Source organism: Micromonospora sp. NPDC050686 (genome assembly GCF_040654475.1).
GTDB lineage: Bacteria > Actinomycetota > Actinomycetes > Mycobacteriales > Micromonosporaceae > Micromonospora.
In genome coordinates, this window is the sequence record NZ_JBFAID010000004.1 from 1 (window position 1) to 54993 (window position 54993).

The following is a 54993-nucleotide window of genomic DNA, read 5'->3' on the forward strand; positions in this document are numbered from 1 at the left end:
GCCCCTCCTCACCGCCGCGGCGCGCTGGCGCCCGCCCCCGCGCGCGGGCCGGGCCCCCCCCGCCCGCCCCCGCCCCCCCCCGCCCCCGCGCCCACGGGCACGGCGGGGCCGCGCGGCGTGCCCACCGGAGCCCCGCGCGGGAGCGGGCGCCGGGCTCAGCGGCGGCGGAAGAGGGCGGCCAGGCGCCGCCGCAGCCCGCTCAGCGGGCCCGACCGGCGCACCGAGGCGGCCGGCCGGGCGATCAGCCGCCGGGCCAGTGCCGCCGTCGCCGGGTCGAGCGTTGGTGCGGCCAACGCCAGGTGGGCCAGCGAGACCGAGATCGGCACCGGCCGCTCCCGGGACACCGCGGCCACGTCGGCCAGCCGCTCCGCCACCACGGCGGCCACGTCGGGGCGTACCGCGGGGTCGACCCAGGCGGCGGTGACCAGGGCGAAGAGCGCCGCCTCGGTGGTCCAGTCCTCGACGCCCCAGACCAGTTCCAGCAGCACCCGGCGCCGGGTCGAGTCGGCCCACGGCTCGTCGGTGCGGTGGTGCAGCAGGCCCAGGCAGGCCCAGACCTGCACGCAGCGGACCCAGAGCGACGGGTCCTGGCCGGCGAGCACCCGGCCCAGCGAGGTGCCCGGCGCGTCGGGCGGGTGCACCAGCAGGCCGAGCAGGTCGTTCAGCTCAAGGGTGGCGAGCACGACCGCCGAGTCGTACGCCGCCGGGGGATGCGGCCACGCCGGGTGCGCGAGCTGGCGGATCCGGTCCGCGGCGGCGGCCGACGGCGCGGGCAGCGCGGGGGCGGCCATCCCGCCGTCGTACCGCCAGAGCTGGCAGGTGCTGGCCCGCCGGGGCTCGCGCGGGTCCGGGCCCGCCACGTCGGGCACCTCGACGCGCAGGCCGGGCACGGCCGCGGTGACCGTACGCATCGCGCTCGGCGGCTCCCACCCGTCGAGGCGTACGGCGGCGAAGGCGGTGCCACCGGCGGCCAGCAGCCGGCGCAGCACGTCGACCATCGCCCCGCCGGCCGGGGTGACCTGACCCAGCCAGGGCCGGCCCCGGCAGCACTCGGCCAGGTCACCGTGCTCGTGGCTGTCGTCCGGGTGGTCCCGGCTGAAGTCCGCCAGGGCGACCAGGTGCGCCACGTCGCCGTCCCGCTGCCAGCGCAGCCGGTACGCGGTGTGCACGGCACAGTCGAACGTCGGGTCCCGGTCCAGCGCCCGGTCGATCCACTCCAACGCCTCGTCCAGCCGGCCGTGGTCGGCCAGCGTGCCGGCGATGTCGGCGTACACGGCTAGGTCGTCGGGGTCGTGCTCGACCGCCCGGCCCAGCGCCGCGAGCGCCTCCCGGAGCCGGCCGGCGCTGCGGTACGCGTACCCGAGCCACACCTCGCCGAGTTTCGACGGCTCCGCCCGTACCCCCCGGGCCGCCCAGGTGACGGCCAGCGGGACCTCGCCGAGCCGCCGGGCCAGCGCGGACGCCGCGCCCAGCAGCAGGCCGTGGGCCGGATGCGCGGCGGTCACCTGCCGGGCCAGCGTGAGGTACGGCCGCAGCGGCGCCCGCCCGGCCCGCGGCACCGGGTCGGCGACGGCGGCGCAGATCTGCATCAGGAGCCGGGCCACCCGGTCCGGCTCCAGCCGTGCGGCCAGCTCGGGCGCGGTCACCCAGGGCACCCCGGCCCAGTCCGCCTGCGGCGCGTGCACGGTGGCCGCGGCCAGCAGGTCGAGCCCGTCGGCCGGGCGCCCGGCGGCGGCGAGCAGGTGCGCCCGGGCGACCACGGCGCCGACGAAGGCGTGCGGACCGAGCGGGAAGAGGTCGAGCGCGCCCGGGCCGGCGGCGGCGGCCAGCCGGGCCAGCGTCTCGTGCGCCTCGGGCAGCGTGGGTGAGCGCAGCAGCGCCCCGGCGACGTGGTCCGCCGCGTGGGCCAGGTCACCGGAGTCCAGGGCCAGCCGGGCCAGGGCCAGTTCCTCCGCCGCGGACAGCTCGGGTTCGTCCCTTGCCTCGGACACGTCGACCTTTCGCTCGCCGGTGCTTTCCTGGGCCGCGCCAGCCTAGGGGATGGCGGAATCCGCCGTGAGCCACGCCCCCGGCCGGCGCGGCGGTCCGCGACGACGGCGCCCGTCCCGCCGTGGCAGGCTGTGGGCGTGTCCACGCTGCGCGACCTCGCCGAGGAGCACACCCGGCTCCGGCCCTCCGACATCGACCACCTGCACCGGATCGCGGGGGACTGGCAGCTGCTGTCCGACCTCTCCTTCGCGGACCTGCTGCTCTGGGTGCCGGTGGACGGTGACGGCACCTTCCTCTGCGTGGCCCAGGTGCGCCCGACCACCGCCCCCACGGCGTACCTGGACGACCAGGTGGGGCGGATCGTCGGCGGGCCGGAGGTGGCCCACCTGGAGGTGGCCCACCGGCAGGGCCGGATCTGGCGGGAGGGGGACCCGGTCTGGTACGGCGACGTGCCGGCCCGGCACGAGGCGATCCCGGTCCGGCTGCGCACCGCCGACGGGGAGGCCGGCGAGGTGATCGCGGTCGTCGGCCGGGACACCAACCTCTCCACCGCCCGGACGCCCAGCCAGCTCGAACTCAACTACCTGACCACCGCCGACGACCTGGCCCAGATGATCGCCGACGGGACCTTCCCGCCACCCCGGCACCCGGGCGAGACCACTTCGGCGCCCCGGGTCGGCGACGGGCTGGTCCGGCTGGACGCCAACGGCAAGGTGACCTACGCCAGCCCGAACGCGCAGTCCGCGTACCGGCGCCTGGGACACGCCTCCCACCTGGTGGGCGAGGATCTGGCCGGGCTGCACCGCCGGCTGGCCAGCGACCCGCTGGAGGGCACCGACGCGGCGAACAGCGTGCTGGCGGCGCTGCGCGGAGACGCCCCGCCGCGCCGGGAGATCGACGCCCGGGGCGCCACCATGCTGACCCGTTCGCTGCCGCTGATGCCGGCGGGCGTGCCGATCGGTGCGCTGGTGCTGGTCCGCGACGTCACCGAGGTGCGCCGCCGGGACCGCGCCCTGATCACCAAGGACGCCACCATCCGGGAGATCCACCACCGGGTGAAGAACAACCTGCAGACGGTCGCCGCGCTGCTGCGCCTCCAGGCCCGCCGGGTCGCCATGCCCGAGGCCCGGGTCGCCCTGGAGGAGTCGGTACGCCGGGTCGCCTCGATCGCCCTGGTGCACGAGACGCTCTCCATGTCCAGCGACGAGGCGGTCGAGTTCGACGGCATCGTCGACCGGGTGGCCAGCGCCGCGACCGAGGTGGCGGCCACCGAGGTGTCGGTCGGCATGCGCCGCCGGGGCAGCTTCGGGGTGCTTCCCGCCGAGATCGCCACCTCGCTGGTGATGGTGCTCAACGAGTTGCTGCTCAACGCCGTCGAGCACGGCTTCCCACCGCCCGCCGAGGACGGCGCCGCCGCCCCGCGGGACGAGGGCGCCCGGCCCGAGGTGGTGGTCACCGCGCAGCGGCTCCGCAAGCAGCTGCACGTGTCGGTGGCCGACAACGGACGCGGTCTGCCGGCCGCGTTCGACGCGGAACGCGGCGGCAACCTCGGCCTCCAGATCGTCCGGGCCCTGGTCACCGGCGAGCTGCGGGGCAGCATCGAGCTGCGCAACGGCGCTGCGGGCGGCACCGAGGCGGTCCTGGTGGTCCCGCTGGCCAAGGGCTGAGCCGGCACGGTTCACCGTGGCCACGATGATCAGGGACGTGGCACGACCGCGCGGTCGCGGCGGCCGGCGCGGTGGGCGTGGCGAGCGCGGTCGGCGCGACTGGGGGTGCGGCCCGCGGCTAGGGGTTCGGCACGCTTTGCTCTGCTTCAGCGGAGGCAACAGGCACACGGCGTGATCGGGCGGTCGACCGCGCTCGCGACGATCCCGGACGTAGCGCCTGTTCAGGGCCGTGTTGCGCGGGTTGAAGCAGAGCAAAGCGCCGGCAAGGGTGCGTCGGGGTCGGTCGCGGCGGCCACGAAGAGTGGTCGGGCAGCCTCATCCGCCGTCCGTGATGTGGGATCGCACACTGGAAGATTGGCTGGCCATCGAGGGCTGTGCGAGCATTGGCACATGACCGCCGCTGTCGTCCGCCGCTTCGTGGCTCGCCGCCACGTCGACTACGGCCGCGTGCGCAGCGCGATCTGTCCGGCCCACTGACGACGCCCGACCCATCCGTCTCGGGCGCCTGCGCGCTGGCCGTCTCCGACACCGCCGTCCACGGCCCTCACGGGCCAGCCGTCGCGTCAGCGCAACCGGGCACGTAGCCAACGGAGGACGCCGCGATGGCGGTCAGCAGCACCCCGACCCGCGCCCAGGACCCGTCCGCCCCCGCCGCCCGGGCGTCCCGCCCCCGGCGCGGGGAGGGCCAGTGGGCGTTGGGCCACCGCGAGCCGCTCAACCCCAACGAGCGGATCAAGAAGGACGACGACCCGCTGAACGTGCGGGCCCGGATCGAGAACATCTACGCCCACGGCGGCTTCGCCTCGATCGACCCGCAGGACCTGCGCGGCCGGTTCCGCTGGTGGGGGCTCTACACCCAGCGCAAGGCCGGCATCGACGGCGGGCGCACCGCCGTGCTGGAGCCGCACGAGCTGGAGGACGAGTTCTTCATGCTCCGGGTCCGGGTGGACGGCGGCCAGCTCAGCCTCGCCCAGCTCCGGGTCGTCGCGGAGATCTCCCGGGAGTTCGGGCGGGACACCGCCGACATCACCGACCGGCAGAACATCCAGTACCACTGGATCCGGGTCGAGGACATGCCGGAGATCTGGCGCCGGCTGGAGGCGGTCGGCCTGCAGACCACCGAGGCGTGCGGCGACTGCCCGCGCATCGTGCTGGGCAGCCCGGTCGCCGGGGTGGCCCGGGACGAGCTGGTCGATCCCACCCCGGCGATCGACGAGATCGTCCGCCGGTACGTCGGCGACAAGGCGTACTCCAACCTGCCCCGCAAGTTCAAGTCTTCGATCTCCTGGCTGGTCGACACCCCGTACGAGGCGAACGACATCGCCTTCCTCGGGGTCGAGCACCCGGAGCACGGTCCCGGCTTCGACGTCTGGGTCGGCGGTGGCCTCGCCACCAACCCGATGCTGGCCAAGCGGCTCGGCGTCTGGGTGCCGCTGCACGAGGTGCCGGACGTGTGGGCCGGCGTGGTCGGCATCTTCCGCGACTACGGCTACCGCCGGCTGCGCAACCGGGCCCGGCTGAAGTTCCTGGTCGCCGACTGGGGCGTGGAGCGCTTCCGCGAGGTGCTGGAGAAGGAGTACCTGGGCCGGGCGCTGCTCGACGGCCCGGCTGCGGAGCTGCCGGCGAAGCCGGTCGACCACATCGGCGTGCACCCGCAGCGCGACGGGCGCAACTACGTCGGGGCCGCCCCGGTGGTGGGGCGCGTCTCCGGCAGCCAGCTCGCCCGGCTGGCCGACGTGGTCGAGGCGCACGGCAGCGACCGGGTGCGGCTCACCCCGTACCAGAAGCTGCTGGTGCTGGACGTGGCGCCGGAGCGGACCGACTCGCTGGTGGCCGCGTTGCGCGGGATCGGCCTGGAGGCCCGGCCGTCGGCCTGGCGGCGCGGCACCATGGCCTGCACCGGCATCGAGTTCTGCAAGCTGGCCATCGTGGAGACCAAGCGGCGCGGCGAGGAGCTGGTGGCCCGGCTGGAGGAGCGGCTGCGCGACGTCGACGCGGACATCTCCATCCACCTCAACGGCTGCCCGAACGCCTGCGCCCGCACCCAGGTCGCCGACATCGGGCTGAAGGGCCAGCTGGTGGTCGGCCCGGACGGCCGCCAGGTGGAGGGCTTCCAGGTGCACCTGGGTGGCGGTCTCGGCATGGCCCAGGGGCGGACCGCCGGCTTCGGGCGCAAGCTGCGCGGCCTGAAGACCACCGCCGAGGAGCTGCCGGAGTACGTGGAACGACTGGCCCGCCGCTACCTGGCCGGGCGGGCTGAGGGCGAGACGTTCGCCAACTGGGTGATCCGGGTCGACGAGGAGGAACTCCGATGAGCGAAACGCGATCTGTGCCGCTGTACTGCCCGTACTGCGGGGAGGAGGACCTGCGGCCGAGCGAGACCGGGCACGGCGCCTGGGAGTGCCACGCCTGCGCCCGGGTCTTCACCGTACGGTTCACCGGCCTGCTCTCCCGGGCGGTGGACCGGTGAGCCCCGTCTCCGCCGCGGGCCTCGGGCTGGTCGGGGCCGGTGCTCCGGCGCCGGCCGACCCGGACCGCCGCGACCCCGAGGAGTTGCGCGAGCTGGCCGGGCGGGCCGGCCGGGAACTGGAGGGCGCCCCGGCGCTGGAGATCGCCCGGTGGGCCGCGGAGACCTTCGGCGAGCGGTTCTGCGTGACCAGCTCGATGGCCGACGGGGTGCTCGCCCACCTGGTCTCCCGGGTGGCGCCCGGGGTGGACGTGGTCTTCCTCGACACCGGCCTGCACTTCCCGGAGACGCTGCGGGTACGCGACGAGGTGGCCCGCCGGCTGCCGGTGAACGTCCGCTCCATCCGGCCCCGGCGCACCGTCGGCCAGCAGGACGGCGAGTACGGTCCCCGGCTGTTCGAACGCTCCCCGGACGAGTGCTGCCAGCTGCGCAAGGTGGAGCCCTTGGAACGGGCACTGACCGGGTACGACGCCTGGGCCGCCGGGTTGCGCCGGGACGAGTCGCCGACCCGGGCGAACACGCCGGTGGTGGCCTTCGACGCCCGGCGCGGCCGGGTCAAGGTGAACCCGATCGCCGCCTGGACGCAGGCCGACGTCGATTCCTACATCGCCCGGTACGACATTCCGGTCAACGAGCTGTTCGCCCGCGGCTACGGCTCGATCGGCTGCTGGCCGTGCACCCGGCGGACCAGGGCGGGGGAGGACCCGCGGGCCGGCCGCTGGGCGATGTTCGAGAAGACCGAGTGCGGGCTGCACGTCTGAGCGCGCTGGGCGATGCGGGCGGGCCGGCGACGGCCACGCCGGTGGTGCTGGTGGCGCACGGCAGTCGGGACCCGCGGGCGGCCGAGGCGACCCGGGCGCTGGCCCGGGCGGTCGGCGCGGCGTGGCCCGGGCTTCCGGTCGTGCCGAGCTGGCTGGATCACACCGAGCCCGGCCCGGCCGCCGTGCTGCGGGAGCTGGCCGTGGCGGGGCACCGCACGGCGGTGGTGGTGCCGCTGCTGCTGACCGCCGCGTACCACCGGCGGGTCGACCTGCCGGCGGCGGTGGCGGCGGCCCGGGCGGACGCGCCGGGGCTCACGGTACGGGTCGCCGACGTGCTCGGCCCGCTGGGCGGCCCGGTCGACGGCGCGCTGCTGGCCGGGTTGCGCCGCCGGCTGGCCGAGGCCGGCCCGGGGGAGTACGACGCGCTGGTGCTGGCCGCGGCGGGCACCCGGGACGCGGGGGCGCGCGGGTCGGTGGGGCGGGTGGCGGCGGCCCTCGGCGCGGCGCTGCGGGTGCCCGCCCGCGTGTCGTACGCCTCGGCGGCGCCGCCGGACACCGGGGCGGCGGTGGCCCGGCTCCGCGGCCGGGGCGCCCGCCGGGTGGCCGTGGCCGCCTACTTCCTCGCCCCCGGCCTCTTCCATGACGCGGTGGCGGTGGCCGCCCGGAACGCCGGCGCGGTGGCGGTGGCCGACCCGCTGACCGACGTGCCGGAACTCGCCGAACTGGTGCGGCGCCGGGTGGCGGCGGTCAGCCGACCGGGCGGCATCACATGATCGAAACCGGGTATCGAGGCTTCGTGGACAGCGAGACGCCCCGGAGGGCGAACCCTGCCGGGGCGTACGGCTGTGATGCGTTCGGTTCAGGCGGAGTGAGCGCGCAGCACCCGGAGCCCACCGCGGCGCTTGACCGCGCGGCGCTCCTCCTCGCTCATCCCACCCCAGACGCCGGCGTCCTGACCGGACTCCAGCGCCCACTGAAGGCAACTGTCCGTCACCGGGCAACGCCGGCAGACGGCCTTGGCCTGCTCCACCTGCAGCAGAGCCGGCCCGGACGTCCCGATCGGGAAGAACAGCTCCGGGTCCTCGTCGCGGCAGACGGCATCGTGGCGCCAGTCCATGGCGGCAACACTCCTCATTCTGGATGGGTGGCAGATGTCGCTCGTTGCTTTTTCTATATGCATCCGCATTGCCGGCGGTGACGGTTCGCGTACACCTATTCGGCAGTGCGTGAGCAGGCTGTGGGCCCCGTGGACCTGCTGGAAGTGCTCAACCGGACGAGCATATCCAGGCAATGTCCCGGTAACACAAGTGCGCTTGTGAATACTTTCACGAACACACGCAATGTCAAGGGTGACGCTCGGAAAAACTCCGCACGGTGAGCAAGCTCACGACCCTTTTGTCCGGGTTTCCAGCTGCTCTGGTTACCCGCCGTACCACAGTCGAGGATCAATATAGTACAGTCCGCGTGACTTAGCTGACATTTCCGGCACGAACCCTCCCGGTGTCGCCGACCCGCTCGACGCGCGTGTGGCGCGCCGCCCGCTCGACCAAGGGCTGTACCCGAGACCTAGCAGATTACTCTCAGTGCGCCGGGAATGGATGTGAATCTGACTTTCTGCCGGTCGCCGAGGTAGTCGCCGTCGAGCTGGAACGCCTGCGGACGCGCCGAGACCAGCGTGAACTCCGCTACGTCATGCAGCCGTAGCACCTGGGAGCCGTGCGGATCGGGGCGGCGGGACAGCGACTGGGTGACCGTACGTGCGGTGCTGGCGACGCGCAGTCGACGGATCGCCATCAGGTCCAGGCCGAGGTCGAACGACGCCTCCGGGTTCGGATTGATCTCCCGCTCGCCCAGGTACGTCCACGGTGCGGTGTTCTGGATGATGACCGTGGACAGCTCGTCCTCGGTCTGCTCGCCGGGCCGCTCCACGCTGATCGCCGGATGCCGCCGGTCGGAGCCGAAGAAGTACTGGTTGAACGTTGCCCGCATGTAGAGCGCGGGGGTGGAGACCCGCCCACGCCGCCGGGCCTGCTCCACCCGGTGGATCACCGCGGCGTCCACCCCGAAGCCGGCGCAGAAGGTGAAGTACCGGTCGTCGGCCCGGCCCAGCCCGATCGTGCGGGACCGGCCCAGCCGCAGCCCCTCCAGGATCATGGAGGTGCCCTCCGGCCACTCCCGGGGCAGCCCGAGGGCGCGGGCGAAGACGTTGGTCGAGCCGCCCGGCACCGTGGCCAGGGCCGGCAGGCGCTGGGCCGACGGCACGCCGGTGACCGTCGGCGGCTGCGCCGCCATCAGGCCGTTGACCACCTCGTTGACGGTGCCGTCACCACCGAGCGTGACCACCACGTCGACGCCCTCCTCGGCCGCCTCCCGGGCCAGGTCGGTCGCGTGACCGCGCCGCCGGGTGTACCGCACGGAGAGGTCGACCTCGCTGCGCAGCGCCCGGACCAACACGTCCCGGCTGCGCTCACTGGTGGTGGTGGCCTTCGGATTGACCACCAGGACGGCCCGCATGGGCGGCACTGTACCGCGATCGGGCCCGGTATCGTGTCGGCCGTGACCCTCGACTCCGACCCGATTCCCGTCACTCTGCGCTGGGCGGTCCGGCTGCTGCGGGCGGAGGCGGTCGCCGTCGGGCTGATCGCCGCCTGGCTGGCCTGGGCCGACCTCACCGCCGACACCCTCGACCTGACCTCGGCGCTGCTGGTCACCGGGTTCGCCGTGGTGGGCGCCATCGCGCTCTGGATGTTCGGCAGCGCCCTCGCCGCGCGCCGCCCCGGCGGCCGGGCGCCGGCCATCGTGCTCCAGCTCATGCTGCTGCCGATCGGCTGGTACATGATCCAGGGCGGCCTGGGCTGGCTGGGAGTGCCGGTGATGGCCCTCGGGCTCGGGGTGAGCGCGCTGCTGGTCAGCCCACCCACGATCCGCGCGCTGGGCCTGGGCTGAAGTGAACCACTTGCGCTGGGCCGGGGCTGAGCCGGGCCGGGCGGCTCACCAGCCGGACGAGCGCCGGGTGAGCAGCGAGATGGTCGCCCGGCCGTCCGTCACGTCCGCCGCCGCCCCGGTGGTCAGCGCCGTCAACACTTTCCAGGCGAACGAGGACTCCGCGGGCAGGGTGGCGCCCGGCACCATCGGCACCGTCACCTCCACGGTCAGCGCGTCCTCGGTGACCGCGAACCGGCAGTCCAGCTCGGCGTCCCGGGTGGCGATGGCGAGCAGCATGGCGCAGGCCTCGTCAACCGCGATGCGCAGATCCTCGATCTCGTCCAGGGCGAACTGGAGCCGGGCCGCCAGCCCGGCCGTGGCGGTCCGCAGCACGCCGAGATAGCCACCGTCGGCGGGCACCGTCAGGTGCACCACGTCGTCGGTGGCCGCCGGTCCGGTCAGTTGAGTCACGCCGCATCCCCCCGGTCGGGGACTCTACCCGTACCGGGCGTCGGGCGGGCGGTGAGCGTCGCCCCGGCGGCGGGCGGCGCGCTCAGCTCGGCCGCCAGCCCGTGCAGCGCCGGGCCGGTGAGCCGGTACGGCAGCCACTCGTCCATCCGCACCGCCCCGATCGAGGCGTAGAACCGGGCTGCCGGATTCCAGTGGATCATCCACCAGTCCAGCCGCTGGTAGCCGCGCTCCACGCAGACCGCGGCCAGCGCGGCCATCAGCAGCCGGCCCGCGCCGCTGCCCCGGAACGCCGGCCGGACGTAGAGGTCCTCCAGGTAGACCCCGTGCACGCCGGCCCAGGTGGAGAAGTTCAGGAACCACAGGGCGAAGCCGACCGGCTCGCCGTCGGCGTCCACCGCGACGTGACCGAACAGCGCCGGCGATGGGCCGAACAGGGCGGCCCGCAACTGCTCCTCGGTGAGGTGGCACTGCTCCGGGGCACGCTCGTACTCGGCCAGCTCGTGCACCATCGCGACCACGGCCGGCACGTCCTCGGGACGTGCCGGCCGGACGGTCGGTGCCGCAGGGGAGCGGCTCACGCCTTCTTGGTCTCCCAGAAGATCTTCGAGATCTCGTCGATCTTCTGCAGCAGCTCGTCGGCCTTGGCCGGGTCGGTCGCACCCTTGGCGCCGGCGGCGCCGGCCAGCTTGGTGGCCTCGTTGAAGAGCTGGTGCAGGTGCGGGTACTTCTCGAAGTGGGCCGGCTTGAAGTAGTCGGTCCAGAGCACCCACAGGTGGTGCTTGACCAGCTCGGCCCGCTGCTCCTTGATCAGGATCGCCCGGGTGCGGAACTCGGGGTCGGTGTTGGCCTGGTACTTCTCGCAGATCATTTTGACCGACTCGGCCTCGATCCGGGCCTGGGCCGGGTCGTAGACGCCGCACGGCAGGTCGCAGTGGGCGCTGGCGGTCACGCGGGGCACAAGGATGCGAGGAAGGCGCATCGGGATCCTCCATGGGATGTTTGCGATGATCCAAGCTGACATTACTCCTGGAGACTGCTGCCCGGCGGCGTGGAGGTGAAACCGGGATGCGTGCCGACGAGGGCCCCGCGCCGCCCCGACTCCGGGGATTCCTGGTGCCCGTGCTGGTGACCGGGCCGTCGATGGCGCCGACCCTGCGGCACGGCGACGCCGTACTGGTCCGGCCCGGCGGGCGCCCCGTCCGGCCCGGGGACGTGGTGGTCGGGGTGTTCCGCGCCCGGCCGGACCTGCTGGTCGTCAAGCGGGCGGTCCGGCCCGAGGACGGCGGCTGGTGGCTGCGCGGCGACAACGCCCTCGTCGCCGACGACTCCCGGGCGTACGGCGTGGCCGACGTGCACGGCCGGGTGGTGGCCCGCTGGTGGCCGCGCCCCGGGCGGCTCGGCGATCCATCGTTATGACCCTACTCACATCCGGCTGGCGGGCTCGGGACTATGCTCGGCACGTGCCCGGGTGACCCCCGCACCGCCCGCCACCGCTCGCCGCAGACCTCGCGGGCGAGCCGGCCGGTCCATCTGCTCGACAGATCCTGGAGTCACCATGCCCACGCCTTCCGTGGATCCCGCCGATCCCGTCTTCCGGCTGCACGCCGGCGGCAAACTGGCCGTCGCCTCCACCGTTCCACTCACCAGCCGGGAGGACCTCTCCCTCGCGTACACCCCCGGGGTGGCCCGAGTGTGTGAGGCGATCGCCGCCGAGCCCGACCTCGTCGACGACTACACCTGGGTGTCGCACACCGTCGCGGTGGTCACCGACGGGTCGGCGGTACTCGGGCTGGGCAACATCGGCCCGCGCGCCGCGCTGCCCGTGATGGAGGGCAAGGCGGTGCTGTTCAAGCAGTTCGCCGGCGTGGACGCCGTGCCGATCTGCCTGGACACCCAGGACGTGGACGAGATCGTGGCCGTGGTGCGGGCGCTCGCCCCCTCCTTCGGCGGGATCAACCTGGAGGACATCAGCGCGCCGCGCTGCTTCGAGGTGGAACGCCGGCTGGACGAGGCGCTGCCGATCCCGGTCTTCCACGACGACCAGCACGGCACCGCGATCGTCGTGCTGGCCGCGCTGCGCAACGCGGCGGCCCTGCTCAACCGCAAGCTCGGTGACCTGCGGGTGGCGGTCAGCGGGGCCGGCGCGGCCGGGGTGGCGGTGACCAGGATGCTGGTCGCCGGGGGCGTGAACCCGGACCAGGTGGTGGTCTGCGACTCGCGGGGGATCCTCGGCCCGCACCGCGAGCTGACCGGCTCCAAGGCGGAGCTGGCCGCGCTCACCAACGCCGACGGCCGCCACGGCGACATCACCGAGGCGCTGCGCGGGGCGGACGTCCTGATCGGGGTCTCCGGGGGCCAGATCCCGGAGGCGGCGGTCGCCGGGATGGCCCCCGACGGCATCGTCTTCGCGCTGGCCAACCCGACCCCCGAGGTGCACCCCGAGGTGGCCGGCCGGCACGTGGCGGTCGTCGCCACCGGGCGCAGCGACTACCCCAACCAGATCAACAACGTGCTCGCCTTCCCCGGGGTGTTCCGCGGCGCGCTGGACGCCCGGGCCACCCGGATCACCGACGGGATGAAGGTGGCGGCGGCCGACGCCATCGCCGGCGTGGTGGACGGCGCGCTGAGCGCGGACGCGATCGTGCCGTCCCCGCTGGACCCGCGGGTCGCCCCCGCCGTGGCGGAGGCGGTCGCCGAGGCCGCCCGCCGCGACGGCGTCGCCCGCGCCTGACGTGCAAGGAGGGGCCCCTTCTTAACGCATCTCGCATAGGAAGGGGCCCTTCTTAACCCGGGCTCAGCTTGTTACGGTGCGGATCATGCGTGCTGCCTATGCCTCGGCCTTCGACGCCGACAACCCGCTCGCCGCGCTCACCGTCGGCGACCGGCCCGAGCCGACCCACCCGCAGGAGGACTGGGTCACCGTCCAGGTCCGGGCCAGCTCGCTCAACCACCACGACCTGTGGTCGCTGCGCGGGGTCGGACTCACCGGCGACCAGCTCCCGATGATCCTCGGCTGCGACGCGGTGGGGGAGGACCCGGACGGCAACCAGGTGGTCATCTACCCCGTGGTGCCCACCCCGGGTGACCCGCGCGGGATGTCGATCCTCTCCGAGCACTTCCCGGGCACCCTGGCCGAGCGGGTGGCCGTACCCCGGATGAACCTGCTGCCCCTGCCGGCGGACCTGTCGGCCACCGACGCGGCCTGCCTGCCCACGGCCTGGCTGACCGCGTGGCGGATGCTCACCACCAGGGGCCGGGCCGAGGAGGCCGAGTCGGTGCTGGTGCAGGGCGCGGGCGGCGGCGTGGCCACCGCGGCCGTCGCGCTGGGCCTGGCGCTGGGCAAGCGGGTGTACGCGACGAGCCGCGACGCCGCCAAGCGGGACCGGATCACCGAGCTGGGCGCGACCGCGCTGGAGCCCGGGGCGCGGCTGCCGGAGCGGGTCGACGTGGTGATCGAGACCGTCGGCGCGGCGACCTTCGACCACTCGCTGAAGTCGGCCGCGCCCGGGGCGCGGATCGTGGTCTCCGGGGCGACCGCCGGGCACGAGCCCAAGGTCAACCTGCGCCGGGTCTTCGCCATGCAGTTGGAGATCCTCGGCACCTCGATGGGCACCCCGGGGGAGCTGATCGAGCTGCTGGCGTTCTGCGCCGAGCACGAGGTGCGCCCGGTGGTGGACAGCGTGCTGCCGTTCAGCCGGGTCGAGGAGGCGTTCGCCCGGCTGCACTCCGGCGAGGTGTTCGGCAAGGTGGTCGTCGACCACACCGCCTGAGGTGTTGAGCGGGGGCCCCGCCTTACAGGCGGTCGTCGAGGGTGGCGAGGTTGTTGCGGCGGGCTTCGGTGGGGAGGCGGGTTTTGGCCGCCGCGTCGCCGTAGAGCGTCCAGCGGAGGAACTCGACGGTGGTGTCCGCGACGACCCGCAACGCCGCGCCGTCGGTGAGCAGCGCCCGGCCGTGGTCACCCTTGGTCAGGCTGAGCATCGCCTTGGGCCAGGGCACCGCGTCGTAGACCGCCTTGCCGGCCGCGTAGTCGACCACCTCGTCGGCCTCGCCGTGCACGAACAGCTGCGGGGCGGCCGCCCCGGCGAAGGCGGTACCGACCCCCAGCCCGGTGCCGGCGAACACCACGCCCGCGTCCAGCCGGTCGTCCCGGCTCGCGGTGAACAGGCCGATGGTGGTCACCCCGCCGGCCGAGTGCCCGGCCGCGGCCACCCGGTCGGTGGCCAGCCGGCCGCGCAGCGGGTCGCCGGCGGCGCCGTCGAGGGCGAGCACCCGGGTCAGCGCGTACGACACGTCGGCCGGCTGGTTCAGCACGTCGAGGACGTTGCCGTCGGCGCCCCGGCGGGTGTGCGGGAAGGCCGGCGCGGCCACCACGAACCCGGCCGTCGCCCAGCGGTTGAGCAGCGAGGCGTAGTCGTCCGGCCGGCCGCCCAGCCCGTGGCTGAACATCACCACCGGGAACCGTCCGGCCGCCGCCGGGGCGGACCGTTCCGGGTCGCCGCCGGCCGCGCCCCGCGCCGGGTACCAGACGGTCACCGGCAGCGGCCGGTCGCCGTCGCGGTTCAGCTTCAACTCGCGTACGCCGACGGCGAAGCTTCCGGTGGGCGCGTGCCCCTCGGGGACGCGCGGGGCCGGCGTGGTGGGTTTCACCGTGGCCGGCGGCGTCGCCCGGGCGTCGCGCCCGGCCGGCGCCGGCTCCCCCGAGCAGCCCACCAGCCCCACGCTGAGCAGGGCGGCGGTGAGCAGGGCGGGGGTACGACGAGGGCGCATGAATCCGATTGTGCCTCGCGCTCGGCGGACGGCCGACCCGGATCAGCCGGCCGCCGGGTGGCCCAGGCTCGCCCGCAGCCGGGCCAGGTCGGCGGCGTCCTTCGCCCGGCGGGGCCGCTCCGGCATCCAGACCGGGTACATCTCCTTGAACTCGATCTGGGCGGCCGGGGCGATGATCGGCGCGGCGAGCGACCCGATCCGGCCGGGCGGCGCGTCCAGCAGCCCCGCCGGCAGCGGCGTGCCCGTCCACGGGCCGGCCCCGACCACCACCCGACCGGCACCGTCGCGCCCGAGGTACGCGAAGCTCAGCTCGACGTCGTCGCGGAGCAGGTCGAGTTGGATGGCCGCCGGCATCGCCGGGTCCGGGCGCCAGCCCTCGTCGGTCAGCAGCGCGGCCAGCCGGTCCGCGTCGTCGCGCCAGCAGTACCAGTCTACGTCCCGGTGCGGTCGGGTGATCTCGCCGAGGTGGAAGTCCAGCGCCCAGCCGCCGCGCAGCCACACCGGTATCCCGCCGCCCGCCGCCACCCGGAGCACCGCACCGATCGCGGCGAGCTGACGACCGGGCAACCCGCTTTCGTCCAGGCCGCTTCCGTCCACGCGGCGACGCTACCGTGGCCCGGTCCCGCGCGGGGGGCGCCTCGACGGGGGCTCCTCCCAGGGGCGCGTCAGCGGCCTCCCCGGGGGCGGCTCAGCTGCGCAGCCGGCTGTCGAAGCTGGTGACGCCGGCCAGCCGGGCGTCGGCGGGCAGCCGGTGGCGGGCCGCCCGGTCGTCGTAGAGCGTCCAGCGGAGGAAGTCGGTGGTGGTGGCGAGGACCTGGGCGAAGCCGGGACGGCCGGGGCTCAGGTATTCGCCGTGCCCCTGGCCGCTGAGGCTCAGGAACGCGGCGGGCCCCGTCGTCCGGTCGTAGGCGGCCCGGCCGACCGACTCGGCCACGATCGGGTCGGCGCTGCCGTGCACGAACAGCAGCGGCGCGGCGGGCCCGGCGAAGCTGCCGGCCAGCCCACCGCCGGCGATCACGATGCCGGACCGCAGCCGGGCCGAGTGGCCGGAGGTGAGCATGCCGGCCGTGGTGAAGCCGCCCGCGGAGTGGCCGGCGGCGGCGAACCGGTTGACGTCGAGGTGACCGGCGAGCGGGTCGCCCCGGGCGGCGTCCAGGCGTACCAGGTAGCGGATCACCCGCCAGCCGTCGGCGGGCTGGTTGCGCACGTCGGCGCGGGTGAAGTGCGCGGCCCGCAGGTTCGTGCGGGGGTAGGTGGGCGCGGCGACGACGAAGCCGGCGGCGGCCCACCGGGTGGTCAGCGCCGCGTGGAGTTCGGGCAGGCTGCGCAGGCCGTGGCTGTAGAGCACCACCGGGAACCGCCCGGCGGCCACCCGTCCCGCCGTCGCCGGGTACCAGACGGTGAGCGGCAGGGGCCGGCGGCTGCCCGGGTCGACGGTCAACTGCCGGACCGCCACGTCGTACGTCCCGTCCGGGGCGTGCCGGGTCGGCCCGGGCGTCCCGCCGCCGGACGCGGCGGTGGCCGTCCCGCAGCCGGCCAGCAGTGCCGTCAACAGCACGGCCACCAGCCGCTGCGCCCCCATGCCCTCACGGTAGGGCGCGCGCCGTCCCGGCCGGCCCCACCGTCCGGACCGGGTACCACCACCACCCGGACGGACCAGCTCCGCCGGCCGGATGGACCTGCCGGCGCTCGGCCCGGCGCGTCCCGTGCAGGTCGACGTTCTTGGTTATCGTCACCGCATGTCTGAGAACTTCACCGACCCGAGCGGCAACACCGCGCAGTTCCGTGCCTTCGCCCACGCCCCGGACGACGCCGCCGCGCCGGCGCCGTCGCGGCTCCCGCTGGTCATCGGTGGCGTCGCCGCCGCCGTGGTTCTGCTCGCGGTGGCTGTCTGGCTCGCCCTGGCCTGAGTCGCCCGGCCGGTCCGGCCGGTGCCCGACGCCCGTTCGGTCAGCCTCGGGCGCCGAGGACCGCCCGGGTCTGCCGGGCGATCTCCCGCTCCTCGTCCGTGCCGATCACGCAGACCGTCACCTCCGCGCCGTCGGGGGAGATCACCCGGTCCCCGTCGCCGCCGTTGCGCGCCGGGTCGACGCTGATCCCGAGCCGCTCCAGCCCGGCCAGGGAGGCGGCGCGGACCGGGGCGGCGTGCTCGCCCACCCCGGCGGTGAAGGCGACCGCGTCGACCCGCCCCAGCAGCGCGTAGTACGCGCCCAGATAGCCCTTGATCCGGCGGCAGTAGACGTCGAAGGCGAGGGCCGCCGCGGCGTCCCCGCCGGCGCGGCGGTCCAGCACCTCGCGCATGTCGTTCACCCCGGCCAGCCCGAGCAGGCCGCTGCGGTGGTTGAGCAGGTCGTCGATCTCGTCCACCCCCATGCCGGCCTCGCGGCGCAGGTGGAAGACGACGGCCGGGTCCAGGTCGCCGCTGCGGGTGCCCATCACGAGGCCCTCCAGCGGTGACATCCCCATCGAGGTGGCCACGCTGCGCCCGCCGGCGACCGCGCAGGCGCTCGCCCCGTTGCCCAGGTGCAGGGTGATGACGTTCAGCTCCCCGTACGGGCGGTCCAGCAGCTCGGCGGTGCGCCGGGAGACGTACGCGTGCGAGGTGCCGTGGAAGCCGTACCGGCGGATGCCGTACCGCTCGGCGGTCTCCCGGTCGATCGCGTAGGTGGCGGCTGCCTCGGGCAGCGTGTGGTGGAACGCGGTGTCGAAGACGGCCACCTGCGGCACCTCCGGCAACGCCTCCCGGGCCGCCACGATGCCGGCCAGGTTCGCCGGGTTGTGCAGCGGGGCCAGCGGCACCAGCTCCTCGATCGCGGCGAAGACCCGCTCGTCGATCAGCACCGGCTCGCTGAACGTCCGGCCGCCGTGCACCACCCGGTGCCCCACCCCGCGCAGTCCCGCGAGGTCGAGCCGGTCCAGCACCTCGCGTACCGCCGCCGCGTGGTCCGCCGGCCCACCGCCCGGCTCGCCGATCCGCTCGACGATGCCCTTGTCGCGGATCTCCTCGTCGTCGTACAGCCGGTACTTCACCGACGACGAACCGGAGTTCAGCACCAGCACCCGGTCGGTCACGAGCCCTCCTCCGGCGTCCCGGCCGCCTGGATGGCCGTGATCGCCACGGTGTTGACGATGTCGGGGACGGTGGCCCCGCGGGACAGGTCGTTCACCGGCCGCCGCAGGCCCTGCATCACCGGCCCGACGGCCACCGCGCCCGCCGAGCGCTGCACCGCCTTGTACGTGTTGTTGCCGGTGTTCAGGTCCGGGAAGATGAAGACCGTCGCCCGCCCCGCCACCGGGCTCTCCGGCAGCTTGGTGGCCGCCACCTGCGGGTCGATCGCCGCGTCGTACTGGATAGGCCCCTCGACCAGCAGGTCCGGCCGGCGTTCCCGGACCAGCTCGGTGGCCGCCGCGACCTTCTCCACGTCGGCGCCGGAGCCCGAGTCCCCGGTCGAGTACGACAGCATCGCCACCCGGGGCTCGATGCCGAACCGGGCGGCGGTGTCCGCCGAGGAGATGGCGATGTCGGCGAGCTGGGCGGCGTCCGGGTCCGGGTTGACCGCGCAGTCGCCGTAGACCAGCACCCGGTCGGCGAGCAGCATGAAGAAGACGCTGGAGGCCACCGACACGCCCGGCACGTTACGGATGATCTCGAAGGCGGGGCGGATGGTGGCCGCCGTGGTGTGGGTGGCCCCGGAGACCATGCCGTCGGCACGCCCGGTGGCCACCATCATGGTGCCGAAGTAGTTGGGTTGGGCCACCACGTCGTGGGCCAGCTCGACGGTCATGCCCCGGTGCTCCCGGAGCTTCGCGTACGCCTCGGCGAACTTGTCGCGCCACTCGCTGGTCACCGGGTCGACGACCTCGGCGCCGGAGATGTCGACGCTCAGCTCCCGGGTGCGCCGGGCGATGTCGTCGGGACGGCCGAGCAGGGTCAGGTCGGCCACGCCCCGCCGGAGCAGCACCTCCGCGGCGCGCAGGATCCGTTCCTCGCCGCCCTCGGGCAGCACCAGCCGGCGCCGGGCGGCCCGGGCCCGGTCGATGAGGTCGTACTCGAACATCAGCGGGGTGACCCGTTCCGAGCGGCTGACCCGCAGCCGCCGGGCCAGGTCGACGGTGTCCACGTTCGCCTCGAAGGCGCCGAGCGCCGCCTCCACCTTGCGCGGGTTGGCCGCGCCGGGCCGCCCCTCGATCCGGCTGGACGCCGCCACCGTGTCGTAGCTGTCGCTGGGCACGGAGAGCACCGCGAGCCCGGTGTTGAGCCCCTCGACCAGGCGCATCGCCCGGGGGTCCGGCTGCTCGCCGAGGGTGAGCACCAGCCCGGCCACCGACACCTGCCCGGCCACGTGCGCGGCGCTCGCCGCGACCAGCAGGTCGGCCCGGTCCCCGGGGGTGATCACCAGGGCGCCGTCGGTCAGGTGGTCGAGCAGCGTCGGCACGTGCGCCGCGCCGACGACGTAGTCGAGCACGTCCCGGCCCAGCGCGGTGTCGTCGCCGGCCAGCAGGGTGGCGCCGAGCGCCGCCGCCACCTCGGCCACCGTCGGCGCCGACACGGCCGGCACCTCCGGGATCGCGTACGCGGGCACCGGCAGCTCGGGCAGCGCCATCGGCTCCGGCACCCGGTTGGCGATCACCGCCAGCACCGTGGCGCCCAGGTCCGCCAGATCGTGGTACGCCCCGCGCAGCGCCGCCGCGATCGCCTCCGGGCGCTGCCCGAAGCCGTCCACCACCGGCACCACCACGCTGCCGAACTCGGTGGCCAGCCGGGCGTTGAAGGCCAGCTCGCGGGGGCCCGCGCCGTCCCCGCCGTCGGCGAAGTCGCTGCCGACCACCACCACGGCCGGGCAGCGCCGCTCGACCTCCCGGTAGCGCTCGACGATCCGGGTGATCAGCTCCTCCCGCCGCCCCTCGGCGACCAGCGCGGTCGCCTCGGCGTAGCTGGTGCCGGCGAGTTGCGCGGCGGGCAGCTCGACCCGGTACCGGTCGGTGAGCAGGGTGAGGATCTGGTCGGGGGCGTGGTCGGAGACCAGCGGGCGGAACACGCCGATCCGCTCGACCTGGCGGGAGAGCAGCTCGGCCAGGCCGAGTGCGATTGTCGACTTTCCGCCGCCGGAACCGACGCTGGTCAGGTACACGCTGCGCGCCACGACCTCACGCTACAAGATCGCCGTGTCCGCCGCCCGGGTCCTTCGCCCGGGGTCGGCGGGCCCTCCCGCGGCCGGCTCACCCGCCGGCCGGCCCCAGCTCCCGCTCGTACACCTGCCCGGTCAGGTCCGCGCCGAAGCTGTGGTGGGGTTCCTCCTGGATCAGCCGGAAGCCGCGGGACAGATAGATCCGGCGGGCCGCGACCAGGGGGTGATTGGTCCAGAGCCGCATCCGGGGGTAACCCGCCCGCCGGGCGAAGGTGAGGCATTCGTCGACGAGCCGGCCGCCGACCTGGCGTCCCCGGGCTGCCGGGTCCACCAGCAGGATCCGGAGCTGGGCCGTCCGCTCGTCGGCCGCCACGCAGAAGACGCAGCCCACCCGCTCGCCGTCGATCTCGGCGATCCAGGCGGCCTCCCGGGCCGGGTCATGGCCGGCGGCGTAGTCGGCCACGATCCGGGCCACGAGCGCCTCGAAGCTGGTGTCCCAGCCGAACTCGGCGGCGTACACCTCGCCGTGGGCCATCACCACCCAGCCCAGGTCGCCAGGGTGGCCCAGCGGACGGACGAGAACGTCGGAACCCATCGAGCACCCCTCCCGACTGAAACGGTCGTTTCAGTGGCAGAGTAGCGCTGTGACCCAGCATGAGCGACCCCCCAGCGCCCGCCGGGACGAACTCACCGAACGGGCCTACCGCTACGCGCTGGAGCACGGGCTGACGGAGCTGTCGCTGCGTCCGCTCGCCGCCGCCATCGGGTCCAGCCCCCGGGTACTGCTCTTCCTCTTCGGCTCCAAGGACGAGCTGATCCGTGCCCTGCTCGCCCGGGCCCGCGCCGACGAGCTGGCAGCGCTGCACCGAGCCCGGGAGGCGGGCGGGCACGACGACCTCGCCGCGACGGTGCGGGCGATCTGGGGCTGGCTCGTGGACCCGGCGCACCGCCCCATGCTGGTCCTCTGGCTTCAGGCGTACGCCCGCTCGCTGAACGAGCCGGACGGGCCCTGGGCGGGCTTCGCCCGGCAGACGGTGGAGGACTGGCTCGGCCTGCTGGCCGGCGTCCACGGCGAGGCCGGCAGCGGTCATGACGCCGGCGACACGGACCCGTCGCTCGGCCTGGCGCTGCTGCGCGGCGCCCTGCTCGACCTGCTGGCCACCGGCGACGCCGAGCGGGCGACGGCGGTCGTCGAACGGTACCTGAGCCTGATCCGGGCGCCGGCCCGGTAACCCTGGCCGGCGTCGCCGGCCTACTCGTCGTCCTCGTCGTCCAGCCGGGCGAGCCAGGTGGCGAAACGCTCGATCGGGGTCTCGAACTCCGGGTTCAGGTCGACGAAGTCACGCAGCCGCTCGCCGAGCCACTCCACGCTGACCTGCTCCTCGCCCCGGCGCTCGACCAGCTCCTCGATCCCGCGGTCGGTGAAGTACATGTCCGTCCTCTCCAAGTCTTGCCGCTACGCGATCCGGCCCGCCCCTCGGAAGGGACGGGCCGGGTGGTGTCCGTCAGGTCACGGGCGGGGGAGGGCCGCCTCGATCAGCGCGGTCTGCTCGACCTCGTGCATCTTGGCCGAGCCGACGGCCGGGGCGGCCGCGGCGGGGCGGGAGATGCGACGCAGCCGGACGTCGCTCAGGTGCTCCAACAGGTTGAGCGCGACGAACGACCAGGCGCCCTGGTTGGCCGGTTCCTCCTGCACCCAGGCGAAGTCCTCGGCGTTCGGGTACTGCGCCAGGGCGGCCCGGATCTCCTCGACCGGCAGCGGGTAGAGCTGCTCCATCCGGAGGATCGCGGTGTCGGTGACGCCCCGCTCCTGCCGGGCCTGGAACAGGTCGTAGTAGACCTTGCCCGAGCAGAGCAGCACCCGCTTCACCTGCTTCGGCGCCGGGGCGCCGGAGTCGGCGAGCACCGGCTGGAACGTGCCGGTGGTGAAGTCCTCGACCGGCGAGACGCAGAGCTTGTGCCGCAGCAGGGACTTCGGCGTGAACACCACCAGCGGCTTGCGCTTGGGCGACAGCGCCTGGCGGCGCAGCAGGTGGAAGTAGTTCGCCGGGGTGGTCGGGATGGCCACCCGCATGTTGTCCTCGGCGCAGAGCTGGAGGAACCGCTCCGGGCGGCCGGAGGTGTGGTCCGGGCCCTGGCCCTCGTGACCGTGCGGCAGCAGCAGGGTGACCGCGGAGCGCTGGCCCCACTTCACCTCGCCGGAGGAGATGAACTCGTCGATCACCGACTGGGCGCCGTTGACGAAGTCGCCGAACTGGGCCTCCCAGGCCACCAGCGCGTTGATGTTCTCCACCGAGTAGCCGTACTCGAAGCCCATCGCCGCGTACTCGCTGAGCAGCGAGTCGTGCACGAAGAAGCGGGACCGCTCGCCGTCGGCGGTGAGCGACTGCAGCGGCAGGTAGTCGTCGCCGGTCTTGGCGTCGACCACCGAGGCGTGCCGCTGGACGAAGGTGCCGCGGCGGGAGTCCTGCCCGGCGAGCCGGACGGTGACCCCGTCGTGCAGCAGCGACCCGAACGCGATGATCTCGCCGAAGCCCCAGTCGATGGTGCCCTCGACGGACATCTTCCGGCGCCGCTCCAGCAACTGCTGGATCCGCTTGTGCGGGGTGAAGCCCTCCGGCAGGTTGACGTGGGCCTCGCCGACCGCCTTGAGCACCGACGCCTCGGTGGCGGTCTCGACCTGGGGCTCCGGCTCGGCCTCGCGCCGCTGCCGGGCCGGCTGCTTCGGCGACGAGGCGGCGTCCCGGGTGGCCTTGAAGACCCGCTCGAGCTGCGCCTGGTAGTCGCGCAGCAGCTCCTCCGCGTCCTCCACGGTGATGTCCCCGCGGCCGATCAGCTCCTCGGTGTAGAGCTTGCGGACCGAGCGCTTCGAGTCAATGATCTTGTACATCTGGGGGTTGGACATCGACGGGTCGTCGCCCTCGTTGTGCCCGCGCCGGCGGTAGCAGACCATGTCGATCACGACGTCCTTGTTGAACGCCTGCCGGTACTCGAAGGCCAGCCGGGCCACCCGGACCACGGCCTCCGGGTCGTCGCCGTTGACGTGGAAGATCGGTGCCTGGATCATCCGGGCCACGTCGGTGCTGTAGAGGCTGGACCGGCTGTATTCCGGGGCGGTGGTGAAGCCGACCTGGTTGTTGACCACCACGTGCACGGTGCCGCCGGTGCGGTAGCCGCGTAGCTGCGACAGGTTGAGCGTCTCGGCGACCACGCCCTGGCCGGCGAAGGCGGCGTCACCGTGCACCGCCAGCGGCAGCACGGTGTAGCCCTCCAGCTTGAGGTCGATCCGGTCCTGCTTGGCCCGGACTATGCCCTCCAGCACCGGGTCGACGGCCTCCAGGTGTGACGGGTTCGCCACCACCGACACCTTGACCGCGTGCTCGCCGTCCGGGGTGGTGAACTTGCCGTTCTGGCCGAGGTGGTACTTCACGTCGCCCGAGCCCTGCGTCGAGCGCGGGTCGAGGTGCCCCTCGAACTCGGAGAAGATCTTCTCGTACGGCTTGCCGACGATGTTGGCCAGCACGTTGAGCCGGCCGCGGTGGGCCATGCCGATGACGACCTCGTCCAGCCCGGCCTCGGCGGAGGACTCCAGCACCTCGCCCAGCAGCGGGATCAGCGACTCGCCGCCCTCCAGCGAGAAGCGCTTCTGCCCGACGTACTTGGTCTGCAGGAAGGTCTCGAACGCCTCGGCCGCGTTGAGCCGGTTGAGCACGTGCTTCTGCTCGTCCGCGGCGGGCTTCTCGTACTTGCGCTCGACCCGCTCCTGGATCCAGCGCCGCTCCTCCGGGTCCTGGATGTGCATGTACTCGATGCCGACCCGGCGGCAGTACGAGTCGCGCAGCACGCCGAGGATCGAGCGCAGCTTCATCCGTTGCCGGCCGGCGAAGCCGTTCACCGGGAAGGTCCGGTCCAGGTCCCACAGGGTCAGCCCGTGCTGGAGGACGTCCAGGTCCGGGTGCTTGCGGATCTTGAACTCGAGCGGGTCGGTGTCGGCCATCAGGTGGCCGCGCACCCGGTACGCGTGGATCAGCTCGTGCACCCGGGCGGTCTTGTTGATCTGGCCCTCGGAGTCGACCGCCACGTCCCGCATCCAGCGCACCGGCTCGTACGGGATGCGCAGCGAGGTGAAGATCTCGTCGTAGAAGCCCCGCTCGCCGAGCAGCAGCTCGTGCATCACCTTGAGGAACTCGCCGGACTGGGCGCCCTGGATGATCCGGTGGTCGTACGTGCTGGTCAGCGTGATGATCTTGCTGACCGCCAGCTCGGCCAGGGTCGCCTCGCTCATGCCCTGGTACGGCGCCGGGTACTCCATCGCGCCGACGCCGATGATGGCGCTCTGCCCCTGCATCAGGCGCGGGATCGAGTGCACCGTGCCGATGCCGCCCGGGTTGGTCAGCGAGATGGTGGTGCCGCCGTAGTCCTCCATGGTCAGCTCGTTGCGACGGGCACGCCGGACCACGTCCTCGTACGCCTGCCAGAATTGCCGGAAGTCCATCTGCTCGCAGGCCTTGATGGAGGGCACCACCAGGTTGCGGGAGCCGTCCGGCTTGACCAGGTCGATGGCGATGCCCAGGTTGACGTGCTCCGGGCGGACCATCGCCGGCCGGCCGTCGACCTCGGCGAAGGAGTTGTTCATCTCCGGGTGCTCGACCACCGCCCGGACCAGCGCGTACCCGATCAGGTGGGTGAAGCTGACCTTGCCGCCGCGGCCGCGGGTGAGGTGGTTGTTGATCACGATGCGGTTGTCGACCAGCAGCTTCGCCGGCACCGAGCGCACGCTGGTGGCGGTCGGGACGGCGAGCGAGGCGTCCATGTTCTGGACGATCTTGGCGGCCACGCCGCGCAGCGGGGTGGTGCCGGCGGCGCTGGCCGTCGGTGCCTTGGCGGCCGGCTTCGCCGGGGCGGCCTTGGCGGCCGGGGCCGGCTTGGCGGCCGGCTTCGCGGGCGCGGCCTTCTTTTCCGGCGCGGCCTTCGGCGCCGGGGCGGCGGCCGGCTTCGCGGCCGGCGCCGGCGCGGCGGCCGGGGCCTGGGCGACCGAGGCGACCGCCTCCTGCTGCTCGGCCGGTTCTGGCTTGGCGGCCGGGGCGGGCTGCCCGTCGGCGGGGCGCGGCGTGGCGGCTCCCGGCGCCGGCCGGTAGTCGGCGAAGAATTCGTGCCAGGCCGAATCGACGCTCGTGGGGTCGTTGAGGTAGCGCTGGTACATCTCCTCGACGATCCACTCGTTCGGACCGAAACCCGCCAGTGGGTTCTCCTGCGAAGTCTGCTGGGTCGACACGGCCGGTAATCGCCTCTTTCACGCGGGTTTGTGTGTCACGCGGTGTCCGCCCTCGCCGTCAACGGGCGATGGGTAACGGCCCCAGGCTACGCCGTGCCATCGGCGCAGGCATTCTCGCCTCCGGCCGGTGTTGCGTTTCACAGAAGACGCCAGAAATTCGCAAACCAGCGCAGCGGCCTCGGCCGGCTGCTAGGCCCCGTCCTGGGCCCGCGTCCGGCCGGTGGCGACGAAACGCCACCGGCCGGACGGATCAGGCGATGTCCCGCCGCCGCATGATCAACGTGCCGATGGCCCCGGTCACCACCGCGTACGCGATCAGGACGACCGCCCCGACCCACTGCGGCGGGTTGCCCGGCAGTTCGGTGCCGCTGATCATCAGCTGCGACGCGGTGGACGGCACGATCACCGCCAGCTTGCTGATCCAGTCCCAGCCGAACTGCTGCTGGAGCAGGAAGAAGACCAGGTTCGCCGCGGTGGTGCCGACCAGGTAGAGCACCACCGCGGTGATGGTCGCCCCGATCTGGCTGCGGATCAGCACGCCGAACCCGACGCCGAAGATGCCCCACAGCACGTACGCGAGCAGGTTGAGCAGGATGGCCCGGGTGATGTCCCAGTCGCCGAAGTGCGCGTCCCAGCCCTTGGCGCTGAAGTAGAGCAGCGTGGCCGGCACGGTCAGCACCGTGGTCACCAGCCAGAACAGCGCGCCGAACAGGGCCGCGGTGACCAGCTTCGCCAGCACCACCACCGACCGCTGCGGAGTGGTGAGGAAGGTGGTGGTCGCGGTCTGGTGGTAGAACTCGTTGGTCACCAGGATGATGCCGAGCAGCAGCACGAAGAGCAGCCCGAAGTACTGCCCCGAGGTGAACAGGTTCGCCGCCTGGTAGAGCTCGCTCGCGGCGGCCTCGATCTGGGCGGCCTGGCCCTCCGGCAGCCCGTCCGTGGGCGGCGCGGTGGTCAGCGAGAAGTTCGCGTTGACCGCATTGACCAGGAAGGCCAGCGCCAGGGTCACCAGCGCGCCCAGGCCGAACAGCCACCACGTGTTGGTCGTACGGATCTTGAGAATTTCGGACCGGACGAGGTTCATCGGATGCCCGCCTTTCCGGCCGTCAGATCCAGGAACACCCGCTCCAGGTCGGGCCGTTCCGAGGTCAGTTCGTGCAGCTCCACCTTGGCGCCGAGGGCGGCCCGGCCGACCGTCGGGGCGTCCACCCCGTCGATCAACAGCCCACCCTGCCCGTCCGGGGTGACCGTGGCAGGCAGCTCGCGCAGCGCCACGGTCAGCTCCTCGACCTGCGGGGTGCGTACCCGGACCCGGCCGCCCTGGGTCATCGAGTTCATCACCTCGGTTACCGGCCCCTGCCGGACCAGCTTGCCGGCCGCGATGATCACCACGTCGTCGGCGAGCAGCTGCATCTCGGAGAGCAGGTGGCTGGAGACCAGCACCGTACGGCCCTGCCCGGCCAGCCCCTTGAGGAAGCCGCGCATCCACCGGATGCCCTCCGGGTCGAGGCCGTTCGCCGGCTCGTCGAGGATCAGCACCCGCGGGTCGCCGAGCATCGCCGCGGCGATCCCGAGCCGCTGCTTCATGCCCAGCGAGTAGCCCTTGAACTTCCGCTTCGCGGCCGGGGTCAGGCCGACCATGTCCAGCACCTCGTCGGCCCGCCGCGCGGGCAGCCCGGCCGCCGCGCAGACCACCCGCAGGTGGTTGAGGCCGGTCCGGCCCTTGTGCGCGCTGGACGCCTCGAGCACCGCGCCGACGTGCCGCAACGGCTCCGTCAGGTCGGCGTACCGCTGGCCGTCGATGGTGGCCGTGCCGCTGGTCGGCGTGACCAGGTTCAGCAGCATGCGCAGCGTGGTGGTCTTGCCGGCGCCGTTCGGCCCGAGGAAACCGGTCACCCGCCCGGGCTGGACGGCGAAGGACAGGTCGTCCACCGCCCGGAGGTTCTTGTACTGCTTGGTCAGGCCGGTGACCACGATCTGGCCGTCGCCGGTGGTGGGGCTTCGCTGCCCGTCAGACATCCTTCTCCCATCGTGGGCGGCGCGGAGGCGCGCCGGTGTACGACGCCGTTGCGGGGGCGCCGCAGCACAGCCTGGCAAGCCGGCGCAACCTGGTCAATCAGGCGCGGTCCCTACCGCCGTATCCGCCGTGGGCAGGAGGGGATCATCCTCAGGGATGACCCGGGACCGGGCGGATCCGTCCCGGCCGGTCGGGGCGAGCCCGCCCGGCGCCGGCCGGCCGGGTCCCCGGCGTCACGACGGCGGCAGGGCGATCCAGGTGGCGCGGGCGTGCCCCAGCAGGGTGCCGTCCGGGCCGTACAGGCCGGAGCGGACCTGCGCCTTGCGGCCCTCCCCGCCGACCGCCGCGCCGACCACGACGCACTCGTCGCCCGGCTCGGGCAGCCGGTCGACGACCACCGCGAGGCGGCCCAGCACGTACGGCCGGCCGGGGGCGATCACCGCCCAGCCGCCGGGGCAGTCCAGGGCGGCCCAGACCGTCGCCGGCGCCACGTCCGCCGGGGCCCGGAACGGGGCCGCCGTCCGGCCGTCCGGCAGCCGCCCGGGAAAGATCCGCAACCCCGCCGGGTGTTCCGGGCCGCAGACGTAGCAGCCGGGAAAGGGGTGGTCCACCAGCCCGGGGTACGCGGTCGCGGCGGCCTCGGCGGTCGCTCGGTCCACCGGCGGCACCTCGGCCGGAAAGCCGGGCACCGGGGCGACCTGCGCGACCACCGTGCCGTCCGGGTCGTGCACCGTACCGTCGGCCAGGGTGAGCGGGGTGTCCAGCGGCGGCGGCCGGCGCAGGGTGACCTCGGCGGGCCCGTGGGCCAGGCCCGCCCCGGCGGCGATGATCCCGGCGCTCCAACCGCCGTTGCCCGAGCCGGGCGGTCCGTTGAAGCGGGCCTCGATCAGCATCAGTTACCTCCCCCGGTGCCCGGCCCGGCTTCCCTGCCGGCCCGTCCCGGCAGCTTCGCACCCGGGGCCGGAGTGTTGAGCGGGGGCCCCTGCTCTACCGGAAGCGTTAACCGAGGGCCCTTCCTTGCGCCAAGGGCTGGCAACCCGCGCCCCTTACACAGAACGCATGGCTGTCCTGCATGCCGCCGGCGCACCCCTGACGACCAGCGGTTACACCCTCCTGATCGCCGACGACCCGACCCTGGTCGCGGCCGCGCAACGGCTGCGCCACGAGGTGTTCGCCACCGAGCTCGGTGCCCGGCTGGGCGACGGCCCCGCCGGGCTGGACCGGGACGAGTTCGACGCCCACTGCGACCACCTGATCGTGCGCGAGGAGCGCACCGGGGCGGTGGTCGGCACGTACCGGCTGCTGCCGCCGGGGCGGACCGACCGCCGGTACGCCGACGGCGAGTTCGACCTCGCCGCGCTCGACCCGCTCCGCGACGACCTGGTCGAGACCGGCCGGTCCTGCGTGCACCCCGAGCACCGCTCCGGCGCGGTGATCAACCTGATGTGGGCCGGCCTGGCCCGCTACCTGCACCTGCGCGGGTCCCGCTGGCTGGGCGGCTGCGCCTCGGTGCCGGTGGCCGACGGCGGCCGGGCGGTCGAGGCGGTCTGGGCCCGGGCGCGGGACCGGCACCTGGCCCCGCCGCCGCTGCGGGTCCGCCCCCGCCGGCCGTGGTTCGCCGAGGCGCCCACCGGGGGCGGGAAGCCGGTCGACCCCGCCGGGGCCCGCGAGCTGATCCCGCCGCTGCTCCGCGGCTACCTGCGGCTGGGCGCCTGGGTCTGCGGACAGCCGGCGTACGACCCGGACTTCCGGGTGGCCGACTTCTACGTGCTGCTCTCGCTGGACCGGATGAACCCCCGCTACCTGCGGCACTTTCTGGGCGGGGCGCAGCGGTGAGCGTCCCGACCGATCCGTGGCGGCCCTCGTCGGGCTGCGGCCCGGACTGCCTGCCGGCGCCGGGCAAGGCGGCGAGGGTCCCGGTCGCCCGGCGGGCCGGCCGGCTGCTGGCCGTACTCGGGATGCTGCTGGCCGGGGCGGTGCTGGCCGCGCTGCTGCCGGTGCTGCCCGGCCGGGAGCGGTCGGCCGCGGTGCGGGCCTGGGCGTGCGGCACGCTGCGCGCCTTCGGCGTGCGGCTGGTCCGGGCGGGGCGGCTGCCCCGGCGGCCGGCCCTGCTGGTGGCCAACCACGTCTCCTGGCTGGACATCCTGGCGTTGCTGGCGGTCCGGCCGGCGCGGATGGTGGCCAAGCGCGAGGTGCGGGGCTGGCCGCTGGTGGGCGCGCTGGCGTCGGCGGCGGGCACCGTCTGGGTGGACCGGGCCCGGCCCCGTTCGCTGCCGGAGACGGTGGACCGGGTCGCCGCCGCGCTGCGCGCCGGTCGCCCGGTCGCGGTCTTCCCGGAGGGTACGACCTGGTGCGGCGGCCGGGCCGGCTGCCGTCCACGCGGCGGGTTCCGGCCCGCGATGTTCCAGGCGGCGATCGACGCCGGGGCGCCGGTGGTGCCGGTGCGGATCGGCTACCGGCACCCGGTCGCCGGCGCCCCCTCGGCGCTGGCCGCCTTCGTCGGCGACGAGACCCTCTGGCGTTCGGTCCGCCGGGTGCTGGCCGCGGCGGACCTGACTGTTTCGGTCTCCGTCGCGGGCGCGCTGCATCCGGTCGCCGGGGCCGACCGCCGGGTGCTCGCCCGCGCGGCGGAGTCCGCGGTCCACCTGGTCGGTGCTCCGCTGGTCGTCCGGACGGCACGGCGTGGGCCGGCGGCGGGGGCGAAGGTCCCGGCACCGACGGGCCAGCCGTCGGCCGGGGAGCTGGACCTGGCCGCCTGAGTTACCGGCGGGCCGACCACCCGACGGTCCGCCACTCGCGACAGTCTTGTTGAGTCGCGATGTATCGCGTTATGCTCATCCCGTCGGACGCGCCGTCGGGGCGCGTCGCCGAGGGAGGCGCGCCATGCCCAACTGGACCGTCGAGGGGCCGCAGCGGATCACGCTGGACGAGCCGGTCACCGTCCTGGACGTGAGCCTGATCAGCGGGCGGCTCAACGTGGTCAGCACGGACGGGCCGGCCCGGGTGGACGTGACCCGGGTCAGCAGCCGCCCGATCCTGGTCGAGCTGCGCGACGGCCGGCTGACCGTCCGCCACCCCCGCCGGCCGAAGTGGCCGGGGGTGCTCTGGTGGCTGGGCCAGCTCGGCCGGCGGTTCCACGCGGACGTCTCCGTGGCCGTCCCCGCCGACGTACGGGCCGACCTGGGACTCGTGGACGGCGCGCTGGTCGCCTCCGGGCTGCGCGGCCAGACCCGGGTGGACGTCACCTCCGGCCGGATCACCCTGATGGGGCTGCGCGGCAGCACCTCGGCCCGGATCGTCTCCGGGCCGGTCGAGGCGCTCGGCGTGGGCGGCGACCTCAACCTGGACACCGTCTCCGGCGAGGTGATCCTCGCCGACAGCACGGCCGACCGGGTGAACGCCAGCACCGTCTCCGGCGCCATCACCTGCGACCTGGACAACCCGCGGGGCAGCGACATCCGGCTGACGGCGATCTCCGGCAGCATCACCGTGCGGGTCCGGGAGGACAGCGACCTCGCGGTCCGGCTGATGACCACCTCCGGCCGGATCACCAGCGGCTTCCCGCAGCTCGGTGGGTCGGGCTTCCCCGGGGTCCGGGACAGCCACGGGGTGCTCGGCGCGGGCACCGGTAAGCTCTGGGCCTCCGCCACCTCCGGCAGCGTCGCCCTGCTGTCCCGACCGGTGGCGGCCGCCGAGGACCTCGAGGAGCTGCCGTGACGGCCGTGTTCAGTCACGGGCGGCTCCGGCTCTATCTGCTCAAACTGCTCGACGACGGGCCCAAGCACGGCTACGAGCTGATCCGCCGGCTGGAGGACCGCTTCCTCGGCCTGTACGCCCCGAGCGCCGGCACGATCTATCCCCGGCTGGCCCGGCTGGAGGCCGAGGGGCTGGTCGAGCACACCGCCGCCGGTGGGCGGAAGGTCTACCGGATCACCGAGGCGGGGCGGGCCGAGCTGCACCAGCGCTCCGGCGAGGTGACCGCCCTGGAATCGGACATCGCCGCCTCGATCGAGGACCTCTCCGGCCTGGCCGGCGAGATCCAGGACGAGGTGCGCGGCTCGGTGCGCGACCTCAAGCAGGAGCTGCGGGAGGCGGCCCGGCAGACCCGGCGGGCCGGGTGGGCGCCGCCGAGCCGGGCGGCCGCACCCCGCCCGCAGCCGGCGGCCGACACGCCGCTGCTCGGCGAGTTCGACCAGAAACTGGCCGCCTTCACCGTCGAGGTGAGCGCGCTGGTGCGCGCCCGCGGCCTCAGCGACACCCAGCTGCGTACGGCCATCCGGCTCCTCGACGGGGCGCTGGACGGGCTGCGCCGGCTGCTGCGCTGACCTCGGCGAACGGTCGTCGGGCAGCTCACAGGGTCTTTTCAGGAAGCGCCCAGCGCCGGTGCAGCGAGGGCAGAGATGATGGGCCCATGGCCGCTACCCAGACCGAGGCGCGACTGCTCGTCGTCGAGGACGATCCCAACATCCTCGAACTGCTCTCCGCGAGCCTGCGCTTCGCGGGCTTCGACGTGGCGACCGCCACGAGCGGCAGCGCGGCGCTGAGCACCGCCAAGGACCACCGACCCGACCTCGTCGTACTCGACGTGATGCTGCCCGACCTCGACGGCTTCGAGGTGATCCGGATGCTCCGCGAGGGCGGTACGCGTACCCCGGTGGTCTTCCTGACCGCCCGGGACGCCACCGACGACAAGATCCGTGGGTTGACGCTGGGCGGCGACGACTACGTCACCAAGCCGTTCAGCCTGGAGGAGCTGACCGCCCGGATCCGCGCCGTGCTACGCCGCACGGCCAGCGGGGAGCAGGCCCCGTCCCGGCTCACCTTCGCCGACCTGGAGCTGGACGAGGAGACCCACGAGGTGCACCGGGCCGGGCGGCGGGTGCAGCTGTCCCCGACCGAGTTCAAGCTGCTGCGCTACCTGATGCTCAACGCCAACCGGGTGCTGTCCAAGGCGCAGATCCTCGACCACGTCTGGAACTACGACTTCCGCGGCGACGACAACATCGTCGAGTCGTACATCTCGTACCTGCGCCGCAAGGTCGACAACACCCAACCCCGGCTGATCCACACGCTTCGCGGCGTGGGGTACGTGCTGCGCAAGCCGGCGGCGTGAGCGTCGTCGCGGAGGCCAAGGGGCGACTGCGGGGCGTACCGCTGCGGGTCAAGCTGGTCGCCGCGGTGCTGGCCCTGGTCGCCGCGGCGCTGGTGGTGATCAGCTCGCTGACCACGTACTTCCTGCGGGAGTACCTGGTCGGGCAGGTGGACGGGGAGCTGAAGGGCACCACCCAGTCGGTCGAGACGCTGCTGCCCGCGCTCCGCTCCAGGCAGGTCAACGCCACGCTGCCCAGCGACTACGTCGTGGTGCTCGCCGAGCCGGGCCAGGTGCGCGGCCCGGATTACGACCAGGCCAACCTGACCGCCGACGACTTGCCCCGGCTACCGACCCAGATGCGGGACTTCGCCCGCCTGGAGGGCGACCCCTTCACCGTCCGGTCCGTCGACGGGCGGTCCCGCTGGCGGATGCTGTACTCCCCGCTGCCCGACGGCAGCGTGCTGGCGGTGGGGCAGCACCTGACCGTCATCGACCTGGCCGTCAAGCGGCTGGTCTGGATAGACCTCCTGGTCGGCGGCGCGGTGCTCATCCTGCTCGCCTCGATCGGCGCGGCGATCGTCCGGACCAGCCTCAAGCCGCTGGTGGAGATCGAACGTACCGCCGCCGCCATCGCCGGCGGCGACCTCAGCCGCCGGGTGCCCGACCCGGAGGAGGGGCAGGTCTGCGCCACCTCCGAACTGGGCCGGCTGTCGCGGGCGCTGAACGCGATGCTGACCCAGATCGAGGCGGCCTTCACCGCCCGGGCCGCGTCGGAGGCCGCCGCGCGTTCGGCCGAGGCGGGCGCCCGGGAGGCCGCGGTGGCGGCGCAGGCGTCCGAGGCCCGGTCCCGCCGGTCCGAGGAGCGGATGCGGCAGTTCATCGCGGACGCGTCGCACGAACTGCGTACGCCGCTGACCACGATCCGCGGCTTCGCCGAGCTGTACCGGCAGGGCGCGGCCCGCGAGCCGGAGCAGACCGGTGACCTGCTGCGCCGGATCGAGGACGAGGCGGCCCGGATGGGGCTGCTCGTCGAGGATCTGCTGCTGCTCGCCCGGCTGGACCGGGAGCGCCCGCTGTCGCTCGCGCCGGTGGAGCTGCCGGTGCTCGCCAGCGACGCCGTGGAGGCGGCCCGGGTGGTCGCGCCGGACCGGCACATCGAGTTGGAGATCGAACCCGGTGCCGGCCCGCTGGTGGTGTACGGGGACGACGCCCGGCTGCGCCAGGTGATCGGCAACCTGATGACCAACGCGCTCACCCACACCCCGCCGGAGGCCGCGGTCGTGCTGCGGTTGCGCGCCGAGCCGGGCAACCTGGCGGTGGTCGAGGTGGCCGACACCGGCCCCGGCCTCACCCCGGAGCAGACCGAACGGGTCTTCGAGCGGTTCTACCGGGCGGACAAGGCCCGGACCCGGCGGGCGGCCGGCGTGACCAGCACCGGCCTCGGGCTGGCCATCGTCGCCGCCCTGGTGGCGGCCCACTGGGGCACCGTGGAGGCGGCGGAGACCCCGGGCGGCGGCGCCACCTTCCGGGTACGGCTGCCGCTGGTGCCCGACACGGAGCGGGGCAACGAGTGACCCTCAGCGAACATTCAGGTGGATTCCAGGCGGATCGCAGAGCCGGGAGGGAAGGTGTATCCATGAGCGAGTACGAGACCGACCCGCAGCGCCGGCCGGGCCCCACCGACGCCGAGCCGTCGCACCCCACCGCCGAGGCCCGCGCCGAGCGCGGCCAGGCCGACTCCTCCACCGCCCCCGGTGACCCGACGGCCACCGGCGCCGGCCAGGTCGACCCCACCGTCCCGGGCTTCGCGCCGGCCCCGCCCCCCGGCTCCGGCGACGCGCCGACCTCGGCGTACCCGGCCGCTCCGGCGGACGCGCCGACCTCGGCGTTCCCGGCGGCCCCTGGCGACGCGCCGACCTCGCCGTTCCCGGGCCACGCGTCAACCACCGAATACCCGGCGGCCCCGGCCGCCGCGCCCACCTCCGGCTACCCGGCGGCCGCGCCGACCTCCGGGCCGTACGGCGCGCACGGGTACGCCGGCTCCCCGTACGGCCAGCCGCCGGCCGCCGGCCGTTATCCCGGTGCGCCCTGGTACCCGGGGCAGCAGCAGTCCGGCTGGGCGGGGCAGCCCGGCCAGCCCGCCCCGGCCGGGCAGTCCGGCTACCCCGGCCAGCCGTACGCGGGCGGGCCGGTGCCGCCGTGGGCGCAGGGACCGCAGCAGCACCGCCCCGGACGGGCGGCCAAGTTCGTCGGCGCCGGGGTGGCCGTGCTGGCGCTGATGTTCGGCTCCGGCGTGGCCGGCGGCGCGCTCGCGCTCGCCGTGGGCGGCAACGGCGGGAGCACCCGTACCTACACCGCCGCCCCGGTGATCAACGGCGCCGACCTGCCGAAGATCGCGGCAGCGGTGCAGGACAGCGTCGTTTCGATCATGACGGACAGCGGTGAGGGTTCCGGGGTGATCCTCAGCGACGACGGCTTCGTGCTCACCAACAACCACGTGGTCGCCTCGGCCACCGGGGGCAAGGTCCGGGTGGTCTTCGCCGACGGCAAGTCCACCACGGCCGAGATCGTGGGCACCGACCCGAAGACCGACCTGGCCGTGGTCAAGGCCGGCGGGGTCAGCGGCCTCAAGGCGGCCAAGTTCGGCGACAGCGACGCCATGCAGGTCGGCGACCAGGTGCTCGCCCTGGGCAGCCCGCTCGGCCTGCAGGGTTCGGTCACCGCCGGCATCCTCAGCGCCCGGGACCGGACCATCCAGGCCGGCGAGGGCGGACAGCAGCAGGACCCCCGGCAGGGCGCCAGCTCGATCTCCGGCCTGTTGCAGACCGACGCCCCGATCAACCCCGGCAACTCAGGCGGCGCGCTGGTCAACACCCGTGGCGAGGTGATCGGCATCAACACCGCGATCGCCACCGCCGGGCAGGGCAGCACGGGCAACATCGGGGTCGGCTTCGCCATCCCGAGCAACAAGGCCAAGGACGTCGCGGGCAAGCTCCAGCGCGGCGAGAAGGTCAGCCACCCGTCCCTCGGGGTCCAGGTCAACGGGGCCGAGGGCGGCGGAGCGCTCGTCGCCGGCGTCGTGCCGGGCAGCGCGGCCGAGAAGGCCGGCCTCCAGCGCGGCGACGTGATCACCAAGTTCGGCGACCAGATGATCAACGATTCGGACGATCTGGTCGGTGCCGTACAGGCCGGCAAGGTCGGCGACAAGGTGCGGATGGAATTCAAGCGGAACGGTTCGTCCCAGACGGCAACCGTGACGCTCGCCGAGACGTCATAACGACAACTGCTTCCCTTCTGGAGCGGAAGGGTGACGGGCCAAGGGGGTTGGTGCTGTCGCTCTTTCCTCCGGGTGGCGGGTGACGGGCCAAGGGGGTTGGCTCGTCACCCGCCACCCGCTTTCTGCCCGGTCCCGCCGGGCTGAGCGCCGTTTGCCGGCATCCGCGCAGGGAATGCGCCCCGAGCACCTTCACCCACCGGGGAGGACTCGTGGCCGCGCACCACCGACCGTCCGACCATGCCCGCGAACGGCCGCTGCGGATCGCGATGGTCGTCCCGCCCTGGCTGACGGTCCCGCCGCCCGGGTACGGCGGGCTGGAGCAGGTGGTGGCCGGCCTGGTGGAGGCCCTGGTCGGGCACGGCCACACGGTGACCGTGTTCGGCGCCGGCGAGCGCCACGGCACCCCGGCCGGGTTCGTCTCCACCGTGCCCGAGCTCCAGTACGACCGGCTCGGCGAGTCGCTGCCCGAACTGGCGCACCTCGCCCGGGTCCGGCAGCTGGTCGGGCCGGCCGACTTCGACGTGGTGCACGACCACACCACCATCGGGCCGCTGGTGGCCGGCCGGCGTACGGTGCCGACGGTGGCGACCGTGCACGGCAACCCGGTGGGCGAGTACGGCGACGTGCTCAGCGACACCGACCACGGGGTGGGCCTGGTGGCCATCTCGCACGCGCAGCGCCGGGCCAACCCGGGGCTGCCCTGGGTCGGCACCGTGCACAACGCGCTGGACGTACGGGAGATCCCACACAAGCGGAGCCCGGGCCGTGGGCCGGTGCTCTGGCTGGCCCGGTTCAGCCCCGACAAGGGCCCCGACGTGGCGATCCGGGCGTGCCGGGCGGCCGGGCTGCCGCTGACCCTCGCCGGCAAGTGCAACGAGCCGGCCGAGCGGCGCTACTACGAGCAGGTCGTCTCGCCGCTGCTGGGCGAGGACGTGGACGTGGTGCTCAACGCGGACCGCCAGGAGACGCTGCGGATGCTGCTCGACGCGCGTTGCCTGATCATGCCGATCCAGTGGGAGGAGCCCTTCGGCATGGTGATGGTGGAGGCCATGGCGACCGGTACGCCGGTGGTGGCGCTGCACCGGGGCGCCGTGCCGGAGGTGGTCCGCCCCGGCGTGACCGGGCTGATCTGCGCCACGGCGGACGAGCTGCCCGCGGCGCTGCGGGCGGTGGACCGGCTTGAGCCGGCGGCCTGCGTGGCGCACGTGGCGGAGCACTTCTCCACCGAGCGGATGGCCGAGGGCTACGCGGAGGTCTACCGGAGGCAGGCGTTGGTGGGGCCGATCCGGGAGCCGGTCGCCGCCCGCTGACCCCGGCCGGCACGCGGCGGCGACGGTGGACGCCCGGGTCAGACCCGGGCGGCGCCGAGGGCCGCGATCGCGGTGTCGAGCTGCCGGGCGTACTCCGGGGTGATCGCGCCCTCGCGGAGGCGGACGGTCACCTTCTCGCGCAGCCGCGCCACCGGAAAGGCCGGGTCGGCCCGCCCGTCGCCCACCGCGGTGGTCAGGTTGCGCAGCTCGTTGCGCAGGTCCAGGCCGACGTCGTCGCGGATCGCACCGGTGCTCACCCCGTCGCCGATCAGCCCCTCCACCCGGGCAGCCACCTCGACCAGGTGTTCCGGCCCGGGCAGCGGAGCCACCGTGGACGGCCGCGGGGCGGTCGCCGGTGGCGGATTCCCGGCCGGCGCGGTCGAGGTGGCGGCCGGCGCGGGCGACGCCGTCGCGGGCCCGGCGGTCGGCGCCACCACGGGCGCGATCCGGTCCGGGCGCAGTGCCGGCGCGGCGAGCGCCAGCGCGGCGGCCAGCCCGACCCCCGCCACCAGCGCTGGCCGCGCCCACCGGCGGCCGGTCGGCGGGGGCGCGTCCGGCTGCGACCCGGGGGCGGCCGACCGGTCCGGGTCCGGGCCGTCGGCGGGCGGCGCGTCGGCCGCCGGTCGCGGCGTCAGCGGCAGGGTGATGGTCGGGGCCAGCATCGTCGCGGCCTGCGGGTCGGCCGGCAGGAGCTGGTCGCGCAGCGCCGCGGCCACCTGCCGGGCGGTGGGCCGGTCGTGCGGGTCGCGGACCAGGCAGCGGGCGCAGACCCCGGCCACCGCCGGCGGCAGCCCGGGTACGTCCGGTGGCTCCGGCGCGCCTTGGCGCAGCGCCTCCGCGAGCTGCTCCCAGGTGTCCGCCGGGTACGGCACCCGGCCGGTCAGGGTCTGGTACAGCAGCACGCCCAGCGAATAGACGTCGGCGGCCGGCTGGGCCGGCACCCCGTCCAGCCGCTCCGGCGCCACGTACGCCGGGGTGCCGAACGTGCCGCCGTCCTCGTCGTCGTCCGGTGCCCCGATCTGGGTGGCGATGCCGAAGTCGAGGACCTTCGCCCCGACCGAGGTGAGCATGACGTTGGCCGGGGTGATGTCCCGGTGCACGACGCCCAGCCGGTGCGCGGCGGCCAGTGCCTCGGCCACCTGGGCGCCCAGCTCCACCGCCGCCGGCCAGGGCAGCGGCCCCTCCGTCAGCCGGCGTTCCAGGGCCTCGCCGGTGAGCAGCTCCATCACCACGAACGCGGTGATGCTGCCGTCCGGCGCCAGCGCCTCCCCGTAGTCGTGCACCGACGTCACGTGCGGGTGGACCAGCTGCGCGGCCGACCGGGCCTCCTCCCGGACCAGGTCCCGGAACCGGGCGTCGGCGGCCAGCGACGGGGCGAGGACCTTCAGCGCGACCACCCGGTCCAGCACCTCGTCGCGGGCCCGCCAGATCACCGACATGCCACCGGCGCCGATCTGGTCGATCAGCCGGTACCGCCGGGCCAGCAGGTCGCCGGCGTCCAGTGCTGCTGCCATGGGGATCGCACCTGCCTGGGTGTGGGAGCCGTACCAGATTGCGGCAATGTGTCAGGGGTGTCAACGGGCGTCCGGTTTCCCGGCCCACCGTCCGCGCCGGTCCGGTGGCGGGCGCGACCGCGCTCCGCCCGGCCCGGCCGATGGGAGCCGGCGTGCCAGGATGAACGGCATGGTGAACGGTCCGGTGGCGTTCGTGCTCGGCGGTGGGGGAGTGCTGGGCGCGGTCGAGGTGGGCATGCTCCGGGCCCTGTTCCGCGCCCGGATCCGCCCGGACATGGTGCTCGGCACCTCGATCGGCGCGGTCAACGGCGCGCTGGTCGCCGCCGACCCGTCCGAGGCGGTCACCGACCGGCTGGTAAGGCTCTGGGCCTCGCCGGAGGCGAGTGAGGTGTACGGCGACTCAGTCGCCCGCCAGCTGCGCCGGTTCGCCGCGCGCACCCACCTGCACTCGCCCCGGCCGCTGCGCCGGCTGCTGGAGAAGGAACTGGGGGAGCAGACCACGTTCGCCGACCTGAAGGTGCCCTTCCGGTGCTGCGCGGCGAACATCGAACGGGCCGCCGAATACTGGTTCCACCACGGGCCCGTCGTGCCGGCGGTGCTCGCCTCCGCCTCCGTGCCGGGACTGCTGCCGCCCGCCGAGATCGGGGGCCAGCACTTCATCGACGGCGGGATCGTCAACTCGATCCCGATCGGCGAGGCGGTGATCCAGGGCGCGAAGCAGATTTTCGTCCTCCAGGTGGGCCGGATCGAGCGGGAGCTGACCCCGCCCCGGCGGCCGTGGGAGATCGCCCAGGTCGCGTTCGAGATCGCCCGCCGGCACCGGTTCGCCCGGGAGCTGGCGGCGCTGCCCGAGGACGTCGAGGTGCACGTGCTGCCCACCGGTGGGGCGGGGCCGCGCGACGACAGCCCGTGGGCGTACCGGGACATGGCCGCCGTGGGGCGGCGAATCAGCCGGGCGTACACCGCCACCCGGCACTACCTCGCGACCCGGCTGGAGAGCTGATGCCGCTGCCCCCACGGTGGATCCGCCGGCTGCTGGTGGCGCCCGCCGTGGTGCTGCTCGCGGTGCTGCTGGTCACCACGCTGCCCGCCTGGGCGCTGCTGGCCCTGGCCCTCTCCCCGTTCGTGCCCGGCCGGCTGCGCCCGCTGCGGCTGCTCTGGATCGGCTGCGTCTACCTGGTCTGGGACGCGGCGGCGCTGCTCGCGCTCTTCGCGCTCTGGCTCGCCTCGGGCTTCGGCGCGTACAAGCGCTCGCCGGCCTTCCAGCGCGCCCACTACGTGCTCGCCGGCTGGTTCCTGCGGGCGCTGTTCTGGCAGGCCCGCTGGACGTTGCGGCTGAGCATCGACGTGGTCGGCACCGACCCGGACACCGCCCTGCCGGGCCGGCCCGAACTGGTGCTCTGCCGGCACGCCGGCCCCGGCGACTCGTTCATCCTGATCCACGCCCTGGTCAACTGGTTCCACCGGGAACCCCGGATCGTGCTGAAGGCGAGCCTGCAGTGGGACCCGGCGATCGACGTACTGCTCAACCGGTTGCCCAACCGGTTCATCGCGCCCGGCCCGGACGGCAGGCCCGCGGTGGTCCGGCAGATCGGCCACCTGGCCACCGGGCTGGACGACGACGATGCCTTCGTGATCTTTCCGGAGGGCGGCAACTTCACCCCCGACCGGCGGCTGCGGGCCATCGACCGGCTGCGTTCGCTCGGGATGGAGCGGATGGCGCGGCGCGCGGAGCGGATGCGGCACGTGCTCGCCCCGCAGCCCGGCGGGCTGCTCGCCGCGCTGGACGCGGCGCCGGACGCCGGGGTGATCTTCGTGGCGCACACCGGGCTGGACCGGATGCTCACCGTCACCGACGTGTGGCGGGAACTGCCGATGGACAAGCGGATCGTGATGCGCTTCTGGTCGGTGCCGCCGGAGGAGGTCCCGGCCGGCCGGCAGGAACGCATCGAGTGGCTCTACGACTGGTGGGCCCGGATCGACGAGTGGATCGCGGCCAACCGGGACGGCGTCACCGCCGCGTAGGGTGCGCTCGTGGAGCAGATCTGCGTGGTGACGACGGTGGTGGACGCGCGCTCGGTCGCGGACGTGCTGGCGGCGACCGCGGTCGCCGGCCGGCTGGCCGCCTGCGCACAGGTCGGCGGACAGGTCGACAGCACCTACTGGTGGCAGGACCGGATGGAGACCACCACCGAGTGGTCGGTGCAGTTCAAGACCGCGCCGGACCGGGTGGACGCCCTGGTGGACCAGGTCCGCGCCGGGCACCCGTACGAGGTGCCGGAGGTGCTGGTGACCCGGGTGGAGTGCGGCGAACCGGCGTACGCGGACTGGGTGCGCGAGCAGACCCGCCCCTGAGTACGCGCACTCTGTCCGCCGGGTTGACATGCCCGTGAGGATGGCCCGGTGGAGAACACCGGCTATCCCTGCCCCCGCTGCGGTGCGCCCGCCGATCTCGTCGTCGGATGTGCCCGCTGCGGCCTGCCGCCGTACCCGCCCGCGGCCGAGGTGATCCGGCTCGACCGGGAGATCGCCGTGCTGGGCCCGGAGGTGGAGCGGGCCCGGCAGGCGTACCAGGGGCTGGCCGGTCGGTTGGCCGCGGCCCGGCACCGGCGCGCGGAGCTGGCCGCCCAGGTCCGCGCCGAGGTGCCCGCGGCGCGCCCGGTCCCGGTGGCCGGGCCGCCGGTCGCCCCGGCCCCGGCGCTGCCCGTCGCCCCGGCGCTGCCCGTCGCCCCGGCGCTGCCCGTCGCCCCGGCGCTGCCGGTCGGCCCGGTCCCCGCGCCGCTCGTCGCCCCGGCCGCCGGTCGGCCGGAGGCGTCCACCCGGGCGGTGCAGGGCCTGCTCTTCGTCCTCGGTGGCCTGCTGCTCGGCACCGCGGCGGTGGTCTTCACCGCGGTGGCCTGGGCGGCCGTCGGGGTGGCCGGCCGGGCGCTGATCCTCGCCGCGGTCACCGCCCTGGCCCTGGCCGTGCCGCTGGTCGCGGTCCGGCGGGGGCTGCGGGGCACCGCGGAGACGTTCGCCGCGGTCGGCCTGCTGCTGGTGCTGCTGGACGGGTACGCCGCCTGGACGGTGGACCTGTTCGGGGTGGCCGGCTGGCCGGGCGGCCGGTACGTCGGCGCGGTGGCCGCGTTCGCCACCGTGGTCGCCGCCGGATACGGGCGGCACAGTCGGCTGGTGGTGCCCTGGTACGCCGCGTTGCTGACCGTCCAGCCGGTGCTGCCGCTGCTGGCCGCGCCGGCCCGGCCGGACGCGACCGGCTGGGCGGTGGTGTTCGTCGGGGTGGCGCTGCTCGACCTCGCCGTGCTGGCGGAGCTGCGCCGCCGGGGGGTCGGCCTCGCGAGGGGGGAGGCCGCGGCGGCGCCGCACGGGGGCCCGGCGGCCGGCGGGGGGCCGGTCGCCGGGGCGTCCCCCCGGCCGTCCGGCGCGGGCGCGGCGGTGGCCGGGCTGGTGCTCGCCGGGCTGGCGTACGGCGTGGCGCTGACGGTCGCCGCCGGTTGCGCGCTGGTGCCCCTGGTGGTGGGCCACGCCCTGGGGTCGCCGCTGCTGGCCGGGGCACCCCTGCTGCTGGTGGCCCTGGCGCTGCTCGCCGGGGCGGCCCAGGTCCGGCTCCGGGTGCCCCGGCTGGTGGCCGGCGGGCTGCTGGTGCCGGTGCTGGCGCTGGCGTTGCTGCGGCCGGTGGTCGAGCTGCGGCCGGGGCTGTCCACGGTGGCCGCCGGCATGGTGGCGGCGGCGCTGGCCGGTGCGGTACGACTGCTGCCCGGACGCCTGCGTACCGGCCCGCGCGGGGGAGCGCTGGCCGTGGCCGGCGCGGTGCTGCTGCCCGCCGGGCTGGTGGCCGCCGTGGCCGCCGGCGGGGCGGTCGCCCGGTCCCTGCCGCCGTGGCACGGCGCGCCGGTGACGCCCGCGCCGAACTGGGGCTGGCAGCTGGCGATGCTGGTGGTGCTGACCGTCGGCGCGGCGACGCCGCTGCTGCCCCGGCCCGCCCGCCCGGCCACCCTGGTCGCCGGCGCGGCGCTGGCCGGCTTCGCCGCGCCGGTCGCCGTGGCGGTGCCCTGGCCGGTGGTGGTCGCCGGTGACCTCGGGCTCGGCGTCGCGCTGCTGCTGGCCGCCGTGACCGTGGCCCGACGGCCGGCGACGGTGGGCGTCGCCGGTGCGGCCGGGACGGCGTTGGTCGGGCACGGGCTGCTGGTGGGGCTGGCCGCGCCGGCCGGTGCCGGGGCCGCCCTGGCCGTCGTGCTGGTCGCCGGGTCGGTGGTGGCGGCGGTGGGCCGGCGGGGCGGCGCCGTCCAGCGGCTGCTCGCCGGGGGCGCGCTGGGCGCGGCGCTGCTCGCCGTACCGGCCGGGGTGCTGGTCGCGCTGATCGGTGCCGGGGCCGCCCCGTGGTGGCAGGCCCGGGCCGGGTTCGCCGCCGTCGCGGTGCTGGCCGGGGCGCTGCTCCTGGTCCGTCGCCACTGGCCGGAGCTGACCCGGTACGCCGTGCTGGCCGGCACCGTCGCGCTCGGGTCGGCGGGCCTCGCCCCGCTGGTCGTACCGGGGCGGGAGCCGCTGGTGCTCTACGCGGCCGGGGCGGCCCTGCTGGCCGCGGTGGCCGGTCCGCCCACCCGGCCGGCCGTACCGCTGCGCGCCGCCGGGCTGGGACTGGCCGGGGTGGCCCTGCTCGCCGCCCTGCCGGCCACGCTCACCGTGCTGGCCACCCCGTACGGCGGGCCGCCCGGGCCGTGGTCGGGCGCCCCCGAGAGCGTGCCGCTGCCCGGGGCGCTGCCGGCCGGGCTGGCGCTGCTGGCGCTGGCGGCGGCCGTCGGGCCGCTCACCCGCGCGGCCCTCCCGGCCACCGTGCCGGCCCCGGCTGCGGCCACCGTGCCGGCCCCGGCTGCGGCCACCGCGCCGGCTGCGGCCACCGTGCCGGCCCGGGCCAGCGTGCCGCCGCCGGTCGCCGGGTGGCGGTGGACCGCCGTGCCGCTGGTGGCGGCCGCGCTGCCGCTGCTGCTGGCCGCGGCCCGGGCACCGTGGCCGGTGCTGCCGGCGGTCACCCTGCTGATCGGCCTCGCCGCGCTGCTGGCCGGCACGCTGCCGGTGCCCCGGGCCGAGCGGGTGGTGGCGCTGGTGCCGGTCGGTGCGCTGTGGACGGTCGCCGGTCTCGTGGGGCTGCTGCCCACCCGGGCCGGCACGCTCGCCGGGCTGGGCGGGCTGACGGTCGCGGCGGTGGTGGCCGGGGCGGTCGCGCGTACCGTCACGGTCCGGCTGCTCGGCGCCGTGCTGGCCGTCGCCGCGGCCACCTGGTTCGCGGTCACCGCGGCGCTGGCCGGTGGGCTGCCGCTGCGTACCGCGGGGTTCGCCGTGCTGGCGGTGGCGGTGGCGGTGCTGTACGTCGCGCCGTTGCGCGGCCGGCGGGACGCCCTGCCGGGGCGGGCACTGGAGGCGGCGGCCCAGGCGGTGGCCCTGGTGGCGCTGCTGCTCGCCGTCTCCGCGCCCCGGCACGCCGCCGCGATCTGCGTCCTCTGGGGAGCGGCGGTCGCGGTCCGGGCGCTGCGGCGGGGCGAGCCGGTCGGCCGGCGGCGGGTGTTCGCCGGCATCGCGGGCGGCAGCGAACTGCTCGGCTGCTGGCTGCTGCTGGCCGACGGCGGGGTGGTGCTGCTGGAGGCGTACACCGTGCCGGCCGCCGGGCTGGCGCTCGCCGCCGGTCTGCTGGCGTTGCGCGGCCGGCCGGGGTTGACCAGCTGGCTGGCGCTCGGCCCCGGCCTGGCCGCCGCTCTGGCGCCGAGCCTGGTCTCGGTGCTGGTGGCCGCCGAACCGCAGCCGTGGCGCCGGCTGCTGCTCGGGGTGGCCGCGCTGGCCGCCGTGCTGGGCGGGGCGGTGCGCCGCTGGCAGGCGCCGGTGCTGCTGGGCGGGGTGAGTCTGGCCCTGCTCGCGCTGCACGAGCTGGGCCGTGGCTGGGACCTGCTGCCCCGGTGGATCTACCTGGCCGTCGGCGGCCTGGCGCTGATCGCCCTGGCCGCCACCTACGAGCGGCGCCGGCGGGACCTGGACCGGCTGCGGTCGGCGGTCGGCCGGATGAGCTGACACCGCCCGGTGCGACGCGGCGGGGCGGCGCCGTCGTCCGGCACCGCCCCGCGTTGCTCGTCCGGCGTCAGTTGCCGAACGCCTTGACCAGTGACTCGGGCGCCGGGGCCGTCTCGCTCGCCGCCGGCTTCTCCGCCGTGACCTCGACGCCGAAGTCCGAGTAGGTGGTGGTCAGCTTGCCCAGCGACTGCTGGAGCACACTGGTGTCCACCACCAGCTCGACCAGCCGGCCCTCGTCGTCGACCTTCGCGGTGAAGGGCACCTTCTTGGCCTTCTCGCCGAGCGCGGCGATCTCCTTCTTGCCTGGGTTGGCCTTGGTGTAGTCGAGGGTGCCGGAGAAGCTGCCCGCGCCGGTCTCGGTCACCTCGACGATGCCGTTGACCATCTTCTTCGCGCCCCCGGCGTCGCCGTCGGGCATCAGGCTGGTCCGTGACTCCGGGCCGAGCTTGGTGGCGTCCATGTGCATCCACTTGTCGGGCAGGCCGGAGTCGGACATGCCGGTGACCTTCATGTACGCGTCGTCGCCCAGGATCATGAAGCGGATCTTGCCCTGCCCGCCCATGTCCATGGTCATGTCGGCGGTCTTGGACTTCGGGTCCATCAGGCCGGTGGACTTGAGGAACGACGAGTCGATCTTGAGCCGCAAGCTCTCCTCGTTGAGCTTCAACGTGGCGGCGGTCAGCTTGTCGAGAGCACTCGCCGGAGCCGTGGTGGTCTCGGGCGTGGTGGCGCCACCGGCGGCCGGGGTGTCCGCTCCGGTCTGGTTGCCGCAGCCGGTGAGACCGAGTGCGAGCGCGGCGACGAGTGCGACCCCCGTGGTAGCCAGCCGTCGGTTCTTCATACCTGGATGTCTCCTCCTGTGGAGTGGGTCGGGACCGATGTCGGACAGCCGTCCCGACCGGGCCGCGGGTCAGCGTAACGGGCGAAGGCGACACCGTGGGTCGACCCGACCGCCGGCCGGTGGCCGGGTGTACGTCCGCAGTCACCGTCGGCTACGACGTCGCCGGTGGTGGCCGTGGCACGTCGGGGGCGTCGGCGCCGGCCGGTAGGGTCGGGCCATGGCAGACCTGCTCACCGCGACGGCGGTGCGAGAAGAGCGGGGCGGGTTGGCGGACCGGTCGGGCGTGCCCACCGGGCCGATCCGCGCCGCCCGGCCGTGCGAGGCCGACGAGTTGGTGCGGAGCGCCGAATGAGATTTGAGATCAGCAAGGTGTTGGACGCCATCGAGGGCCGGGTCTGCACCGATCCGGCGCTGGCCCGGGCGGTGGTGGACCTGGCCGAGGTGATCCGCTGGCAGGATCTGGACGGCGGCCGGCCGGCCAGCCTGCTCCGGCTCGGCATGGTGATCGATGCGCTGGCCCGACAAATGGAGGAGGACAGCGTTCCGGTCTACGCGATCGTGCACCGGGCCCTGCTCTCCGACGCCGACCTGACCTCCAACGAGCGGATGGTGGTCCGGCGCTGGGCCGACGACGGCCTGGTCGAGGTGCTGGACCAGCCCGGCGACCGGGTGCTGGAGGTGGCCGACCTGCTGGGCCTGCCGGTGCTCACCCGGGTCCGCTTCGACGGGCTGACCGGGCGGCTGCCGTGGCTCGGGCAGGCGGGCCGGTTGCTGGCCCCGGTGCCCGGCGCCGGTGGCCCGGTCTTCATCGCGCACGTCGGCGGCGGCCAGGCCCCGTCGACCGGTCCCCGGTCGGCGGCCGGTCAGCAGCTGCTGACCCGGCAGTGGCGCTGCCCCGAGCCGGGCTGCGCCCTGTTCGGCGCCGGTGGCGGGGGCGGGGCCTTCGCCGACCTGGCCCGGGTGGACCGCAGCTCCGTCGGCCAGCCGCCGCCCACCCTGCGCGGCGGCGCGCCGGCGTGTCCCCGGCACGGCGCGCGGCTGAGCGACGCGGGTCCTCGGCCGCGTACCGAGGTGCTGGCGGTGCGGATCGGCGGCCTGGTCCGCCGGCGGTTCGTGGTCACCGAGGACCAGCCGGTCGTGGCGGGGCGGGCGCCGGAACAGGCCGGCGGCGTCGTGCTCGGCCAGTGGCTCAACGACGAGGCGCGCCGGTGGATCAGCCGCGGGCACGTCCGGTTCGAGCTGCGGGTGGGTGAGGTCGTGGTGACCGACACCAGCACCAACGGCTCGGGCATCCGGCCGGGCGGCTCACTGGCCGAGGCGGACCGGGTCGCGCTGGCTCCCGGGCAGTCCCGGGTGCTCGGTGAGGGCGACTTCGTCGAGCTCTACCCCGGGGTGCAGATCGGCCGGGCGGAGGAGCTGCCCAGCGCGGCCCCGTTCACCCCCGCCTCGGTGATGGCCGAGGCGCCGACCATGGCGATGCGCCTGCCCCGGGTCTGAGCCGGACGACGAAGGGCGCCGGGACCATCGCGGTCCCGGCGCCCTTCGCGTACGGCGGGTCAGCCCGCCAGCACGGCGGCGAGCTGGGCCACCGCGTGGTCGATCTCGTCGGCGGTGATCACCAGCGGCGGGGCCAGCCGGATGGTCGAGCCGTGGGTGTCCTTGGCCAGCACGCCCCGCTCCATCAGCCGCTCGCAGGCCTGCCGGCCGCTCATCAGCGCCGGGTCGATGTCGACGCCCGCCCAGAGGCCGCGCACCCGCACGGCGACCAGGCCCTTGCCGACCAGCCCCTCCAAGCCCGCCCGCAGCCGGTCGCCCAGCTCGGCCGAACGCCGCTGGAACTCGCCGGTGGCCAGCAGCCGGACCACCTCGGTGGCCACCGCGCAGGCCAGCGGGTTGCCGCCGAAGGTCGAGCCGTGCTGGCCCGGCTTCAGCACGCCGAGCACGTCGCTGTCCGCGGCCACCGCCGACACCGGCACGATGCCGCCGCCGAGCGCCTTGCCCAGCAGGTACATGTCCGGGGTGACGCCCTCCAGGTCGCAGGCGAAGGTGCTGCCCGTGCGGCCCAGACCCGACTGGATCTCGTCGGCGATGAAGAGCACGTTGCGCTCGGTGCAGACCTGGCGCACGCCCGGCAGGTAGCCCTCCGGCGGCACCACCACGCCCTGCTCGCCCTGGATCGGCTCGAGCAGCACCGCCACGGTGTTCTCGTCGATCGCCGCCGCCAGCGCGGCCAGGTCGCCGTAGGGCACCACGGTGAAGCCCGGGGTGTACGGCCCGAAGTCGGCGCGGGCGTCGGAGTCGGTGGAGAAGCTGACGATGGTGGTGGTCCGGCCGTGGAAGTTGCCCTCGGCGACCACGATGTTGGCCTGGCCCGGGGTGACGCCCTTGACCTGGTAGCCCCACTTGCGGGCGACCTTGATGCCGGTCTCCACCGCCTCGGCGCCGGTGTTCATCGGCAGCACGAGCTGCTTGCCGCACAGCTCGGCCAGCTCGCGGCAGAAGTCGGCGAACTGGTCGTGGATGAACGCCCGGCTGGTCAGGGTGAGCCGGTCGAGCTGCGCGTGCGCGGCCTCGATCAGCTTCGGGTGCCGGTGGCCGAAGTTCAGCGCCGAGTAGCCGGCCAGGCAGTCGAGGTAGCGGCGGCCGTCCACGTCGGTCAGCCAGGCGCCCTCCGCCGACGAGATCACCACCGGCAGCGGGTGGTAGTTGTGCGCCGTGTGGCGCTCGGCGTCCCGGACCGCGGACGGCGTCCGCAGCATGTCGTCGACGATCACTTGACTGCCTTTCCCTGACGGAGTCGCAACGTGCAGCACTTCGGTCCGCCGCCGGCCTTGCGCAGCTCGGACAGGTCGATCCCGATGGTCTCGTAGCCCCGGTCGCGCAGCTTCGCGGCCAGGTCGGTGGCCTGCGCGGGGAGCACCACGTGCCGCCCGTCGCTGACCGCGTTCAGGCCGAGCACCTCGGCGTCGGCCAGGGTGGCGTGCACCGCGTCCGGGAAGAGCCGGCGCAGCACCGCCTGGCTGCCCGGCGAGAACGCCTCCGGCAGGTACGCCACGGTCCGCTCGTCGAGCACGGTCAGCGCGGTGTCCAGGTGGTAGAAGCGGGCGTCCACCAGCTGCATGGTGATCACCGGGTAGCCGAAGACCTCCTGGAGCTGGGCGTGCGAGGCGTGCGCGGTGCGGAACCCGGTGCCGGCCAGCAGGTGGTCGCCGACCAGCAGGACGTCGCCCTCACCCTCGTTGACGTGCTTCGGGTCGTACATCTGGAAGCCGGCGGTCTCGAACCAGGCGCGGTAGGCGGGGGCCTCGTCGGCGCGCTGCGGGTCGCGGAACTGCACCGCCATGGCCTTGCCGTCGATCACCGTGCCGCCGTTGGCGGCGAAGACCATGTCCGGCAGGCCGGCGACCGGCTCGATCAGCTCCACCTCGTGGCCCAGGTCGAGGTACGTCTGCCGGAGCCGCTCCCACTGGCGGATCGCCAGCTCGGCGTCGACCGGCGCGGTCGGGTCCATCCACGGGTTGATCGCGTAGTCGACGGCGAAGTACGTCGGCCGGCACATCAGAAAGCGCTGGCGGATGGCGTCCATCGTCATGTCCTGCTCCTGGGGTCGGGCGCGCCCGGCCACCTTCGGCTCGCGGGCTGGCGCCGTTGTTCAACGTTATGCGCCGGGAGCAGGCGACATCCACCGCCGGACCTTGCGTACGGCAGCGGAACGTTGCGTGTAGGAGTCGATGATCGGCGGATCGTTGCGCATCCTCGGTCAGCGACGGGCCTGGGCACGCTTCGAGGGGCGGCGCACCGCCGCCCCTCGGAAGGATGCGTGCCCGGCTGGTGAACCACCAGGCTGATCGGGCGTCGCCGGCGCATCGTCGGCGAACGGATAGTTGCCCCTCAGAAACGATTCACAAACTGTGAATCAAGCCACTCGCGGAACCGGGCCACCCAGTCGCCGTCGGTGGTGGGCCAGGCGAAGATGCCGGTCATCGCCAGTACGCCCAGCACCACCGCGCCCAGGCCGAACAGGATGCCGAACAGGGCGTCGGTCTTGCCGGCGATGTGCCGCCGCCGGGTGGCGATCAGGCCCAGCACGGACAGCACCGCGCCGACCGCGCCCAGCCCGATGCCGTACCCGGCCAGGGCGCCGGTCAGCACGAACAACGCGCCCGCCACCCCGAGGATCAGCCCCAGCGTGGCGAGCAGGCTCGCCCGCGGCTTCGGCCCGGCCACCACCGGCTCCCCGGCGCGGGTCCGGTCGAGGTCCGCCTCCCGGCGGTCGACCACCCCGTCGCCGTCGAGGTCGGCGGGGCGCCGGTCCGGGACGCCGTCGCCGTCCCGGTCGGTGCCGCGGCGGCCCCGGTCCAGGTCCGCGCGCTCCCGGTCCACGTCGACGGTGCGCTCGGCGGCCGGATCGGTGGCCGCGGCGGCGGTCACCGGGGTGGCCGGCGCGGTGCTGCTGCGGTACGTGGTCCGGTCCGTCTCCCGGTCGGTGACCCGGGGCCGGCCCGCGGTCGGGTCGGTGACCCGGGGCTGTGCGGCGGTGGAGTCGGTGACCCGGGGCTGTGCAGCGGTCCGCTCGGTGTCCGCCGGTCGGTCGACGGCACCCGTGGTGGCCGTCGCGTCGTCCGCGTCGACGCGGCCGTCGCCGTTCATGTCACGGTCGGACGCCGGCTGGTTCCGGCGCGACAGCAGGGGAAAATTCATCTAGACACCTCCTCGTCCATGCGTGGAGGCCTCGGAGGCGCCGCGGCTGCCACGCGGTTCTCCTCGTGACGTACCCAACTGCGGCGTTTGCGACACCCGATGCCGCCACCAGCGGCACGTGAGCCCCAGGCTGGGCGGCGTGCGGGCCCGGCACGGCTCACCGTCGCCGCAATGATCAGTTGCGGGACGGGACCGCACGGGGTCGGCGGGGCCGGTGCCAGACGCTTTGCTCTGCTTCAGCGGAGGCAACAGGCACGGGGCGTGACCGGGTGGCCGGCCGGCCGCACCGCGGTCCCCGGAGGGAACGCCTGGTCAGCCGGTGTTGCGCGGGTTGAAGCAGAGCAAAGTCGGCAGCAGGGGGATGTCGGGGTCGGTCGGGGCAGCTACGAAGAGTGACCTGCGTCGCACGTGCCACCGAGCCGGAGGCGCGCCCGAGTCGGCACTCGTACCGCTCGGACTACCCTTGACGCCCGTGCCAGAAGGACACACCAGCCGTGGGGCAGGGGCGGGGAGGGCAGCCCGGATATCCGCCTCTACCTGCTCCTACGCCCACGCCGGCTGATCTCCGACTAGGGCCGGTACAACCCCGGTACAACCGCGTCACCTGTAGCCAGCCCTGCGCCCGCCTACGACCAGCGCCCCCGGTTGGTGTTCCTCGCGGCGTCCAGTAGGTTGGCCAGCCGGTACCGCAGCACTCGCGCCTGCCCGATGGACAGAACCAGGCTGGCCGCGCTGCCATCGATGGAGGTCAGGGCAACCATCGGCTCGGCCGCCGGGTGCAGGGCTTGCACCAGGGCCACGTCAACGATGAACGCCTCTGGCCGGTTGGTGTCCACGTGCCGGGCGCGGGAGCGGTGCTGGCCGCGTCGCTGGCAGCCGTCCCGGTCGCACCAGCGCGGGCAGCCGGACGGATCAGGCAGAATGGGCATGGGTCGCCTCCCTGGGGCGATCAAGGCCCCGCCCGGTGTCGCTAGCACCGCGTGCGGGGCCGACTACTGAACGTGACCAAGCTAGTCGCGCCTGCCGATGGCGAGCAAGGAAAGCGACCGTCGCTGCGCTGGCCAACCTTGCGCCCTCGGGCGACCATGTCGGCATGTCTTCCGGAACGCCCGCGTGGGCGGTGCTCGTCGTCGCGGCCCTTGGCGTCCTCGGAACGCTGGCAGCTGCGGTCATCACGCAGATCCTGAGCGGACGCCGCGAGGCCCGGCAGTGGGAGCGGCAGCGGGCGCACGAGCAGACCCGATGGGAGCGCGAGCGCGACGAGCGGCGGGAACAGTGGGAGCGGGAAGACCACTCCCGCTGGCATCAGGAGAGGTTGGCGGCGTACACCGAACTCCTCCAGCGCATTGAGGACTGGGATATGGCGGTACTCCACGTGCTGCATCCGGTCCAACCCGGCCCGGCCGCGCTGTCGCCGGACGAGAGGAAGAGCGTGGGAGAGGCATTGGCCGCCATCACCAGAGCCGATACCAAGGCGCGGTTCTTCGCCTCTGAAGACACCATCAAGGCAGCAAGGGAGTACTTTCTTCAGGCCGCCACCTGCTACGCGCGGCTGGACGGCGGAGGGCTGGACGACCCAGAGCGCCTCAAGCCGATGCGCTTGGCGATGCGAAAGCTGGACGACAAGAAGCGAACTCTTCTTGAGCAGACCCGGCGGGACTTGGGTATCGGGGCGGAGCACCCTGACGAGGAGTAGCTGAACGCGATCGGGGCCGCCCACCACCCGGCAGACGGCCCCGATACCTGCGGTTCGCGCGCGCCGAGGCTGGCACCAACGCGGACGGGTGTCCCTGTCGCACCCCTGCATTACTGTCCGGGCCATGATGAAGGACACCTGGGAGAGCCGAGAGCTCCCGGTCCTGCGCGCGATCGTGGAAATCTCTGACGAAGGCGTTAGGGACATGGACGCGCGGGATGTCGCCAAGCATGTAGGCCTCGACCTAGAAACCACCCTGGTCGCCTTGTTTGCTCTCGCTGGTGAGCGCCCACCGCTCTTCAAGTATGAAGACGCGAGCGACTTTGACGGACGCGACATGTGCCTGATCCGCGAACCAAGCGGGCATGCTCGTAGGACAGTTGGCACCTGGCCCACCCCGGAGGCCTTGGCCGACCGCTTGGTGCAAGCCATGCAGCAGGCGGCTGACCAGGAGCCGGACGAGGAGAAGCGCGGATGGCTGCGCAAGACTGCAGACTGGCTCGGGTCCGCTGGGCGGGACATCGCCGTGGACGTAGCGGGAACTGCCCTTGCTAAGAGCGTCGGAGCGAGCTAGGCAAGGATGAAGAGAAGCGAGCGCTACAAGCAGATGGCGCAGGATGTCGCCAGATTCCGCGACGCGTACCAGTCTGTGTTGACCCACATGGAGCCGGTGCAGGAGTACATGACCGGCTCGCTCATGGCGTTTCGACCGAAGAAGACCGAGAAGGCGGAGGCCGCCCAGGCATCTCAGGAGGCGTCGCAACTGGCCGGCAGAGCCAAGCGTGCACAGGTTCGGTCCGGCATCTCGCGAACATTCGTTGTGCCGAAGATCGGGGTGCCGATCGATCCCATCACAGGCTGGGATCACTCGCTTCGCGATGTGAGGGCGATGCCTCCCCAGCAGGTCGTCAACACCTGCGACCTGATAGTCGGCGCACTTGAGGAGAAGGCCGAGAGGGCGGATGCCACGGACCGAACCCTTGTGGGCAAGTTGGCAGCAATGGCAGCACTTCCCGCTCGGGTGCGATCGATTGTCGCGGAGGACCATCCGGGCCTCGGCAAGGTCGGCTTTGCGACCGGAGTCGTCGCTCAGATCGTGGTGACGGTCGTGGGCGGCCTCATCCTTGCGGGTGCGACGGCTGGCGTGGCAGCGCTGTGGAAGAACGTGGTGCAATCCTCGCCAGTGCCGGCCTCGTCGCCAACCGTCGGGCCGTCCACGGTTACGCCAGCCACCGAAACGCCTACCGCCCCGACAGCCACCACGGTCCCCGGCCCCACGCCGAAGTGACCGACCGGCAATGCCTCACCAATCCCCGCTCGACCCGTATACCGGCGGTTCGGGGTCGCCGGCCCGGCGCGCCGCTTCGCGTTCGGCCCTGGCCTGGCGTTCGTACGGCGTGGGCACGCTTGGGTCGTACTCGCTGGCGTACAGCGGGCCGAACCGTTGCTTGGCGGCTGCCTCCAGTTCCTGGTCACGCTGCGGCTTGATCAGCGCGGCGTACCGCTCGGGGTCGCTGGTCTTGATGGCTTCCAGTTCCTCGGGCGTCATGCCCGGACCGCCCACCGGCCCTGCTGCCCGGCCGTGCCCTGCGCCACGTTCTGGACGAGGTGGATGCCGGGGCCGCGCAGGCTCACCCGGAGATCGACGACCCCACCGCCGTACTCGTGGATCACCTCGGCCGGGAGGGTTGTGCCGGCGACCGGGTCGGGCATGTAGGGGAACCGGCTCACGCCAGTGGACTTCCCGCGCAGCCGGACGTACTCCGCCTGCGCGGCGTCGAAGGTGTAGTGGACGACATCTCCAAGCATTGCCTTGCTCCTGTCTCGTAGGACATGCCCTCATCGAGGCTGTGGAGGCCGCAGGTAGCGGCGCTAGAGCCAGGCTATGGAGGAACATCTATGGCTCGGCCGTCTTTTCTGGGCAGCAAGAGGGGCCGCCCACCCTGCGGCAAGCGGCCCCGAGGCCAACCCTTCGGGCGCGCTAGCCCGTCTTGCGCCTGCGGTATGCGGCCAGGTCGACCACTCCGCCCGCTATCGGCCCTGTGGTCGACGCTGCCGGGCAAGCAGGGCCCGGCTCGGCCGTGGGTGCCCGACGGCTACCGGCGGCCCACAGGTCGGCGAAGGCGGCAGACACGTCGCGGCTCTTGTGTTCTAGGACGTGCCCGTACACGTCGAGCGTGATGGATGGGCGGCTGTGGCCAAGGCGGCGGCTCACGTACTGCACGTCGCCATTGCACAGCAGCAGCATCGCGGACGCGTGATAGTGGCGAAGATCGTGGAACCGCACGCCGACCAGGCCGAGGCGGGCCATCAGCGGTCGCCAAACACGCTCGTTGAAGTCCCGCTGCCGGTACGGCGTACCGCCGACCCCGAACACGAAGTCATCCGGGGCCATGCCGTCGACGTGGGCGGCCAGGCGGCGGCACAGGTCCGGGTGCAGGTCATCCACGGTCCGATAGCCCGCCTTGCTCTTGGGCGTGCCAAGGGTGATCTTCCCGCTGATCTCCTGGCTCGTCTCCTCCACAACCAGCAGGCGGCGCGCGGTGTCCAGGTTCCTGACTCGCAGCCCGGCAAGCTCGCCGGCTCGGCATCCGCTGCCGACGGCCAGCTCCACCAGCAGCCGCCAGCGGTCCGGCACAGCGGCCACGATCCGCCCCACGTCCGGCGGCTGTAGGACGATCTCGGCCCGACGGCTGATCAGCTTCGGCTTGGCCACCTCGCGCGCCGGGTTCGCCCGCAGGTAGCCGCTCCGCACGGCATGGTCGAACACGCAGCGCAGCACGTGCACGACGTGCCGGACCGTGGAAGGCGCGTAGGCGGTCATCAGCTCGCCCACCAGGCGGCTGACCTCGGCGTAGCCCAACCGACCCACGTGCACCCGGTGCAGCGGCGCGCAGTGCTTGTCGTAGATCACCCGGTAGCTGTGCCGCGTGCTCGGCTTCAGACCGCGTACGTGCGGGCTGGCCAGCCAGTCCTCCGCCACGTCCGCGAACCGTACCGCCCCGGCGCTGCGCGCCACGTACGTCCCGGCCTGCAC

Annotated in this window: 54 protein-coding genes (1 of these 54 only partly in view); 28 read left to right on the top strand and 26 right to left on the bottom strand. The window is 74.2% G+C overall.

The features are described from left to right. Positions 1-155: 155 nt before the first annotated feature. Positions 156-1991, bottom strand: coding sequence for a tetratricopeptide repeat protein (locus AB0H57_RS05205; protein WP_357502863.1), 1836 nt, complete (start codon positions 1989-1991; stop codon positions 156-158). Between the two features lie 135 nt (positions 1992-2126). On the opposite strand from AB0H57_RS05205, the gene AB0H57_RS05210 reads away from it, so the two are divergent. The 5 genes from AB0H57_RS05210 (at position 2127) to AB0H57_RS05230 (ending at position 7657) form a co-directional block, all read left to right on the top strand. Then, positions 2127-3656 carry a histidine kinase N-terminal domain-containing protein gene (locus tag AB0H57_RS05210; protein ID WP_357502865.1) on the top strand — a complete coding sequence of 510 codons (1530 nt, stop codon included), beginning with the start codon at positions 2127-2129 and terminating at the stop codon, positions 3654-3656. A gap of 602 nt (positions 3657-4258) precedes the next feature. After that, positions 4259-5971, top strand: a complete 1713-nt coding sequence (locus tag AB0H57_RS05215; RefSeq protein WP_357502867.1) for a nitrite/sulfite reductase — start codon at positions 4259-4261, stop codon at positions 5969-5971. Beyond that, positions 5968-6126, top strand: a complete 159-nt coding sequence (locus tag AB0H57_RS05220) for a hypothetical protein (protein WP_357502869.1) — start codon at positions 5968-5970, stop codon at positions 6124-6126. Before AB0H57_RS05215 ends, AB0H57_RS05220 begins: the two co-directional genes overlap by 4 nt. Further along, entirely contained in the window at positions 6123-6884 is a 762-nt protein-coding gene (locus tag AB0H57_RS05225; RefSeq protein WP_357502871.1) for a phosphoadenylyl-sulfate reductase, read from the top strand. The genes AB0H57_RS05220 and AB0H57_RS05225 overlap by 4 nt, the downstream gene beginning before the upstream one ends. Further along, positions 6866-7657 carry a CbiX/SirB N-terminal domain-containing protein gene (locus tag AB0H57_RS05230; RefSeq protein ID WP_357502873.1) on the top strand — a complete coding sequence of 264 codons (792 nt, stop codon included), beginning with the start codon at positions 6866-6868 and terminating at the stop codon, positions 7655-7657. The genes AB0H57_RS05225 and AB0H57_RS05230 overlap by 19 nt, the downstream gene beginning before the upstream one ends. Before the next feature lie 86 nt (positions 7658-7743). Here AB0H57_RS05230 and AB0H57_RS05235 read toward each other — a convergent pair whose 3' ends face one another. Both AB0H57_RS05235 and AB0H57_RS05240 read right to left on the bottom strand, forming a co-directional pair. Next, positions 7744-8001 (bottom strand): WhiB family transcriptional regulator, encoded by a 258-nt coding sequence (locus AB0H57_RS05235; protein ID WP_088974007.1) that lies wholly within the window; start codon positions 7999-8001, stop codon positions 7744-7746. Positions 8002-8450: 449 nt separating this feature from the next. Then, positions 8451-9398 carry a diacylglycerol kinase family protein gene (locus AB0H57_RS05240; RefSeq protein ID WP_357502875.1) on the bottom strand — a complete coding sequence of 316 codons (948 nt, stop codon included), beginning with the start codon at positions 9396-9398 and terminating at the stop codon, positions 8451-8453. Positions 9399-9440: 42 nt separating this feature from the next. Between AB0H57_RS05240 and AB0H57_RS05245 the strand changes: the two genes are divergently transcribed. Next, on the top strand, positions 9441-9830 hold the full coding sequence (locus tag AB0H57_RS05245) for a hypothetical protein (RefSeq protein ID WP_357502877.1): 390 nt from the start codon (positions 9441-9443) through the stop codon (positions 9828-9830). A 45-nt stretch (positions 9831-9875) separates the two neighbouring features. Here AB0H57_RS05245 and AB0H57_RS05250 read toward each other — a convergent pair whose 3' ends face one another. From AB0H57_RS05250 to sodN, 3 genes are all read right to left on the bottom strand, one after another. Then, positions 9876-10280, bottom strand: a complete 405-nt coding sequence (locus AB0H57_RS05250; RefSeq protein WP_357502879.1) for an ATP-binding protein — start codon at positions 10278-10280, stop codon at positions 9876-9878. Beyond that, entirely contained in the window at positions 10277-10789 is a 513-nt protein-coding gene (locus tag AB0H57_RS05255; RefSeq protein ID WP_357503300.1) for a GNAT family N-acetyltransferase, read from the bottom strand. Before AB0H57_RS05255 ends, AB0H57_RS05250 begins: the two co-directional genes overlap by 4 nt. Before the next feature lie 65 nt (positions 10790-10854). Further along, positions 10855-11259, bottom strand: coding sequence for a superoxide dismutase, Ni (gene sodN, locus AB0H57_RS05260; RefSeq protein WP_357502881.1), 405 nt, complete (start codon positions 11257-11259; stop codon positions 10855-10857). An 86-nt stretch (positions 11260-11345) separates the two neighbouring features. On the opposite strand from sodN, the gene AB0H57_RS05265 reads away from it, so the two are divergent. From AB0H57_RS05265 to AB0H57_RS05275, 3 genes are all read left to right on the top strand, one after another. Next, entirely contained in the window at positions 11346-11696 is a 351-nt protein-coding gene (locus AB0H57_RS05265; protein ID WP_357502883.1) for a S24/S26 family peptidase, read from the top strand. A 139-nt stretch (positions 11697-11835) separates the two neighbouring features. After that, entirely contained in the window at positions 11836-13011 is a 1176-nt protein-coding gene (locus tag AB0H57_RS05270; RefSeq protein WP_357502885.1) for an NADP-dependent malic enzyme, read from the top strand. Between the two features lie 76 nt (positions 13012-13087). After that, positions 13088-14050: a zinc-binding dehydrogenase gene (locus AB0H57_RS05275; RefSeq protein ID WP_357502887.1), complete on the top strand. Its 963-nt coding sequence runs from the start codon at positions 13088-13090 to the stop codon at positions 14048-14050. 22 nt (positions 14051-14072) lie between these two features. Here the strand turns inward: AB0H57_RS05275 and AB0H57_RS05280 are convergent, their stop codons facing one another. The 3 genes from AB0H57_RS05280 to AB0H57_RS05290 all read right to left on the bottom strand — a co-directional run bounded on the left by AB0H57_RS05280 (position 14073) and on the right by AB0H57_RS05290 (position 16629). Further along, positions 14073-15047 (bottom strand): dienelactone hydrolase family protein, encoded by a 975-nt coding sequence (locus tag AB0H57_RS05280; RefSeq protein WP_357502889.1) that lies wholly within the window; start codon positions 15045-15047, stop codon positions 14073-14075. Positions 15048-15089: 42 nt separating this feature from the next. Next, positions 15090-15644: an aminoglycoside adenylyltransferase gene (locus tag AB0H57_RS05285; protein WP_357502891.1), complete on the bottom strand. Its 555-nt coding sequence runs from the start codon at positions 15642-15644 to the stop codon at positions 15090-15092. A gap of 91 nt (positions 15645-15735) precedes the next feature. Further along, the gene (locus AB0H57_RS05290) at positions 15736-16629 is read right to left on the bottom strand and encodes an alpha/beta hydrolase (RefSeq protein WP_357502892.1); all 894 of its coding nucleotides are present in this window, start codon (positions 16627-16629) and stop codon (positions 15736-15738) included. A gap of 157 nt (positions 16630-16786) precedes the next feature. On the opposite strand from AB0H57_RS05290, the gene AB0H57_RS05295 reads away from it, so the two are divergent. Continuing rightward, positions 16787-16957, top strand: a complete 171-nt coding sequence (locus AB0H57_RS05295; RefSeq protein WP_357502894.1) for a hypothetical protein — start codon at positions 16787-16789, stop codon at positions 16955-16957. Between the two features lie 40 nt (positions 16958-16997). Here AB0H57_RS05295 and AB0H57_RS05300 read toward each other — a convergent pair whose 3' ends face one another. The 3 genes from AB0H57_RS05300 to AB0H57_RS05310 all read right to left on the bottom strand — a co-directional run bounded on the left by AB0H57_RS05300 (position 16998) and on the right by AB0H57_RS05310 (position 20771). Then, the gene (locus AB0H57_RS05300) at positions 16998-18119 is read right to left on the bottom strand and encodes an acetate kinase (protein WP_357502896.1); all 1122 of its coding nucleotides are present in this window, start codon (positions 18117-18119) and stop codon (positions 16998-17000) included. After that, positions 18116-20191, bottom strand: coding sequence for a phosphate acetyltransferase (gene pta, locus AB0H57_RS05305; protein ID WP_357502898.1), 2076 nt, complete (start codon positions 20189-20191; stop codon positions 18116-18118). Before pta ends, AB0H57_RS05300 begins: the two co-directional genes overlap by 4 nt. 76 nt (positions 20192-20267) lie before the next feature. Beyond that, entirely contained in the window at positions 20268-20771 is a 504-nt protein-coding gene (locus AB0H57_RS05310; protein WP_357502900.1) for a GNAT family N-acetyltransferase, read from the bottom strand. A 49-nt stretch (positions 20772-20820) separates the two neighbouring features. Here AB0H57_RS05310 and AB0H57_RS05315 point away from each other — a divergent pair, with 49 nt between their 5' ends. Further along, complete coding sequence (locus AB0H57_RS05315; RefSeq protein ID WP_357502902.1) at positions 20821-21408, top strand: TetR/AcrR family transcriptional regulator; 588 nt, start codon at positions 20821-20823, stop codon at positions 21406-21408. A 20-nt stretch (positions 21409-21428) separates the two neighbouring features. Here the strand turns inward: AB0H57_RS05315 and AB0H57_RS05320 are convergent, their stop codons facing one another. From AB0H57_RS05320 to AB0H57_RS05340, 5 genes are all read right to left on the bottom strand, one after another. Next, positions 21429-21608: a DUF6104 family protein gene (locus AB0H57_RS05320; RefSeq protein WP_222955751.1), complete on the bottom strand. Its 180-nt coding sequence runs from the start codon at positions 21606-21608 to the stop codon at positions 21429-21431. 78 nt (positions 21609-21686) lie between these two features. Then, positions 21687-25451 (bottom strand): multifunctional oxoglutarate decarboxylase/oxoglutarate dehydrogenase thiamine pyrophosphate-binding subunit/dihydrolipoyllysine-residue succinyltransferase subunit, encoded by a 3765-nt coding sequence (locus AB0H57_RS05325; protein ID WP_357502904.1) that lies wholly within the window; start codon positions 25449-25451, stop codon positions 21687-21689. Positions 25452-25701: 250 nt separating this feature from the next. After that, positions 25702-26535 carry an ABC transporter permease gene (locus tag AB0H57_RS05330; protein ID WP_357502906.1) on the bottom strand — a complete coding sequence of 278 codons (834 nt, stop codon included), beginning with the start codon at positions 26533-26535 and terminating at the stop codon, positions 25702-25704. Next, a complete protein-coding gene (locus AB0H57_RS05335; protein WP_357502908.1) occupies positions 26532-27470 on the bottom strand; it encodes an ABC transporter ATP-binding protein in 939 nt (312 codons plus the stop codon). Before AB0H57_RS05335 ends, AB0H57_RS05330 begins: the two co-directional genes overlap by 4 nt. 231 nt (positions 27471-27701) lie before the next feature. Next, on the bottom strand, positions 27702-28361 hold the full coding sequence (locus AB0H57_RS05340) for a hypothetical protein (protein ID WP_357502910.1): 660 nt from the start codon (positions 28359-28361) through the stop codon (positions 27702-27704). Positions 28362-28527: 166 nt separating this feature from the next. Between AB0H57_RS05340 and AB0H57_RS05345 the strand changes: the two genes are divergently transcribed. The 8 genes from AB0H57_RS05345 to AB0H57_RS05380 all read left to right on the top strand — a co-directional run bounded on the left by AB0H57_RS05345 (position 28528) and on the right by AB0H57_RS05380 (position 37147). Then, positions 28528-29304, top strand: a complete 777-nt coding sequence (locus tag AB0H57_RS05345) for a GNAT family N-acyltransferase (protein WP_357502912.1) — start codon at positions 28528-28530, stop codon at positions 29302-29304. After that, complete coding sequence (locus AB0H57_RS05350) at positions 29301-30227, top strand: lysophospholipid acyltransferase family protein (protein ID WP_357502914.1); 927 nt, start codon at positions 29301-29303, stop codon at positions 30225-30227. Before AB0H57_RS05345 ends, AB0H57_RS05350 begins: the two co-directional genes overlap by 4 nt. 124 nt (positions 30228-30351) lie before the next feature. Beyond that, entirely contained in the window at positions 30352-31185 is an 834-nt protein-coding gene (locus AB0H57_RS05355; protein ID WP_357502916.1) for a DUF4097 family beta strand repeat-containing protein, read from the top strand. Next, a complete protein-coding gene (locus AB0H57_RS05360) occupies positions 31182-31793 on the top strand; it encodes a PadR family transcriptional regulator (protein ID WP_357502918.1) in 612 nt (203 codons plus the stop codon). The genes AB0H57_RS05355 and AB0H57_RS05360 overlap by 4 nt, the downstream gene beginning before the upstream one ends. An 86-nt stretch (positions 31794-31879) precedes the next feature. Beyond that, a complete protein-coding gene (locus tag AB0H57_RS05365) occupies positions 31880-32581 on the top strand; it encodes a response regulator transcription factor (RefSeq protein WP_357502920.1) in 702 nt (233 codons plus the stop codon). Continuing rightward, positions 32578-34134, top strand: a complete 1557-nt coding sequence (locus AB0H57_RS05370) for a HAMP domain-containing sensor histidine kinase (protein WP_357502922.1) — start codon at positions 32578-32580, stop codon at positions 34132-34134. The genes AB0H57_RS05365 and AB0H57_RS05370 overlap by 4 nt, the downstream gene beginning before the upstream one ends. Before the next feature lie 62 nt (positions 34135-34196). Further along, positions 34197-35837 (top strand): trypsin-like peptidase domain-containing protein, encoded by a 1641-nt coding sequence (locus AB0H57_RS05375; protein ID WP_357502924.1) that lies wholly within the window; start codon positions 34197-34199, stop codon positions 35835-35837. 266 nt (positions 35838-36103) lie between these two features. Then, positions 36104-37147, top strand: coding sequence for a glycosyltransferase family 4 protein (locus tag AB0H57_RS05380; RefSeq protein WP_357503302.1), 1044 nt, complete (start codon positions 36104-36106; stop codon positions 37145-37147). A 38-nt stretch (positions 37148-37185) separates the two neighbouring features. Here the strand turns inward: AB0H57_RS05380 and AB0H57_RS05385 are convergent, their stop codons facing one another. Next, on the bottom strand, positions 37186-38661 hold the full coding sequence (locus AB0H57_RS05385; protein ID WP_357502926.1) for a protein kinase: 1476 nt from the start codon (positions 38659-38661) through the stop codon (positions 37186-37188). A 169-nt stretch (positions 38662-38830) separates the two neighbouring features. Between AB0H57_RS05385 and AB0H57_RS05390 the strand changes: the two genes are divergently transcribed. From AB0H57_RS05390 to AB0H57_RS05405, 4 genes are read left to right on the top strand one after another with little or no spacing between them, the layout of a single operon-like run. Beyond that, a complete protein-coding gene (locus AB0H57_RS05390) occupies positions 38831-39664 on the top strand; it encodes a patatin-like phospholipase family protein (protein WP_357502928.1) in 834 nt (277 codons plus the stop codon). Further along, positions 39664-40686, top strand: coding sequence for a 1-acyl-sn-glycerol-3-phosphate acyltransferase (locus AB0H57_RS05395; protein WP_357502930.1), 1023 nt, complete (start codon positions 39664-39666; stop codon positions 40684-40686). Before AB0H57_RS05390 ends, AB0H57_RS05395 begins: the two co-directional genes overlap by 1 nt. A gap of 9 nt (positions 40687-40695) precedes the next feature. Further along, positions 40696-41016, top strand: coding sequence for a divalent-cation tolerance protein CutA (gene cutA, locus AB0H57_RS05400; protein WP_357502932.1), 321 nt, complete (start codon positions 40696-40698; stop codon positions 41014-41016). 48 nt (positions 41017-41064) lie between these two features. Further along, positions 41065-44718, top strand: coding sequence for a hypothetical protein (locus AB0H57_RS05405; RefSeq protein ID WP_357502934.1), 3654 nt, complete (start codon positions 41065-41067; stop codon positions 44716-44718). Between the two features lie 67 nt (positions 44719-44785). Here the strand turns inward: AB0H57_RS05405 and AB0H57_RS05410 are convergent, their stop codons facing one another. Further along, positions 44786-45559: a hypothetical protein gene (locus tag AB0H57_RS05410; RefSeq protein WP_357502936.1), complete on the bottom strand. Its 774-nt coding sequence runs from the start codon at positions 45557-45559 to the stop codon at positions 44786-44788. Positions 45560-45776: 217 nt separating this feature from the next. Here AB0H57_RS05410 and AB0H57_RS05415 point away from each other — a divergent pair, with 217 nt between their 5' ends. Together AB0H57_RS05415 and AB0H57_RS05420 are read left to right on the top strand one after the other, a co-directional pair. Continuing rightward, positions 45777-45911 carry a hypothetical protein gene (locus AB0H57_RS05415; protein WP_357502938.1) on the top strand — a complete coding sequence of 45 codons (135 nt, stop codon included), beginning with the start codon at positions 45777-45779 and terminating at the stop codon, positions 45909-45911. Next, entirely contained in the window at positions 45908-47056 is a 1149-nt protein-coding gene (locus tag AB0H57_RS05420; protein WP_357502940.1) for an FHA domain-containing protein, read from the top strand. The genes AB0H57_RS05415 and AB0H57_RS05420 overlap by 4 nt, the downstream gene beginning before the upstream one ends. A gap of 59 nt (positions 47057-47115) precedes the next feature. Here the strand turns inward: AB0H57_RS05420 and rocD are convergent, their stop codons facing one another. The 4 genes from rocD to AB0H57_RS05440 form a co-directional block, all read right to left on the bottom strand. After that, positions 47116-48330: an ornithine--oxo-acid transaminase gene (gene rocD / locus AB0H57_RS05425; protein ID WP_357503304.1), complete on the bottom strand. Its 1215-nt coding sequence runs from the start codon at positions 48328-48330 to the stop codon at positions 47116-47118. Beyond that, positions 48330-49184, bottom strand: a complete 855-nt coding sequence (gene ddaH, locus AB0H57_RS05430; RefSeq protein ID WP_357502942.1) for a dimethylargininase — start codon at positions 49182-49184, stop codon at positions 48330-48332. Before ddaH ends, rocD begins: the two co-directional genes overlap by 1 nt. A gap of 266 nt (positions 49185-49450) precedes the next feature. Continuing rightward, positions 49451-50260 (bottom strand): thrombospondin, encoded by an 810-nt coding sequence (locus AB0H57_RS05435; RefSeq protein ID WP_357502944.1) that lies wholly within the window; start codon positions 50258-50260, stop codon positions 49451-49453. A 626-nt stretch (positions 50261-50886) separates the two neighbouring features. Further along, positions 50887-51189, bottom strand: a complete 303-nt coding sequence (locus AB0H57_RS05440; protein WP_357502946.1) for a hypothetical protein — start codon at positions 51187-51189, stop codon at positions 50887-50889. A gap of 164 nt (positions 51190-51353) precedes the next feature. On the opposite strand from AB0H57_RS05440, the gene AB0H57_RS05445 reads away from it, so the two are divergent. The 3 genes from AB0H57_RS05445 (at position 51354) to AB0H57_RS05455 (ending at position 53244) form a co-directional block, all read left to right on the top strand. Continuing rightward, entirely contained in the window at positions 51354-51956 is a 603-nt protein-coding gene (locus tag AB0H57_RS05445) for a hypothetical protein (protein ID WP_357502947.1), read from the top strand. Between the two features lie 124 nt (positions 51957-52080). Then, entirely contained in the window at positions 52081-52530 is a 450-nt protein-coding gene (locus AB0H57_RS05450; RefSeq protein ID WP_357502949.1) for a hypothetical protein, read from the top strand. 6 nt (positions 52531-52536) lie between these two features. Then, positions 52537-53244, top strand: coding sequence for a hypothetical protein (locus AB0H57_RS05455; RefSeq protein WP_357502951.1), 708 nt, complete (start codon positions 52537-52539; stop codon positions 53242-53244). Positions 53245-53259: 15 nt separating this feature from the next. Here AB0H57_RS05455 and AB0H57_RS05460 read toward each other — a convergent pair whose 3' ends face one another. From AB0H57_RS05460 to AB0H57_RS05470, 3 genes are all read right to left on the bottom strand, one after another. After that, a complete protein-coding gene (locus tag AB0H57_RS05460) occupies positions 53260-53505 on the bottom strand; it encodes a hypothetical protein (RefSeq protein ID WP_357502953.1) in 246 nt (81 codons plus the stop codon). Continuing rightward, positions 53502-53765: a hypothetical protein gene (locus tag AB0H57_RS05465; protein WP_357502955.1), complete on the bottom strand. Its 264-nt coding sequence runs from the start codon at positions 53763-53765 to the stop codon at positions 53502-53504. The genes AB0H57_RS05460 and AB0H57_RS05465 overlap by 4 nt, the downstream gene beginning before the upstream one ends. Before the next feature lie 172 nt (positions 53766-53937). Then, positions 53938-54993, bottom strand: partial view of a tyrosine-type recombinase/integrase gene (locus AB0H57_RS05470; protein WP_357502957.1) — the 3' portion only. Its footprint extends 195 nt past the window's final position; only the last 1056 of its 1251 coding nucleotides appear in the window; its start codon lies beyond the right edge, outside the window; its stop codon occupies positions 53938-53940.

Excerpts from the sequence above, each read along its gene's own strand:
- AB0H57_RS05215 (WP_357502867.1), top strand. The coding sequence starts at position 4,259 with ATGGCGGTCAGCAGCACCCCGACCCGCGCCCAGGACCCGTCCGCCCCC.
- AB0H57_RS05220 (WP_357502869.1), top strand. The coding sequence starts at position 5,968 with ATGAGCGAAACGCGATCTGTGCCGCTGTACTGCCCGTACTGCGGGGAG.
- AB0H57_RS05235 (WP_088974007.1), bottom strand. The coding sequence starts at position 8,001 with ATGGACTGGCGCCACGATGCCGTCTGCCGCGACGAGGACCCGGAGCTG.
- AB0H57_RS05240 (WP_357502875.1), bottom strand. The coding sequence starts at position 9,398 with ATGCGGGCCGTCCTGGTGGTCAATCCGAAGGCCACCACCACCAGTGAG.
- AB0H57_RS05255 (WP_357503300.1), bottom strand. The coding sequence starts at position 10,789 with ATGGTGCACGAGCTGGCCGAGTACGAGCGTGCCCCGGAGCAGTGCCAC.
- sodN (WP_357502881.1), bottom strand. The coding sequence starts at position 11,259 with ATGCGCCTTCCTCGCATCCTTGTGCCCCGCGTGACCGCCAGCGCCCAC.
- AB0H57_RS05265 (WP_357502883.1), top strand. The coding sequence starts at position 11,346 with ATGCGTGCCGACGAGGGCCCCGCGCCGCCCCGACTCCGGGGATTCCTG.
- AB0H57_RS05270 (WP_357502885.1), top strand. The coding sequence starts at position 11,836 with ATGCCCACGCCTTCCGTGGATCCCGCCGATCCCGTCTTCCGGCTGCAC.
- AB0H57_RS05280 (WP_357502889.1), bottom strand. The coding sequence starts at position 15,047 with ATGCGCCCTCGTCGTACCCCCGCCCTGCTCACCGCCGCCCTGCTCAGC.
- AB0H57_RS05290 (WP_357502892.1), bottom strand. The coding sequence starts at position 16,629 with ATGGGGGCGCAGCGGCTGGTGGCCGTGCTGTTGACGGCACTGCTGGCC.
- AB0H57_RS05295 (WP_357502894.1), top strand. The coding sequence starts at position 16,787 with ATGTCTGAGAACTTCACCGACCCGAGCGGCAACACCGCGCAGTTCCGT.
- AB0H57_RS05310 (WP_357502900.1), bottom strand. The coding sequence starts at position 20,771 with ATGGGTTCCGACGTTCTCGTCCGTCCGCTGGGCCACCCTGGCGACCTG.
- AB0H57_RS05320 (WP_222955751.1), bottom strand. The coding sequence starts at position 21,608 with ATGTACTTCACCGACCGCGGGATCGAGGAGCTGGTCGAGCGCCGGGGC.
- AB0H57_RS05330 (WP_357502906.1), bottom strand. The coding sequence starts at position 26,535 with ATGAACCTCGTCCGGTCCGAAATTCTCAAGATCCGTACGACCAACACG.
- AB0H57_RS05335 (WP_357502908.1), bottom strand. The coding sequence starts at position 27,470 with ATGTCTGACGGGCAGCGAAGCCCCACCACCGGCGACGGCCAGATCGTG.
- AB0H57_RS05340 (WP_357502910.1), bottom strand. The coding sequence starts at position 28,361 with ATGCTGATCGAGGCCCGCTTCAACGGACCGCCCGGCTCGGGCAACGGC.
- AB0H57_RS05345 (WP_357502912.1), top strand. The coding sequence starts at position 28,528 with ATGGCTGTCCTGCATGCCGCCGGCGCACCCCTGACGACCAGCGGTTAC.
- AB0H57_RS05355 (WP_357502916.1), top strand. The coding sequence starts at position 30,352 with ATGCCCAACTGGACCGTCGAGGGGCCGCAGCGGATCACGCTGGACGAG.
- AB0H57_RS05365 (WP_357502920.1), top strand. The coding sequence starts at position 31,880 with ATGGCCGCTACCCAGACCGAGGCGCGACTGCTCGTCGTCGAGGACGAT.
- AB0H57_RS05375 (WP_357502924.1), top strand. The coding sequence starts at position 34,197 with ATGAGCGAGTACGAGACCGACCCGCAGCGCCGGCCGGGCCCCACCGAC.
- AB0H57_RS05380 (WP_357503302.1), top strand. The coding sequence starts at position 36,104 with ATGGTCGTCCCGCCCTGGCTGACGGTCCCGCCGCCCGGGTACGGCGGG.
- AB0H57_RS05385 (WP_357502926.1), bottom strand. The coding sequence starts at position 38,661 with ATGGCAGCAGCACTGGACGCCGGCGACCTGCTGGCCCGGCGGTACCGG.
- AB0H57_RS05390 (WP_357502928.1), top strand. The coding sequence starts at position 38,831 with ATGGTGAACGGTCCGGTGGCGTTCGTGCTCGGCGGTGGGGGAGTGCTG.
- AB0H57_RS05395 (WP_357502930.1), top strand. The coding sequence starts at position 39,664 with ATGCCGCTGCCCCCACGGTGGATCCGCCGGCTGCTGGTGGCGCCCGCC.
- AB0H57_RS05410 (WP_357502936.1), bottom strand. The coding sequence starts at position 45,559 with ATGAAGAACCGACGGCTGGCTACCACGGGGGTCGCACTCGTCGCCGCG.
- AB0H57_RS05415 (WP_357502938.1), top strand. The coding sequence starts at position 45,777 with ATGGCAGACCTGCTCACCGCGACGGCGGTGCGAGAAGAGCGGGGCGGG.
- AB0H57_RS05420 (WP_357502940.1), top strand. The coding sequence starts at position 45,908 with ATGAGATTTGAGATCAGCAAGGTGTTGGACGCCATCGAGGGCCGGGTC.
- AB0H57_RS05435 (WP_357502944.1), bottom strand. The coding sequence starts at position 50,260 with ATGAATTTTCCCCTGCTGTCGCGCCGGAACCAGCCGGCGTCCGACCGT.
- AB0H57_RS05440 (WP_357502946.1), bottom strand. The coding sequence starts at position 51,189 with ATGCCCATTCTGCCTGATCCGTCCGGCTGCCCGCGCTGGTGCGACCGG.
- AB0H57_RS05445 (WP_357502947.1), top strand. The coding sequence starts at position 51,354 with ATGTCTTCCGGAACGCCCGCGTGGGCGGTGCTCGTCGTCGCGGCCCTT.
- AB0H57_RS05450 (WP_357502949.1), top strand. The coding sequence starts at position 52,081 with ATGATGAAGGACACCTGGGAGAGCCGAGAGCTCCCGGTCCTGCGCGCG.
- AB0H57_RS05455 (WP_357502951.1), top strand. The coding sequence starts at position 52,537 with ATGAAGAGAAGCGAGCGCTACAAGCAGATGGCGCAGGATGTCGCCAGA.
- AB0H57_RS05460 (WP_357502953.1), bottom strand. The coding sequence starts at position 53,505 with ATGACGCCCGAGGAACTGGAAGCCATCAAGACCAGCGACCCCGAGCGG.
- AB0H57_RS05465 (WP_357502955.1), bottom strand. The coding sequence starts at position 53,765 with ATGCTTGGAGATGTCGTCCACTACACCTTCGACGCCGCGCAGGCGGAG.